The following is a 40,816-nucleotide window of genomic DNA, read 5'->3' as shown; positions in this document are numbered from 1 at the left end:
TGGACGTGGTTGACCCGGCGTTCGCGCCGGGCGTCCAGATTCCCGAGGCGGGCGGACCTTCGGCTCACGACATTCTCACCCTGCTGCGCAAGCTGGCAGGCGTCAACCTGGTGGGCGGCGAAGTGATGGAACTGAATCACCTTTACGACTCCGGCGAGATCACCGCATTGCTGGCCGCGACTTTCGGGGCCGAAATCCTGGCGCTGATCGCCGTCCACAAGCAGGGCAACCCCGGATGACACCGGAATCAACCGGTCCCGCGGCGGCCCTCGATCGCTACATGGTCGCCAACATCGCAGCGGAGCCGGTCATTGTCGAAGGAAGCGGGGCCACCGTCACCGACGAAGACGGGAGAACCTACATTGATCTTGAGGCGGGTCCGGGTGTCGTTTCGGTAGGACATTGCCATCCCGGGGTGGTGGCCGCAGTTCGGGAGCAGGTGGGCAGGCTGACTCAAAGCCCGGGGCGTTTCTACAGCCGCCTGTCGTGGGGCCTGGTCAAGCGGCTTTCGGATCTCACCGGCGGACACCTGTCGAAGGCCTTCATCGCCAATAGCGGGGCCGAGGCGAACGACGGCGCAATCAAGGTCGCGATCAAGCACGCGCTCGAAAGCGGCAAGAAAGGCCTCGGAATTCTCGCCTTCGACCACGGGTTTCACGGCAGGCTGTCGCTGGGCCTGTCGCTGTCCGGTTATGCGGCGCGCAAGTCCGGCTTCGGTCCCTACGCCAGCTTTCCCGGCATCGTCCACTTGCCTCCGCCGTATCGCTACCGCCTCGGCGAGCGCGACTGTCTGGCGGAAATCGAATCGGCATTACGCACCCGCGTGGCCGGCGAGGCCGCGATCCTGATCTCCGAGCCGATATGGTGCGTGGGCGGCGTATACGGGCCGCCGGCGGAATTCTGGCCCCGGGTCGCCGAGCTGTGCAGGAAGCACCGGATCACGCTGATCTTCGACGAAGTCTTTGCGGGCTTCGGGCGAACCGGGAAAATGTTCTCTTACCAGCACTTCGACGTTCAGCCCGACATCATGACTTTCGCCAAGGCAGTCGGCGGCGGGCTGCCTCTTGCCGGGTATATCGCGACCGAGGAAGTGGGCTCGGCGCTGGAGGTGGGCGATCATTTCACGACCTTTGGCGCCAACAACCAGGTGGGCGTCGCGGCGGGTCACGCGGTGCTCGATATCCTCGAGGAAGAGCGCCTGGTGGAGCGCTCGGCGGAGGCCGGCCGCCGTTTCCTTGACGGCTTGACGCGGCTCAAGAGCAAGCATGTCTGCATCGGCGATGTGCGCGGTTACGGGCTCATGCTGGGCGTTGAACTGGTCAGGGACCGCGCGAGCAGGGAGCCGGCCGCTCACCTCGCCAGACAGGTGCAGGCCGCCCTGATGGACGCCGGCGTGCTGGTCTCCATTACCGGCACGTACGGCTGCGTTTTGCGAATCACGCCTCCGCTGGTAATCAGCGATGACCAGATCGACGAGTCAATCGCGGCATTCGACGCCGCCTTTTCCCGCTGCAAGGAACAATGATGAATTATTTCAATCCTTTATGGGAGCAGTCAGCGTTCATCAACAACGATTGGGTAAAATCCGGCGGCGCGGCCGAGGTATTGGACAAGTTCGACAATTCCGTGATTGGCGTCGTGGCTCATGCTGATCAGGCCCTGACGAATAAAGCCGTTGCGGCGGCGGAAGCGGCGTTCAAGGCAGGTTCGATCCATCCGTACCGGCGCTACGAGATCCTGAGCAGGGGCGGTGAGCTGATTGCGGAACGTGAAGAACAGATTTTGCACCTGATGGTGGGGGAATCGGGATTCACCCTTGGCGATTGCAGGACCGAGTTCAACCGCTGTTTGCAGACCTTCGCCGCGTCCGCCGAGGAAGCGAAGCGGCTGACCGGCGAAATGGTTCCGATTACTGCGGCGCCCGGGCAGGATGAACGCCGGATAGCATTCACCGTGCGTAAGCCGATCGGCGTGGTTTGCGCGATTACGCCGTTCAATTCCCCTCTCAACACCGTGGCGCACAAGGTGCTGCCGGCCATCGCCGCCGGGAATACGGTCGTTCTCAAGCCAGCCACCTATACGCCGTTGTGCTCCGCGGTTCTGTGCGAGGTACTGGCCGAGGCCGGCCTCCCGCCCGGCTGTCTGAACATGGTGACGGGTGGAGGCGGCACCACCGGACGCACTCTTCTGCACGACCAGCGTATTGCCTACTATGCGTTTACCGGCAGCACCGAAGTGGGACGCGAAATTCAGCAGGCCGCGGGCCTGCGGCGCACGCAACTGGAGCTGGGAAACATTTCCGGCACCATCGTCTGCGCCGACGCCACGCTGGAAGCGGCGGTATCGAAATGCGCGGCGGCCTCGTTCCGCAAGGCCGGACAGGTCTGCACGTCGGTGCAGAGGCTCTTCGTGGAAAGCAGCCTTGCGGGCGAATTCGTGGATGCCCTGTGCCGGGAAACCCAATCGCTTGCGGTCGGCAACCCGAGAAATGAGAGGACTTTCGTGGGGCCGATGATCGACGGCAAGGAAGCGCAACGGATCGAGAACTGGATCATCGAGGCGGACCGGGAAGGTGCGGAAATACTCACGGGAGGGGACCGGGACGGCGCGCTGGTGCAGCCGACGATCATTACCGGCGCTTCTTCCGATGCACGGGTCCTTACCGACGAGGCCTTTGCGCCGGTTGTCACCGTGGTTCCCTTCGATTCGCTGGACGAAGCGCTGGCAGGGGTCAATGCAACGCCGTACGGCCTGTCGGCGGGAATATTCACAAACGACGTCACCCGCGGCCTCGACGCCATCCGCGCACTGGACATGGGGAACATTCATATCAACGACACATCCTCCAGCCGGGTCGATCTCATGCCCTATGGCGGCATCAAGGACAGCGGGCACGGTCGGGAAGGGCCGCGATACGCCGTGCGGGACATGACCGAGGAGCAACTGGTGGTCATCAACCCCGGATGAGCGCCCGCAGGATGCCTGTCGTGGTCCCCGTACTGCTAGTGCTTGCGCTGCTGTGGGTGCTGCTGGTGCTGGTGGCGGTTCAGCCCGACCCTTCCGTCCCCAATTCGCTGCCGCACCCGGACATTGACGGAATGATGGCGGGAAGCGACGGGCTGGCGCGCCTGGCGGACATCGGCTGGCCCGCTTTTTCGCTGCAGGCGGCAACACTGATTCTGGTTCTGCTGATGATCGCCCTTGGCGTCTCCAGGCGCTACCGGACCTTGCCTTTCTGGTTGGGCCTGGCCGCAACGGCCATCCTGTTCCTGTTGGTTTGGGCGCGCATCTTTCTCGGATATCAACACTTTCTGAGCACGGAAGAGGTTGACTACCTGCTCGGGTTCCCGGCTCCGACGGCGTGGGTGGCTTACGGGATCTGGGCTTCCGGCCTGGCCCTCCTGGCGTTTTATGTCGTGGGCTTCAGGAGGTTCATCTACACGCATGAAGACGAGGCCGAGTTTGACCGCCTTGTGGAGGACCTGAAGGGGGAAGGGCGTCCCGCCCTCCCGGATGGCGAGTGATGGAAGCGCTTCGCTCCGAGATCATTATCGGCTTCGTCGCCGTATACATGGCGTTCTGCATCGGCGTCGGGCTATGGTCCATGCGGCGCACGCATTCCGCCAGCGATTTCTTCGTGGCCGGACGCAGCCTGGGGGCCTTCGTGGTCGCAATGGCGATTTTCTCCAGCACCCTGAGCGGCTTCGGATTCGTGGGCGGCCCCGGGCTGGTGTACGCAACCGGCGTCAGTTCGTTCTGGATGGTGGCGGTGTCGGCGATCGGCTATGCGGTCGGATTCTGGCTGGTCGCCAAGCGTATCCGCATGGTTACCGAGGTTCGCCGCTGCCTGTCCCTGCCGGACGTCGTCGCGGCCCGCTACAACAGCGAGGGCGCACGTTTCCTGATCGCGCTGACCATCCTCCTGGGCGTCATGGGTTACCTCGCAACACAGATCCTGGCCCTGGCGCTGGTCATGCAATCCATCCTGCAGGGAATCGAGGCTTTTGCCGATGTCGGCCTGGTCAGTTGCGTCCTGTTCGCCACCGCCATCCTGGTCTTCTACAGCGTCACCGGCGGCATTATTGCCTCGGTGTATACGGACCTCGTGCAGGGCGCGGTCATGATCGTGGCCGGCCTGCTGATCGTGATCGTCGCCGCCAATGTATTTGACGGCGGCATCGGGCAGGCATCTGCGATTGTCCTGGCGGACAATGCCGAAGCGATGATGCCCTTCGGCACCGCCGGAATCATTGCCTGCCTGGGCTGGTTCTTCATTTTCGGGTTCGGGCTGGCGGGCCAGCCGCACCTCATTACCAAGATGATGATGAACAGGCGGATTTCGGACAACCGCACGATCTACCCGATGTCGGTCTTCGGCTACATCATGGCCGCGCTGTTGTGGATCTCGGTGGGCGTGGTCATGCGCGCCGTGGTCCTGGACGGCGGCCACGATCCTCTGTCGGCGCCGGACGCAGCGGCGCCGGCGTTCCTGTCCGCGTTCACGCACCCTCTGCTTGCCGGAGTGGTGTTTGCCGCCTTGCTGGCCGCCATCATGTCCACCTCCGACGCCTTCCTCAACATCGGAACGGCGGCGGTCATTCACGACATTCCGAACGCCATCCGCGGCCGGTCGCTCCACCGGGAGCTCCTCTGGGCGCGCGTATTCACGGTCGTGATAGCAGCCGTAGCGGCCGGCTTCGCGCTGTTTTCCTTCTATGAAAACGAGCGCCTCGTTGCGCTGCTCGGGGCTTTCGGCTGGAGTACCTTCGCCGCCGCCATCGTTCCGGTCGTCGTGATCGGACTGAACTGGAAACGGGGCACGGCAATGGGGGCGGTCGTTGCGGTACTTGCCAGCCTGCTGATCAATTTCTTCATCGAGATATTCTCGATCACCCTGCCGAAGGGGATCAACGGCGGTTATCTCGCCATGCTCACGTCCATCACGCTGTTCATCGTTGTTTCACTTGTCGGCAAACGCCCGAGGCATGCTCCGGATATCGCCCGGATCATGGAGATCTGAGGCTCCGGCAGAGGACGGACACGCCACCGGATCGGTCAGGTCGACAGAAACGCGAATCCCCAACCCGGCAGGCGCAGCCGGCCATTACCCAAGCCGATGCCCGGCGAGGCGAGGGCCGCTTGCGAGGCCCCTGCCTCGGCGGTCGTGTCCCGCGGTGCATCGTCAAGGTTTACGACCAGTTTCATGGATTCACCGTGCGTTCTTCGCTCGATGATCAGCAGTCGATTGGCAACGACGCTTACGTGCATGTCTCCGTGACGCAGGGCGGCTGACCCCTGCCGCAACGCCATGAGCCTGCGGAAAACCTGCAGCGTGGAACCCGCGTCGGCCTCCTGCAGGTCACGTGCGAGCGCCCCGTGGGCGGGCGATGCGTTCAGCCAGGGCTGCGTACCGGCGTTGAATCCCAGGTTGGGGACTGCCGACTTCCACGGAAAGGGCGTGCGCGCTCCATCCCGCTGGACCCCTTGCGGGAAATAGCGGATGCTCAGGGGATCCCGGACTTCATCCTTGGGAAGCTCCGCGTGCGGCAGGCCCAATTCGTCGCCCTGGTAGACATGCAGGTTGCCCCGGGCTGCGATGAGGACCGCAAGCGCCGCTTGCCACTTTGCCGCCTCGGCCTTCTTTCCGAAGATATTCGTGGGGCCACGCACGTAGTCATGGTTGCTCAGGAAGTGAGTAAGCCAGGCGTCGGATCCGCCCATTGCCTGCAACTGCCGCATCAGCGTCTTCGCCAGCGGCCGTTCGCCGGAGCCGAGCTGTGTTGCGTACGAACTGTGGAAGCGCCTGTTGCCGGAACAGTAGGCCAATGCGTCGGCCAGGGGCTTGTCGCTTGAGATTTCGGCAACCGAGTAAAGGCCGCCAGCCTCATCGAGCAATTTCCGGATGCGTTCAACGAACTCGAAACTCTCTTCGCGAGACCCGTCGTAGACCATCCGCTGCGCCCAGAGCGGAAATTCGTAATCATCCGCTTCGGAGGGCGGGTTGTCGCGCAGCGCGTCATCCACCATCAGGAAATTGGCCACGTCGAAGCGAAAGCCGTCTACTCCCTTGTCAATCCAGTGTTTGCCCACGTCCAGCAATGCCGACTGCACGTCCGGGTGCTGGGCGCGAAGATGAGGCATTCCGGGAAGGAAATGCGTCATGTAGTACTGTCGGCGGCTGGGACACCACTCCCACGCCGGCCCCCCGAACAGGGAACGCCAGTTGTTCGGTTCCGTCCCGTCGCGCTTCGCATCCGCCCACAGGTACCAGTCCGCTTTCGGATTGTCCCGGGACGACCGGCTCTCGATGAACCACTCGTGCAGGTGCGACGTGTAGGTCCAGACCTGATCCAGGATGATTTTCAGCCCGCGGCCATGGGCCGCCCGAACAAGCTCCTCGAAATCGCTCTGCGTTCCCAGGTGCGGGTTGATCTTTTTCTGGTCGATCGCGTCGTAACCGTGGTCCTCCATCGCCGATAAGTGCACCGGGCACAGCCAGATTCCGTCAACGCCCAGACCCGCAATGTAGTCCAGGCCTTCAATCAAGCCCTGGAGATCTCCCCAGCCGTCGTTGTCGGCATCGCGAAAACTCAGGGGGTATACTTGGTAAAGGGTGGCTCCGCGCCACCACTCGCCAGCGCCGATGTCGTTGCGTGCGGGCACGGCGTCAATCCCAGGCGGATCGGTGTTGCGGGATTCCTTCGAGTTCCCTGCGGCCCGCGTCAAGCAGCGACTGCATACGCTTCAGTACCTCGGGTTCTTTCTCGGCCATGTTGAAGAGTTCGCTGCCATGGGTTTCGATGTCGTAAAGCAGCGGATGCCGGTAACCGGGATTGAGATGATCGATTTCCCATACCTGCATGAACGTCCTGACCAGGTACCTCCACCGCTGCGTGCGAACGGCCGCAATCCGGTCTCCGGTAAAGAAATACAGCGCCTCGTGCGGCGAATCGCCGGATCCAAGGAGAAGGGCGGAAACATCCCGTCCGTCCATCTCCAGGTCGGCTGGCACGCCGACGCCGGCCAGGGCGGCGAGCGTCGGCATCAGGTCGATGTTCATCGACAAGCCTGAGGTTGTCACGCCGGGAGGAATGACGCCGGGCCACCGCGCGACGAGTGGCACCAGGTAACCGCCTTCCCAGGTGCCGGCCTTGCCGCCGCGCGCGGCCCCCGCCGAGCCGTCCCAGGCGCGTCCGTTGTCGCTGGTGAAGATAACCAGCGTTTCCCGCGTCTTGCCGGCGTCTTCGATCGCTTCAAGCACCTGTGCGATTCCCGCGTCCATCTCCTCCACGACATCGCCGTAGGGTCCGGCAGCGGAGCGGTTCCGGAATGCTTCGCCCGGCACGTTCGGATAGTGGGGCGCCACGGTCGGGAAGTACAGGAAGAAGGGACGATCGCCGGAGGTCCCGATCAATCGAGCGGCCTCGTCGGCAAGGCGCGCGTGTATCGTCGATTGACCCAGCGGATCCTCGATCTTTTCCTGATTGCGGAAAAGGGCTACGCCTTTCATGTCGTTTGAATACTGAATTCCGAAAAAGTAGTCGAATCCATGCCGTGTGGGCCAGGCCGAAGGCGTGTGTCCAAGGTGCCACTTGCCCACTGCCCACGTGTCATAGCCGGCAGCCTTCAGAATTTCCGCCAGGGTGACTTCGCCTTCACCCAGTCCGTATTCCGCCTCCGGAAAGATCACGTCGCCCGCGAGGCGCGAACGCACCGGGTAGCGGCCGGTCAGCAGCCCCACCCGCGATGGCGTACATACGTTGGCGCTCGCGAAGAATTGCGTGAAGCGGACGCCCTGTTGCGCCAGCGAGTCGATGGCCGGCGTGCGGACGAAGCGGGCGCCGTACGCGCCGACGTCGCCGTAACCGAGATCGTCGGCAAGGATCAGGACAATGTTGGGACTATTCGGTGGATCGCCGGACGCCGCCGCATTGCCTTGAGCGGCCCCGAGCCAGAGGGCGAGAAGGGCGAGCGGGACTACTGACCGTTTGTGCATTCCATCGCCTGCGGAATTTCAAGCCTGGCCCCGGCGATTCCCTGTTCTCCGGCAATTGCGTAATAGAGGTACAGGCGGCCATCGTCCACGAAGACGTAGGGGTCGCGCAAGGCGTGCTCAGGCGCATAGCTCCCGCCGCTTTGCGAACGCCGGACGGGTTGCCGTACGCCTTCGTATTCCCGCTCCGGCGCAAGGACCGTGGCCGGCGGGCCCGCCAACCAGCCCTCCGGGTCCGTTTTCAGTTCCACCACGGTGGCGAGTATCCGTTCCGGGGCATCGCCGACACGGGTGTAAAAGACGTAGAGTCGATCCTCGCAGCGGTATACGGCCGCGTGCCGCATGTCCCGGATGAACGGACCGACGCTGCTGAACGGGCCCAGGGGGCTGTCGGCCTCGTAAAGCTCTCCCCAGCGCGTGTTGTCGAGTTTGGCTATCGCAAAGAAGCGGCCGCGCCATTCGAACACGCGAAAGTAGTAGCGTCCAAGTACCGCGCTGGCCGGGGTGAATTGAATGCCGTCCTCGGAAAACGCGGCCGCGGTCTTCTGGCTCTCGCTTCCCGCCAGCGGCGCGTGAAAATACATGAGAATGCGTTGTCGCTGCTCGTCGACATGCACGTCGGGGGAAGCGATATGGTCCCAGAACAGGTCGCGGACCTGGTCGAGCCGCAACGTTCCCGGTTCATGCACCGTCCAGGGGCCAAGGGGTGAATCCGCATAGGCTAGCCGGATATAGTCGCCCACGTGGTTGGCGAAGTACATGTAGTACTGCCCGAGGGGATCCTCGATCCATTCCGGCACGCGAATGACCGATGGGCCGTTGATACTGGGGCAATCCGGGTAGTCGCTCCGGTATTTGGGCGCACACTCGTCCAGCCCGGGAGAGCTTGCGAAGGTGATCAGCGGATTGCCGGAAAAACGGGTGACGGATATGCCGTCAGGACCAGCTAGCACGTCGCTGCCCGACGCAGCACGGGCGGCGGCTGCCAGGAAAATCGCGCTGGTCTTCAGGATGTGTCGTGCGGGCACGCAAGCGCTCCGACAGCCCGGTTCGCAGTCTAGCACAGCCCGGTTTTTTGCATACCATTTGCATACAAAGCGATGCCGGGACGCGCTCATATTGTCGCATCAGCACGTTTCGGCACCAGGAGTATCGAATGCCGTCAATTGATTTCGCAGTAATCGGAACCCACCACGCCCATGTTTACGACATCGTCGACGGGTTGATCGGAGCGGGTGCGCGGCTGGCCGGTTTCTGCGGTGACGAAGACGCGGGGCGCGCCGCATTTGCCGAACGGTATGCCGGCGCCCGCCGGGAGAAGGACGCAGCATCCATTCTCGGGCGGAAGGGCGTGCAGGCCGTGGTTTTGTGCGGCCTTCCGTCGGAACGGGCGGGCGTGGCCTGCAGGGCGATGAGGGCGGGCAAGGACGTGATCGTCGACAAGCCGCCTGCGATTACCGCCGGGCAACTCGCCGATGTTCGCAGGGTGCAGGGCGAAACCGGACGGCGGTTCCTTGTCGTATTCGGCGAGTTGCTTTCGGGCGCATTTGACAGGGCCCTCAAGCTCTACCGGGAAGGCCGTATCGGCGAACTCGTCAGCGTCGCCGGCATGGCGCCGCACCGACTGGGAGAGGCGCGGCCTGAATGGTTTTACGATCCCGCCCGCAATGGCGGAATCATGGTTGACATCGGTTGCCACCAGATCGCCCAGTTCCTCACCATCACTGCCGACCCTGCCGCGGAGCTCGTGGACGCCAGCATTGCCTGCTTCGGTGGACGCGACGGGTTCTTCGACAGTGGCGACATCATCCTACGCAGCGGGCGGGTCAGGGGCTACGCCCGCGTGGACTGGATGACCCCGGACGGTCTGGGCGAATGGGGCGACGTGCGCACGATGATTACCGGGACGAAGGGTTACCTCGACGTGCGCAAGACGGTTGATGTCGGAAGGCCTGAATCCTGGGACGTTCTGTACGTCGTAGATTCGCGGGGCATCGAGAGAATGGAATGCGAACACGCGCCGCTGGATTTCTATTCGAAGCTGATCGCCGATATTCGCGACCGCACGGACCGGTCGATTTCACATGAGATTTCGTTTCGGACGATGGAGCTGGCGATCCAGGCCCAGGAACTCGCCGAGTCGCGCTGGCCTTGTGTCCGATGACGGGCTCCTCAACGGTCCGCGTGGCAATCGTCGGCGCCGGCGCGATCGCCGATTTTCACGCGCGGGCCTACAAGGCGCTTGCGCCGCGCTTTCGCCTTGCGGCGGTTTTCGATACGGACCTGCACAAGGCCCGGGCGTTTGCAAAAGCGCACGGAGTGGGTCGCGTATGCGAAACGCTGAAGGAAATCGTGCAGATTGAAGATGTGGAGCTTGTCGACTTGTGCACCCCCCCGTTCCTGCATGTTCGACAGGCGGCCGAGGTCCTTGCGGGCGGACGCCACGTGCTCTGCGAGAAGCCCATTGCAGGGTCGCTGCGTGACATCGACACGCTCGGCGAACTCGAGCGGCGCGCGCAAAGGCGTCTCTTTCCGATATTCCAGTATCGATTCGATCCGCAGGTTCGCAAGACGCTGGCGCTCAGGGATGCGGGATTGCTCGGAAACCATCGGCTTTCCACCGTCGAGAATTTCTGGTTCCGGGACGACAGCTACTTTCGCCCGTCCGGACGCGGCAGTTGGCGGCATGACCTGGGAGGGACGCTGGCCAGCCATGCCATCCATGCGCACGACATCCTCTGCGCGGTCGTCGGAATGCCGAAGCGCGTGTTTGCGCGCGCGGCCAGCATTCGCGAAGGGCACGAAACGGAGGACCTGGCCGCGGCGACTTTCGTTTTCGGTGACGGCAGCCTCGCAACTTCCGCGGCGAACCTGGACAGCAAACTGGAGCAGACTCGTTTCTGCTTCGTATTCGAGCGGGTCTCGATCGAGGGCGTCGTCGACATGACCCGCTGGGAACAGCCGCCCTGGCGATTCGTGGCTGCCGATTCCTCCGACCAGGACGCGATCGCGGAAATCATTGCTGCCGCAAACACGAAACGCGAGCAATTCGAGGCGCAGTTCGATGCGCTGCACGACTGCCTTACGCATGGACACCCGGCGCCGGTGACGCTGGAGGATGCTCGTCGATCAGTGGAACTGCTGACCGCCATGTACTATTCGGCCGACCACGCCACGGAAGTCGAGTTGCCGCTAGGCGCCGATCATGCCTACTACGATGGCTGGCGGGCGGAACCGGAGAATGCCGGGGGAGAAACACGCAATGACTGAGCGCCGGATAGGGATCGTCATGAACGGTGTAACGGGCCGTATGGGCGCGAACCAGCACCTCGAGCGCTCCGTAATCGCGATACGGGACCAGGGCGGCTGTGTCCTGCGGGATGGCGGCAGACTGGTTCCGGAGCCCATCCTTGTCGGCCGCAATGCGCAAAAACTCAGGTCGCTCGCGAAACGTTTCGGCGTCGAACGCTGGACGACCGACCTCGATACGGCGTTGTCGGACCCGGCCGACGAAATATTCTTCGACGCGGGCCCGACGAACATGCGGGCTGCGATTCTCAAACGGGCGATCGCGGCAGGCAAGCATGTCTACTGCGAGAAACCGAGCGCGTCATCGCTCGGTGATGCGATTACGGTCGCGAGGCATGCGCAGGCGGCGGGCATCAAGAACGGTGCCGTGCAGGACAAGTTGTTTCTTCCCGGCCTGCAGAAGCTCGCCCGGCTGCGCGACAGCGGGTTCTTCGGCCGGATCCTTTCGGTGCGCGGCGATTTCGGCTACTGGGTATTCGAGGGACAGGGCAGGGCGGCGCAGCGTCCGAGCTGGAACTACCGGGCGGCGGACGGCGGCGGAATCATCCTGGACATGTTCTGCCACTGGCGTTATGTGCTGGACAACCTGTTCGGCGAAATTCGTGCGGTCTGCTGTCTCGGCGCGAACCATATTCCGGAGAGAGTCGACGAGCAGGGCCGGCAATACGTCGCCGACGCCGACGATGCCGCGTATGCGATGTTCGAGCTCGACGGAGGGATAGTTGCGACGATGAACAGTTCCTGGTGCGTGCGGGTCCGTAGAGACGACCTTGTCGAATTCCAGGTGGACGGAACGAAGGGTTCGGCGGTCGCCGGCCTGACCCGCTGCTTCACTCAGGACCGCGCCGATACGCCACGGCCTGTCTGGAATCCGGTTGAGCCACAAACGGCGGACTTCTTTGCCGATTGGCAGGAGATTACCGGCTCGGAGCGCTACGACAACGGTTTCAAGGTGCAGTGGGAGCTCTTCCTGCGGCATGTGGCGGACGGTGACGCCTGGTCCTGGACGCTTGCGGAAGCTGCCAAGGGCGTGCAGCTCGCCGAACTCGCCATCGAGAGCTGGAAACGGCGCCGGTGGCTGGACGTTCCCGCGTTGCCCGACGGGAGTGGCGGGCCCGGGCCATGAGATTGCCCCAAAGCGACGGGTCGCTGGTCGAATTCAGCCTGCCGCCCCGGAAGGATTGTTCGATTGAACCTGCGCGCTGGAACCGGGTTGCCTACGCGGCCGCGCACGTGGTTGCCGACGCCCGCGCGGGCGTGAACTGGTTCGATTCCGGGGCAATCGACTGGGACGCGACGCTCGCGTTTCGCCGCCACCTTTGGGACCTGGGATTCGCGGTGGCGGAGGCCATGGACACGGCGCAGCGCAGCATGGGTCTGGGATGGCCGCAGGCTCTTGAGCTGATCCGTCGCACGGCGGCGGATTGCCGGACCCGGAAGGGCGCCGCGATGGCGGCGGGAGTGGGCACCGACCATCTCGATCCCGCCCGCGCGGCCGGCCTGGAAGATGTTCGCCAGGCCTATGAGACCCAGATCGAAGCGGCCGAAGCGGTCGGAGCGCCGATCGTCCTACTTCCCAGCCGCGCTCTTGCCCGCGCCGCCCGAGACGAACAGGATTACCTCAGCGTCTATGGGCGCCTGCTCGAACAGGTCCGGGAACCGGTAATCCTGCACTGGCTGGGACCGATGTTCGATTCGGCGCTGGCCGGTTACTGGGGAAGCTCCGACCCGTCACGCGCCATGGATACCTGTCTCGAACTCCTGCGTGCGCATGCCGACCGGATCGACGGAATCAAGTTGTCGCTGCTCGACAAGGACGTGGAGATCGATTTCCGGCGGCGGCTGCCGTCGGGTGTGCGAATGTATACCGGCGATGACTTCAACTTTGCGGAGCTGATCGCCGGCGATGAAATCGGTCATAGCGACGCCTTGCTCGGTATCTTCGATCCCATCGCTCCCCTGGCGGCGCAGGCGCTTAACCATCTTGCCCGGGGCAATGCGGAGGAATTTCATCGGATTCTCAGGCCTGCGATCCCGCTGAGCCGCAAGATCTTCGAGAACCCCACCAGGTTCTACAAGACCGGCGTAGTGTTTCTGGCGTGGCTGAACGGCCACCAGCAGCATTTCTGCATGCTCGGCGGAATGCAGTCGGCGCGATCGATTGTGCACCTTTCGGACGTGTTCCGGCTTGCCGCGGAGGCGGGTCTGTTGCGCGATCCGGAATTCGCCGTTCACCGCATGACCGGGCTGCTGGCGGTGTGGGGGATCGAACAATGAGCGCGGCGCCGCGCTCCATGTCTCTGGAGCGCCTGTCGATGAACCTGGCGACTGTCCGCGAGCAATGGACATTCGAGGAGGCGGTGGTGGGTTGCAGCGAGGCGGGTATCGCCACGATCGCTCCCTGGCGTGATCAACTGGAACACTGCGGGATCGGGCGCGCCAAACGCCTGATCAGCGACTACGGTATGTCGATCAGCGGCCTTTGCCGTGGTGGATCTTTTCCTTACGCAGGCGCGCGCGAGCGCCAGGCGGCCATCGATGACAACCTGCGAGGCATCGAACAGGCCGGTGCGATCGGCGCCGGATGCCTTGTGCTGGTATGCGGGGGGCTGCCCGGGGGATCAAGGGATATAGCCAAGGCAAGGGAGCAGATTGCGGAGCTTATCTCGGAGGTCCTGCCGGAAGCCCGTTCTGCGGGAATTCCGCTCGGTATCGAGCCGCTGCATCCCATGTATGCCTCCGACCGCTCCTGCGTGAACACATTGGCCCAGGCCAACGATCTTTGCGACAGCCTGGGCGAAGGGCTGGGCGTGGTCATCGACCTCTACCACGTGTGGTGGGACCCCAATCTGCGCGCAGAGATCGCGCGGGCCGGCGAAGCAAACCGGATCCTCGGCCTTCATCTGTGCGACTGGTTGGTGCCGACCCGGGACCTTGTCTATGACCGCGGGATGATGGGTGACGGCATCATCGACATCCCGCGGGTGCGCGGCTGGGTCGACCGGGCCGGGTACGGGGGCGTCTGCGAGGTGGAGATTTTTTCTGCGCTTAACTGGTGGAAGCGACCGGCCGCCGAGGTCCTGGAAGTGGCGAAGCAGCGCTTTGTCAGTGTGTGCTGAGCGCCTTAAATGACGGCTATTGCCTCAGGTACAAGTCAAGCCAGTCGATCATGGCCTCAAGCAATTGCATGGCTTCGGGGCCTTCGGCGCGTGGCGGTAACCGATGTCCGCCGCCTGGAACCCGTAGCAGCCGCACGGTGCCCCCTGCATCCTGCATGGCATCTGCAAAAGCCTCGCTTTGCGCGAAGGGCACCACGATGTCCTTGTCACCGTGAACGAGCAAGCACGGGGCGTCGTTTCTGTCCACGTGTGAAATCGGTGAAGCCATTCGATAGTCGCGCTCCAGTTCGGTCTCAAGTCCGCCTTCACCGGTGTCCGAGTAGACCGGAGCGCCCATGTACGACGCAACCAGGTCCACGGCCCCCTCCCAGCTGTTGATCATGAGTGCCAGGTCGGTGGGCGCGGCAAGTGCAACCACAGCCTGCGCCTTGCTGCTGGTCTTGCCGACAGCGCTAGTGTCCGTAGCGGGCGGGAAGTCGTCGATTACGCCGAGCGCAAGCGCGAGGGTGCCGCCCGAAGACGAGCCCACCGCCCCGATCCTGTCCGCAGTGATCCCGAAGTCCTGCGCGTGATGGCGGACGAACCGCATGGCCCGAATGGCGTCCTGGTGGGCGGCGGGATAGCGGAATCGCGGCGCGGCCCGGTGGTTGATGGCGAAGACCGTGTATCCGGCATCGACCAGGCTGGTCATGCGCTCGTCGCGGGCCGCCTTCAGAGGTCGGGCGTCCAGGCCCAGCGGAGCGTGAAAGCCGCTGCCGCGTATGAATAGTACGCCATGCCCGTTGGGCTCCGAGGGATAGTGCACATCCATCAGCAGCGCCAGGCCCGAGTACATGCCGTAAACGACATTCTCCTGGACTCTGGCCTGCGCCGCTCCCGAGTCCGAAGCGAGAATCGCCCAGGCACACAGAAATGCAGCGAATACTCGCGGCGTCGGGAACGCGCTTTTCATGGCCTGAACAAGCGCTGGGAGCCGCCGCGCTCGAAACCGATTCCGTCGTCCGGAATCGCCACCAATTCGACGTAACTCCCCCAGGGTGTGCGCAAGTAATGCCAGCCGAGACCATCGAAGGGTCCACCCAGTACATTGGCGGGGGTCCCGCAGCGACTTGCTCCCGCCTTGAGCAGTTGCCGCGCCGTCTCGTCGATGTCGTCAACCTGAAACGCAAGATGGTGGCCTCCGGCCTGGTCGTTGCGCGGCGGGGTGGGGTCTCCGGTATCTGTCTCGAACTGGATCAACTCAAGGTTGGGGCCATCGGCGATACGAAGCATTGCCAGACTGACGAGCGTGCATCCCGGCTTCACGTCGTAGCGCTCGGCACGTTCGTCGTCGACTTCGATCGGGCCCACGGAGAACAACGGCTCGGCGCCCAGGCCTGAGACGAAAAACTCGGTCGCGGCGCTGACGTCGGGCACCACCAGGCCGACATGTTGAAGACCCCGTATTTTCCCTGTGACCGACAACTACAATAATTCCCGAATTGTTGCGGGGCCTGATTTTAGTGCACAGGATTTCGACATGAAGGGGTGGGACTACAAGTACCCCGAACAGTCGCCCAGGCGGTCGGGGTTGCTGCCCACCGGTGACGGGCACGAGCTCTATTTCGAGGAGTATGGCAGTCCGGGCGCGATCCCCGTAGTCGAAATTCACGGCGGCCCCGGCGTCGGCAGCATTCCCGAATACCACCGTTTCTTCGACCCGGACCGGTACCGCCTGCTCATGTACGACCAGAGGGGCTCCGGCAGGTCGCTGCCGTTGGGCGAATTGCGCAATAACACGACGCAACATCTCATCGCCGACCTGGAACTGCTTCGCGAATTGCTGGATGTGAAGCGTTGGGCAATCACCGGCTGGTCGTGGGGAACCACACTGGCGCTGGCGTACGCGCAGGCCCACCCCGACCGCGTTCTCGCCATCGTGCTCCGCGGCGCATGGACGGCCCGGGAGGAGGAATCGGCGTGGTTCAGTTCCGGGCTGCGGAACTTCTTCCCGGATATATTCGACAAGATCGAGACGGACCTCACGGATGTGCCCGATGAGAAGAAGCTGAAAGAACTGGCCCGGATCGCCAAGGACGAGACGCTCCCTGCTCATGCGCGTGAAACCGCCGCCTGCGATTACAGCCGGTATGAACTTTACGCCTGCTATCTGGAGGCCACCGAAGAACAGGTCCGCCACGACCTGAGCGCTGGGCCGCAATTGCCGATTGCAAGGATCGGCGAACACTTCCGCAAGCATCGCTGGTTTTTGGGCGAGAACCAGTTATGGAAGGAACTGGACCGCATCACGCACATTCCCTGCACCCTGATTCACGGCCGCTACGATATCGTGGCGGTTCCGAAAACCTCTTACGAACTGCACAAGGCCTGGCCGGGCAGCGAACTGATCATCGCACCGGCGTCCGGCCACATGAGCAGCGAACCCGCAATGGCCGAAGCCATGACCGCCACGATGGACAAGCTGGCGAAGGCCCGGGCGTAGGGTTGGCGCTGTCCGGAGCTAGGGAAGCCGCGGCGCGAGGGCGTCAGCAAAAACCGCAAGGTTGTGGCCATTCAGGCCGGCAACGTTGATCCGGCCGTCCCGAACCATGTAAATGTGGTTCTTGTCCCTCAACCGGTCGACAACGCCCGTATCGATTCCCAGCTGGAGGAACAATCCATTTCCGGTGGCGATCCAGGAGCAATCCAGGTCAGGTCGCCGCTCGGCCAGCGCCCGGGCGAGGCCCGTTCGGAGTACGGCAAGCCTTTGCGACATTACGGCAAGTTCCCGGCGCCAAGTATTTCTGAGGCCCGTATCGGCGAGTACGCGATCCACGATCAACGCTCCGTGCGCGGGGGGCATGGAATACATGCCGCGTGCGATTTGCTTGACCCGGGATTCCAGCACCCGCCTCTGACCTGCGTCTGCCGCAACCATCAGCAGGGCGCCTGCGCGCTCGCGGTACAGACCGAAATTCTTGGAGCAGGACACGGCCACCAGGAACTCCCCAAGGCGCTTTGCGGCCATGCGCACCGGCAGGGCATCCTGCTGCAATCCCGCACCCAGCCCCTGGTACGCGAGGTCGAAAAACGGCAGATGTGCGCGCTGTTCGATCCGATCGAGTATGGCTGCCCAGGCCTCGGCGTCCGGATCCGCCCCGGTCGGATTGTGGCAGGAGGCCTGCAAGACAACCAGGCTCTGTTCCGGCGCGCGCTGAAGGCAATCGAGCATCGCATCCATCGTGAGGGTATGCCCGTCAAGATCGAAATAGGGGTAGGTGCTGATCCCGAGCCCCGCACCTGACATCAGGCCGTGGTGATTGCCCCAGGTCGGATCGCTCAGGTAAACCGGTTTGTCCGGCTGAGCTACGGCAAACAACTCGGCACCAATGCGCAGCGCGCCGCAGCCGCCGGTCGTCTGGAGAACACCGGTGCGATCGGCCAGTCCGGCGTCGAGTTCGCCGAGAACCAGCTGGCGAATTCGCGTGCGGTATCCGGGCAGCCCGATCGGCGGCAGATAGGACTTGGTCGTCTGCGCGGCGAGCAGCGCACGCTCCGCCTCGGCCACGGCGTGCATCACGGGCGTTTGCCCATCGTCGTCCCGGTAGATTCCCACGGTCAGGTCGATCTTTTCGGGCGCAGGGTCCCTGCGGAAGGCCTGGGCCAGGCCGAGAATCGAGTCGGATGAAACGGCGGTCAGGTTTTCGAAGGACACCGGATTGTCCGAGGACGGAAATTACGACACGTCGATTTCGTGCTCTTCAACGACCAGGCGCTGAAAGGCGCTGGTGTTAGCGAGCGTGTCGGCGCGGGTGGGCCGATCATCGCGGGAATAGACGGCGTTGTAGTCCTCGATCGAATCGAACCACTGTTCGGCGATGCCGTCCCATGGACATTCATTCTGTGGCTTGCCGGCCAGGGTCGAGTCGTCGTCCACCCGGGCATCCACGATGTAGCGCTTCAAGTGGGGTGTCTGGTCGGCAACGATATCGGGAGCGTGGTCTTCGAGCCACCAGCGCCGGAATTCCGCCAGCGACAGATGCTCCGCCCGCTTGAGGAACCACATGACCTTGACCATTCCTGTTCTCCTTTTTTTCAACTCTCCGCGCGGCCCGCCCCATCCTCTTCCAGGCTTTCGCGGGTCTTGCCGATGTACGCCAGGCCGGTGGCCATGAATCCCCCGTCGAGAAACAGCGTTTGGCCCGTCATCCATGTCGCGTTGGCCAGGAAATGCACGGCGTCCGCCACTTCGGCCGGCGTTCCGCATCGTCCGGCCGGCGTGCGTTCCATTTCGTGCCTGAAAACGTCCGGGTCCGTGCGGGTCTTGGCCATGGAATCGCCTGTGTTTTCGATGATTCCGGGAGCGACCGCGTTGACGAGTATGCCCATGGGGGCGAGTTCGACTGCGGCGCTCTGAACGATTGACTGCTGTGCGCCCTTGGTGACGCAATAGATCGATTCCAGTGCCCAGCCCTGCGCGGCGCACAGCGAAGTGATGACGACGATCTTGCCGGAACGCTTTGCCGCCATCCGGCGTCCCGCCTCCTGGCAGCACAGGAAGGTGCCGCGAACGTTGACCTTCAGCATCAGGTCCAGGTCTTTCAGCGGTGCCTCGAGAAAGCGCGATGCGCGGCTCAGGGCCGCGCAACAGACCAGGAGGTCGGGCGCTTCCCCCTCAAGCAGTCGGTCGGCCTCGCGGAAGCCCTCGGAAACGCTGTTCGCATCGCCCATGTCGGCGATTACGGTATGGAATCGCCCCTTGCATTGTTCGGCCGTGCCGGCGCCGTCCGCAAGATCCAGATTCACGATGATGGTGTCGCCGTCCGACAGCCGCCGGGCGGTAGCCTGGCCGATTCCGCTGGAGGCGCCCGTAATGATGATTCGCCTGGGAGGTGAAGACTGGTCGCCGCTCACGACGGAATATAATGCCATGTATACACATTGTCGACAAGCAGTTTCCGGCTGCGCCAATAAGGCATGAGAATCAGCGCGAACGGCGCGCCCGCAGATACTATCCTGAAGCGCGCCTCAATGACATTCTGGGGTGGACGCTGGCGCGACTCGGGCGGAAGCAGCCGTATTCCGGTCCTGAATCCCGCCACCGGGTCGATTCTTGCCGAATCCGTGGAGTCATCGCCGGAACAGATCCGGGCCGCCGTTCACGCCGCGGCCGCTGCGCGCGGAGTGTGGAACGGCTCGAGCCCCTCCGAACGCGCCGAACTGCTGAACGTCATCGCCGACGCGCTGGAAGAACGCGCAGAGGAACTTGCGCTGCTGGTGACCGATGAAGTCGGGACGCCGATCGCGGAGTCGCGTCGGATGCAGTTGCCTACCGCGGTGCACACCTTTCGCAGCACGGCGGCGGCAATTGAGGACCTCAGCTTCCGGGAAATGCTGGGCACTTCCGTCATCGAACATTGCCCAATCGGCGTGGTGGCGGCGATAACGCCCTGGAACTATCCCCTTTACCTTGCCGCCTGCAAGCTGGCGCCGGCGATTGCGGCCGGCTGTCCCATCGTTATCAAGCCCAGCGAAACCGCCCCGCTCGCCGTGACGGTACTGGCCGATCTTTGCCACGCAGCAGGGGTGCCGGAAGGCTCCCTGGGACTGGTGCAGGGCAGCGGGGAGACCGTCGGCAAGGCGCTGGTCGAGGCCGCCGGCGTCGACATGATCTCCTTTACAGGGTCGACCCGGACAGGCGCGCGCATTGCGGCGCAAGCCGGCCGGCTTGTCAGGCCGGTGGCGCTGGAATTGGGCGGCAAGTCGGCGGCCGTGGTACTGGACGAGGCGCTTCTCGAGAGCGCCGTGCGGCAGACCGTCGCGAAGTGCTTTCAGAACGCCGGTCAGACCTGCGCGGCGCTTTCGCGTTTGCTGGTTCCCGCTCATCTCAAGGCCCGGACAGAAGAACTCGCCGTAGCTTTCGCCGGCGAGTATGCAGCCGGCGATCCCCGCGACCCCCAAACTACGCTGGGACCGCTCGCCAGCAAGGCGCAGCTTCGCAAAGTCAGAAGATTTGTCCGCCGCGCCGATGAGGAAGGCGCGCGCGTGCTGTGTGGCGGTTGGGACCTGCCGGCCGGCGTCGGGAAGGGGTATTTTGCGCGGGCGACCGTGATTTCCGACGTCAGCCCTGACATGGAAGTGGCCCGGGAGGAGATTTTTGGGCCCGTGCTCTCGATACTTGCCTTCGATGACGAGAGCGAGGCCCTGGCGATAGCCAACGGCACGGAGTTCGGACTGTCCGGGGCGGTATGGGCGGCCGATGTCGGTCGCGCGATGCGCTTTGCCCGGTGGATGCGCGTAGGGAGCTTGTCGATCAACGGCGCGCCGACCAACGCGGACGCGCCGTTCGGAGGCTTCGGCGCATCGGGATTCGGCCGGGAGCGTGGCCGCGCAGGGATCGAAGAGTACCTCGCCACACGGGCGATACACAGTGTCGCGAATGGCTGAGGTGATGACAGGCGGCGAGGCCACGGTTGCCGCATTGCTCAGACACGGCCTGGGCACGGTCTACGGCCTGCCCGGCATCCAGAATGATTGGTTGTACAACGCCCTCTACGACGCTCGCGACAAGGTCCGCGTTCTGCATACCCGCCACGAGCAGGGCGCCGCTTTCATGGCGCTCGGGGCGGCCCTTTCGACCGGGAGGCCGTCGGTCTGCGCCGTCGTGCCGGGACCCGGCCTTTTCAACGCGGGGGCCGCGCTTGCCACGGCCTTTGCGCTCAACGCGCCGGTGCTGTTCCTGTGCGGCCAGATACCCCGAAACGCCATCGGCAAGGGGTTGGGCGCATTGCATGAAATACCGGACCAGCTTGCGATTCTGGAGCAGCTAACGAAGTTTGCGAAGCGCGCCACGCGCCCGGCAGATATCCCCATCCTGGTCGCGGAAGCGTTGACGGCCATGTGCAGCGGACGCCCGCGGCCGGCGGCCGTTGAGATACCCATGGATGTCCTGGCGGAACGCGAGCAGGTCGGAGAAATTCCCGGCCTTCCCGAACCGAATCGGCCGCCGCTGGACGCGGAGGCCGTCGAATCGGCCGCCAGGCTCCTGGGGCAAACGCAAAACCCGATGATTTTCGTCGGCAACGGAGCGCAGGGATCCTCGGAGCTGGTGGGTCGGCTGGCGGAAACCCTTGAAGCGCCGGTCGTGGGCTACCGCACCGGCCGCGGCGTGCTGGACAGCCGCCATTACCTGAGCTGCACTCTGCCCGAAGCCAGGCCATTGTGGCAGCGCTGTGACGCCGTACTGGCGCTGGGCACTTCGGTGCGCGGGCCGCTCAAGGGCTGGGGGGAGAGCAAGCAGAGGAAACTGGTCCGCATCGACGTCGATCCGGATGTGCATTGGCGCCACATGACGCCTGACGTATCTATTGTCGCGACGCTGGAGCATGCCCTGCCGGCGCTGCTGGAGCGCCTTGCCGCGCACAATCGGGACCGCAGCTCCCGCGAGGAAGAGATGGAGCGTATCCATGCGGATTGGCGCGAGCGCAGCAAGACGCTGGCTCCGCAGATCGCCTGGCTTGAGGCGATCCGCCATGCGCTGGGAGAGGACGGCATATTCGTCGATGAGTTGACCCAGGTGGGATTTGCGAGCCGCATCGTCATGCCGGTCTACAAGCCGCGCACGTTCATTTCAACGGGCTACATGGGCACCCTGGGGTACGGTTTTCCCACGGCCCTGGGGGTCAAGTCCGCCCGGCCCGAGGCGCTCGTCGTGTCAGTCACGGGCGACGGCGGCTTCATGTTCGCCGTTGCCGAACTCGCCACGGCGGTGCAACATGAAATCGGACTGGTCACCGTGCTGTTCAACAACAACCAGTACGGCAACGTGCAGCAGATGCAGCGCAGCCTCTATGGCGGCCGCGTCATCGCTTCGGACCTGGTCAACCCGGACTTTGAACAGCTCGTGACGTCCTTCGGGGCAAACTACTCGCGCGCGGAGTCGCCCGATGAACTCGTCAAGAGCCTCGAATCCGGTTTCGGCAGTTCCCTGCCGACGGTAATCGAGGTTCCCGTGGGCGACATGCCCAGCGTCGACGCGTTCCGGTAGCGGCAGTGGCCGGCATCATCATTCCCTTCGGTTCGGCGCTGCGCGACACGATCGAGCAGCACGCCGCAAGCGACCGCATGATCTTCTTCGCCGGACTACCCGGCGTGGGCAAAAGCCTGATGCTGCAGCAGACCGTCCTGATCGCGGCGACGCTGGGCAGGAAGGTATCGCTGTTGCAGTGGGACGTCGCCCGCATCGCGTTCGAGCGACCGGATCTGCTTGAGCGCTACCCCGAGGTGGCTGGAGTAACGCATGCCGGTATCCGGCTGGCCGCCGGCAACTGGGTACGCGGCGCGATACGGCAGTGGGCCGAGAAGCGAAGCAACGGGAAGAACCTGCTGGTGGGAGAGATCCCGCTCGTCGGCAACCGATTCATGGAAGTGGCCCGGCCGGAATCCGACCCGGCGGAGGCGCTGTTGGCCGCGTCCTCCGCGACCTTCTTTGTTCCCGCGCCGACGCTCGAGTTGCGGCGTGAATTGGAGGCGGCGCGGCGGCGGGAAATGTCCAATCCCATGCATTCACGCGAAGCGGCCAACGCTTCGCCCAGCGTGCTGGAAGCGCTGATGCTGGAGATTCGGCAACTGGCCCCGAAGCTGAATATTCCGCCCGGTAAAGGCGAAGGCTACGATCCGGAACTGTACCTGGCGGTGTACGGCTGGCTGCTTCGGCACAGGCACTTCGTTCCGCTTTGGATCAGGGACTTCCTGGCGGTCGAGGATTCACCGCACAAGTTGCCGGATGGCATCGAGGACATCGTCCCTTCTTCGGTAGCCGTCCGCAGGCATGGCAATGCCCTGTCAGCGGTTAGCGACGACGAACTCAAGGCCCGGGCGGAGTCCTGGTGGCATATGCCGGATGCAGGCCCGTCCGGGGAGACAAGCGATGTTGCCCGATGAGATCGACGTGCTCGTGCTCGGGTCCGGCGCCGCGGGACTGTCCGCCGCATTGTCCGCCCGCGATCGGGGTCTTTCTGTAGCCGTGGTGGAGAGGTCCGTGGTTTACGGCGGTGCGACCGCCTATTCGGAGGGCATGGTATGGGCCCCGCTCAGCCGTCAGGCGCTGGATGCGGGCGTGCCGGACACGACCGAATCCGCATTGGCGTACCTGAAGGCGGCTGCGTCGTCGTATTTCGATCCAACGCGGGCTCGCGCATTCGTGGAAAACGCCCCGCGTGCGCTTGCGTTCCTCGAAGAGCAGTCGGGGATTTCGTACGAGCTCACGACAACTTCCATGGATTACCACCAGCATCTGCCGGGCGCTTCCCGGGGGGCGCGCGCCCTGAGTCCGCGGCCCATCAACGGCCGCATTCTTGGAGCGAGGCTTGCCGACTTGCGCTGCCCGTTGCCGACAACGATGTTGTTCGGCGGCATGTCGGTTGCGGGCAACGATCTCGCCAGCTACTTCGCGCTACGGCGCTCCCCTGCCGCATGGCTCAGGGTCGGCGGCCTGATCTTGCGTTACCTGCTGGATCGACTGCTGGGCCATCCAAGGGGGCTGCGGCTGACCGGCGGCAACGCCCTGGTCGCAGCGCTGCTGGCCGCGGCGGACCAGCGCGGCATAGTCCTGCGCAAGGGCAGGGAAGTAGTGAGACTCATCCGGACGAACGGTCGGGTCAGCGGCGCACTTGTCGCCGGCAAGGCCGGTAAGCAGCATCGGATTCGCGTGCGTTGCGGCATCGTTCTGGCCTGCGGCGGATACACGGCAAACGTTTCACTCAGAGAACAGCGCTATGCACACGTGCAACGGGGGGTTCGTCACGTTTCACTGGTGCCGTCCGGGAACGGCAGCGGTCATGTCCTGGCGCGCGACGTGGGCGCGAAGATTTCGGAAAAGTGCTCCCAGCCTGCCGCCTGGACGCCGGTTTCGCTTGTGCCCCAGCCTGACGGATCCAGGGTAGGCTTTCCGCATTTCCTGGAGCGCGGCAAGCCCGGAGTCATCGTGGTCGGTCGTGACGGACGGCGTTTCTGCAACGAAGCCCATTGCTATCACCGCTTCGTAATCGAACTGGTCGGAGAGGGCGGTCCACCGGAAGGCAAGGCATGGGTCGTCGCGGATCACCGGGCCTTGCGCCGCTACGGCCTCGGCGTAGCGCCGCCGTTCCCGGGGCGGCTGGCGCCTCATCTGCATTCCGGGTACCTGGTGCGCGCGAATTCGCTTTCCGGGCTGGCCGAAAAACTGGGCATGGACGCGGGGAGCCTGGAATCCACGGTAGAGCGATTTAACGGTTTCGCGGAGAACGGCCGGGACCTGGACTTCGGGCGCGGAGACGATCCGTACTCGCGCGCAGCCGGCGACACGGCCCAATCGCCGAATCCATCGCTCGGACCCTTGGAAAAGGCACCGTATTATGCAGTTCGGCTGTACCCGGGCGACCTGGGCGCGTTTGCCGGCCTGGCTACCGATGCGTCCGCTAGAGTGCTGGATGATGAGGGCAGGCCCATACCGGGTCTGTACGCCGCCGGCAGCGAGACACTGACGGTTACCGGAGGCGATTACGGGGCCGCCGGCCTCGGCATCGGGCCCGCGATCACGACGGGCTTTATTGCGGGCCGGACGATAAAGGCCCAGAATCGGGAAACAAGGCAGGTTGCTGACCATGGCTGAAACAAAAGCTGGACCCCGGCGCGCGAGGCGCCCAAGAGGCACGGGCGCGAGTCACGTGTACGAGAAATTGCGCGAATCCATCCTCAGTCTCAAGCTGGCGCCGGGGACCTTGCTCGACGAAAGCGAGCTTGCCGTGCGCTTCAAGCTTTCCCGGTCGCCGGTCCGCGAGGCGCTGATTCGCCTGTCCGCCGAAGGCCTGGTCAAGACGCTGCCGAATCACAGTTCGATCGTGGCCCCCTTCGATGTCGGTTCGGCCCCGTCTTTTCTGGACGCGCTCGAGCTGATCTATCGCGTTACCTGCCGGCTGGCGGCAATCCACATCCTGGACGAGGAACTGGAGAAGATCGAGGTTATCGAAGAGAGACTCGACAAGGCGCGCAAGGCGCGCCAGTTCAGCAGGCAGATTGCATTGAATCGCAAGTTTCATGTCGCCATTGCCGAGGCCGCCGGCAACGAGTACCTCACTCGCTGGCTGAAGCAGATGCTCGACGAAGGGCAGCGTCTGATGCGCTTGAGCGTTTATTTCGAAGGAGAGAGGACGCCCCGTTCGGCCCTGTTGCCGCACATTGAAATCATTGAAGCCCTGCGGGCGCGGGACCCCGATCGGGCCGAGGCCGCCGGAATGCGCGATGCGGCGTATCTCCGGGACGAACTGCTCAAGGAATTCACCAGCAGGTTCCTGTCAAAGGTCGATCTGAGGGCCGATTGATTCTCGCCGAGCGCTCAGTGCGCTTGCCGCGGCGACTCCACTCCCTGCGCCGTGCCTGTTCGTATGAACCTCACTGCAACGTATATCAGCATGGCCGAAAGCGTCATCAAGACAGTCCCCAGCAAAGCCGGGCCGGCCGGACCGATAGCGCTCAGCGATGCCGCGAAGACAAATGTCGTGAGGATCCTGCCTCCCTCGAAAGCCAGACCGTTCAGAAAGACAAACCGGCCATCCGGGTCCGCCCGGCCGACGGTTGAAACAAGATACGGCTGAGCGAAGTTCCAGATGAAACTCATGACGGAAATCGCAACCCAGAAACCCACCACGTCCGTCGAGAAATGGAAGTACATGTATCCGATCCCCGCCAGCACCGCACTGGCGGCAATCGGCCGCACCGCGCCGAACCGGTTGCCGAGCGTCGTGGCCAGCAGCGAGCCGACGACGCCGATCGGCGTCGTCGCGGACAGGACGAACCCGATGTATACCGGCGCCAGTCCGATGGCCGTGCCGATACGATCGGAAAAGTTGTACATCGGGTAGATGTATGCCGCGTAGGCCAGGATGGCCAGCAACCCGATAATGGCGGCCGGATTCCGCCAGCCGGCCGACGCGGCCAGTGAAGAATCGCCCTTGAGCGCTTCGCTGGCCGGCTTTGGGTGCGCAGGCAGCACGAACGCCGCCCAGAAAGTGGCCGGAGCGAGCAATACCAGCGTGACGTAGAAGCCGGGCAGTCCGAACTGACGCTCGATGATCGGCATGCCGGCCAGGCCCGCCATCGTCAGAAGCGTGGTCAGCGTCATCTGCACGCCGAACCATCGCACCGGGATGGCCGTGGCGGCGACGTAAACCATCCCCGCGCTGGATATGACGGTCGCCGAGGCGCCGACCAGTGCGCGAAGGATCAGCAGCACCGCGGGGTCCGTGGTGAGCGCGCAGGCCAGCGTGGCCGCCGTCAGCATGCCGGCGGCAACCAGGCATAACTTGCGCATGTCCAGGCGGCCGATGAACAGGGCAATCGCGATGACCACGAAGATGGAGGCGGCTGCCTCCGTGGTGCCGATCGCCGCGAGCTGCTGGTTTGAGTAACCCAGTTGCCGCGCGAGGGCGCCGAAGTAGATGGGCGTTACGTATTGACCCAGCGACGATTGGAAGATCAGCAGCTGCGCGGCAACCAGGTAGGTGACGCTGCGCGTTTCCTTCTGACCTGTGGTGAGCCGCATCGCCCCCACCTGAAAAAAAGAGGAGCGAAAAGGCGTGAACTAATTCACGCCTTTTCGCTGGCCGTGAGAGTCAGAATCGTATTCCGACGCCGACCTCGTATGTCCTCGGGGCACCCGGCGACGCGTTCTGGAGTGCGGCTCCGCCTCCGGCGTCGACTCGCGCCTCGTTGTCCAGCAGGTATTCCTCATCCGACAGGTTCCTGCCGTTCAGGAAGGCGTACCAGCTGCCGCCGGAATCGTAACGAAGGATGACGTTGAACAGTCCCACGGCGTCTTGAGGACGCCGCTCGCTGAGATCCATGAAAACGTCATCCTTGTAATTGTATTCACCGCGAACCGTCAGTTCGCCCGAATTACCCACGGGAGCCGTGTACTGGACGCTCGCTGCGTAGCTGAGCTCGGGCGCCCGGGGCAGGGCAATGCCTTCTTCCGTGCCGCCGCTGACGTCGAAATTGCCCAGGTCCACGATTTCGGTGTCCAGCACCTGACCGCCCAGGGAGACCAGCAGCGCTTCGGAAACGGCCCAGTTCACCTGGAAATCGACGCCTGTGGCTTCCGACTCGCCGATATTGCCCTCGATCAACCGGAATTGCTGGTCCGGATCGACCTGGAACACCAGTTGATCCTCGAACCGGGCGAAGAACCAGGAGGCGTTGATCTGCAGGCGGCCATCCATCAGGGTGGACTTCACGCCGATATCGATATTGTCCACGGTTTCCGGCTCGAACGGCTGCAAGCCCAGCGTGCCGTTGGGCCCGCGGTAGACGCCGGAGCCGTTGTAGTTCCAGCCGCCGTCCACCGCGAAATTGTCGAATCCGATCACGCCGCCGATGGCGCCGCTGCGGAATCCGGTGGAGTAACTCGCGTAGGCGAGCAGATCGTCCGAAGGCGTCCATTGAACCGAGATCCGCCCGGACGTGTCGCTCCAGCTTCGGCTGGCGGTGGCGGTGTAAAGCCGTGCCTCGCCGCACCAGGCAAACCCGATCGGGGTTCCGCCGCAAGCAGTCGGTATATCGCCCCCGGCCGTTTCCGTCTGGGTCTGCGTCTTGTCCTCGTCGGTATAGCGCAGCCCGAAGGTCACGCCCAGGTCGTCACTGAGCGCGAACGACAGTTCGCCGAACGCGCTATAGGCCGAGCCTTCCTGGTCCAGCAGGAAATCGTCGTAATAGGCGCTGAACGGCAGCACGGTATCGGGCACGTAGAACAGGCCGCCGCTGCTGACGAAGCGCGTCTCCTCGGCTTCCGTATCGATCCAATAGAGGCCCAAGCGCCAATCCATACGGCCCGGGTCCAGAGCAAATACCTGCAATTCCTGCGACATGCTGGTGCCCTCGTTGGAGTTGGGGCTTTGCCCGTCCGTCGAAGCGTCGCCGCTGGTGGCCGGTTCCAGCGTGAAATCCAGCGTGACCTCATTGTCGAAGGACGTGTAGCCGGTGATGGAGCGGACTCCGAAGCCGCCCATGTCCCAGTCGATCTGCAGCGAAAAATTGTCATCGGTCCTGTCGCTGTCGATCGGAACGTTGATGATCGTGTCGTGGAAGTCGGAAACTCCGGCCCGGGCCAGCGCATTCAGTCCATTCTGGGTGGCGTTTCCGTTTGGAGGCACCCGCGGAATCTTCACCTGGGGGCGTTCATTCCGGGAGTGCTGATATTTGAACAGCAAGCGGGTGGATTCGCTCGTTTCGAACTGATACGAAATGCGGCCGGCCGAATAGTCCTCGCCGCCCACGTCGCTGCCGTCGATCACGTTGCGAATGTAGCCGTCGCTTTCGGCCACGGACACGGCAATCCGCAAGGCGCTGCGTTCCCCGGTAACGATGTTCGCCATGCCGTTCATCCGCACCGCGCCGTGACTGCCGAACGACGCGTTGACGTCCCCGGAGCTGGCCTCGGTGTCCGGGTTGGCCGTCACCACGTTGATCACGCCGGCGGTGGCATTGCGGCCGTACTCGGTTCCCTGCGGACCCTTGAGCACTTCGATGCGTTCAATATCGAACAGGTTGCCGAAAGCCTGCGGCGACTGGGGCAGAAAAACGCCGTCCAGGTGCACGGCCACGGCGGCCTCGTCGCCCACGAAGGAGCGGATGCTTGAAATGCCCCGCAAACCGAGATAGGCGCCGTTGAATCCCCGATTGCCCACGGCCAGGCCCGGAACGGCGTATTCGATATCGTCGATGGTTTCGATACCCCCGGACCGCATGAGATCGCCGGAGATTACGTCGATCGTCAAGGGAACATCCTGAAGGTTCTCCTCCCGCTTTCGGGCCGTTACGACAATCTCTTCGAGTGCGCCTGCGGCGCCGCTAGCCTGGGCATCTTCCTGGGCCGTCGCGGCCGGAACGGCGGCGAGCGCCCATAGGCCTGCGAGCGATGTTAGCGCCAGCGTCCCTGCGTGCTTGCGGAACCGGGCGTGGTCGAAACTTTGTGCCTGACGAATCATGGACTGTCCCCTTTTGCCAATAAAGCAATGCCGCTGCTGCAAGTCGCTTTCGGCCGGGCGTTTTTCGCTTCAATTCGAAGCGTTTGCAGCTACTCAACGGCGATGAAGTATACAATGTTGTATACAACGTGTCTACAAAATCCTGATGGAGTCCCTGGCCCGAGAAACCCATGCGGCGCGGTGCGCCTGGCAGGCTGACCGCCGCCATGTCCTGCATCCCTGGCAGCACTTTGAGTCGTTCCGGGAAGAGGGCGCGCTCGTGCTGGAAAAGGGTGACGGCGCGTACGTCTGGGACGTGGACGGGCAGCGGTACCTGGACGCCGTGGGCGGACTCTGGTGCACCAACATCGGCCTGGGAAGGACAGAAATCGCCGATGCAATTGCCGGGCAGGTGGCACGGCTCGCGTTCGCGAATTCGTTTGTTGACATGGGCAGCGTTCCCGCTGCGGAACTGGCGGAAACTGTCGCCGCCCTGGCTCCTGGCGACATCAACCGGACGATATTCTCGACAGGAGGATCGACTGCGGTGGATACGGCGGTCCGGCTCGCGCATTTCTACCAGTTTTGCAGGGGCAAGCCGGAAAAACGGCATCTGATTTCGCGGCAACAGGCTTACCACGGCAGTACTTTTATGGCGGCATCGCTGACCGGGAGGGACCGGATCCCCGAATTCGAGTACGCGACCGGCGCGATTCACTTCGTTTCCTGCCCCAATTACTACCGTGCGCCGGACAATATGACGGAGGCGCAGTTTTGCGATTTCCTCGTGGAAGAACTGGAGCGGAAAATCGTTGAGCTCAAGCCGGAAAACGTATCGGCTTTCTTCGCGGAGCCCGTGATGGGCGCGGGCGGCGTCATCGTGCCGCCGCCGGGCTACAACAAGCGGACCTGGCAACTCTGCCGCGATTACGATGTGCTTTACGTCGCCGACGAGGTGGTGACCGGCTTCGGCCGCCTGGGGCACTGGTTCGCAAGCAAGGGCGAGTTCGATATCGAACCGGACATCATTACCTGCGCCAAGGGCATTACCGGCGGCTACCTTCCCCTGGGTGCAACGCTGTACTCGGACCGCATTCACGAGGTCATCAGCAGCGGCGATCCGGCGCGATTCTTCGGCCACGGATTTACGTATGGAGGCCATCCGGTGAGCTGTGCCGCCGCACTGAAGGTGATCGAGATCATGCAGCGGGAAAACGTGCTTGCCGCCGCCCGGAAAGTGGGCGGCTACTTCGAATCGAGACTGCGCGAACTTGAGGACCTGGCAATCGTCGGAGACGTTCGCGGGCGCGGTTTCATGATGTGCGTGGAGTTCGTCGCTGACAAGGCTACAAAGGGCCTGTTCCCCGCAGAGCTGAATATAGGCAAGCTCGTATCCGACCAGTGCGAGAAACTCGGCCTGCTCGTGCGGTCGATCGGCAACCTGAACATCATGTCGCCGACGTTGACTCTCACTCGCGAGCAGGTTGATTTCATCGTCGATACGCTGCGCCGGGGTATCGAGAACACCGCCAGGGAACTGGCCTGACCATGAGCTTGACGCGGCGCTAGTTCCTTGAGCCTCCCGCGCCAGACGGATGTCCTCGTGATCGGAGGAGGTAACGCGGGCCTGTGCGCTGCCATCGAAGCGCGCGAACGGGGCGCCGCTGTTGTGATACTGGAGCACGCGGACCGTTCGATGCGCGGAGGAAACACCCGGCACACGCGCAATCTTCGTGCGATGCACGCAGGCCCCGCACATACGCTTGAAAGAAGCTATACCGGGGAGGAGTACTGGCAGGACCTTCTGAGCGTTACCGAAGGACATACGGACGAAGCGCTGGCCAGGCTGATGATCCGCCACAGCGGGGAACTGCTCGGATGGTTGCACGAGAAAGGCGTGCGTTTTCAGCCGGCGCTAACCGGCACCCTGAATCTGGCGCGCACCAATGCCTTCTTCCTCGGCGGCGGCAAGGCGCTGCTGAACGCGCAGTACAGGACCGCGGAAGCCTTGGGCGTTCGCGTTTGCTACGACAGCGAAGTCAAACGACTGAACATATCCCGGGGGCACTTCGGTAACGCGGTTTTCCTGTATCAGGGCGAAGAACACGAGATTGCGGCCAGGTCCGTGGTTGTGGCCTGCGGGGGTTTTCAGGCGAACGAGAACTGGATGCGGGAAGCCTGGGGCGAGGCTGCCGACAACTTTATCGTGCGCGGCACTTCCTACAATCGAGGCACCGTGCTGAAGGACCTGATCGGCAAAGGGGCGGAAACGACAGGCGATCCCACCCAGTGTCACGCCATTGCCGTCGACGCGCGTGCGCCGAAATATGACGGCGGGATCGTGACGCGTCTGGATTGCGTGGTCTTCGGAATCGTCGTGAACAGGTTCGGGCAGCGCTTCTATGACGAGGGGGAGGACTCCTGGCCCAAGCGCTACGCGATCTGGGGGCGACTCATTGCCCGGCAACCGGACCAGATTGCCTATGCGATCATGGATTCAAAGGTGCTGGACCGTTTCATGCCATCCCTGTTCCCGCCCATGACCGCGGACACGATCGAGCAGTTGGCTTCCGACTTGGGAATTGAATCGGGAGCGCTGACAAGGACTGTTGATCAATTCAATGCGAGTGTGTCCTCCGGAAGCTATAACCCGGAAATACTCGACGATTGTTCCACGCACGATCTTCAGCCTCCGAAGTCGCACTGGGCCTTGCCTCTGGATACGCCGCCGTTTTACGCCTACCCGCTCAGGCCCGGCATCACCTTTACCTATCTCGGCGTAAAGGTCGACGAACAGGCGCGCGTGCTGTTCCAGGGTGGGAAATCTTCGCCGAACGTCTTTGCCGCGGGCGAAATCATGGCGGGCAATATCATCGGCAAGGGCTATTGCGCCGGCACGGGGATGACCATCGGCGCGGTTTTCGGGCGCCTGGCAGGCCAACATGCGGCCTCGGCGGTGTAACGGTGTTGGAGAGCTTGCGGCAGGAAAGCGCGGTCGGAGAGGCGCAGCGGGTGATGAACATCTGCAATGCCTGCCGGTATTGCGAAGGTGTGTGCGCGGTGTTTCCGGCCATGTCCCTGGTTCGGGCGTTCTCCGATCGTCAATTGCACTACCTGGCAAACCTTTGCCACAACTGCACGGCCTGTTATCACAACTGCCAGTACGCTCCGCCGCACCCCTTTGCCGTCAATGTGCCGGCGGCTTTGACGGAACTGAGGACCGAAACCTACGAAGCGTATGCGTGGCCCGGCATCCTTGGCCGCCTGTTTCGCCGAAACGGTCTGTTCGTTACGCTTGCGACTGCGCTTGCGCTGTCGATGGTCCTGGCGCTTGCATCCGTCCTTGTCGATCCGGGCGTAATGTTTGCCGAGCACTCGGGGCCCGGTTCCTTCTACGCGGTGATCAGCCACGGCGTCATGGTGGCCGTTGCGGGCAGCACATTCGGTTTCAGTCTGCTTGCACTCTCGATGGGTGTGCGCAGATTCTGGCGCGAGACCGGCGCCTTCGCGCGGGCCAGACCCATGTTCAGCGCCTTCCGCGGCGCGCTCAAGGACATGGCCACGCTGCAGTACCTCGGCGGGGGGCACAAAGAGGGCTGCAGTCCGCGCGACGAAGGCCGCTCGAACCAGCGCCGCTATTTTCACCAGGCCGCCATGTGGGGCTTCTTGCTTTGTTTTGCGTCCACCTGCGTAGCGGCCTTTTACGACTACGCCCTGGGACAGGTCGCGCCCTATCCATTCTTCAGCCTGCCGGTATTGCTGGGGTCCATTGGAGGCATCGGCCTCCTGGCGGGGCCGGCCGGACTGTTCTGGCTGAAATTGCGAAGCGACAAGATTGCAATGCCGCTTCGCCACTACGGCATGGACTACGCGTTCCTGGCCTTGCTTTTTGTCATCAGCCTGACCGGATTCCTGCTGCTAATGCTGCGCGAGACCGCTGCCATGGGACTGACGCTGGCCGTGCACCTGGGGTTCGTCCTGGCGCTGTTCCTGACGCTTCCGTACAGCAAATTCGTGCATGCGGTTTATCGGTTCGCGGCACTGCTGCGTTTCAATGCCGAGCAGCCGGAGCAATCACGGCCTGCCACCGTCGCCTGATGCGGATATAATCGCGCCCCGGCCAGTAAGGTTCCCGGAGAGTCCAGATGTTTGCGGTGATCAGCACCGGCGGCAAGCAGTATTGCGTTTCCGAAGGTCAGCGTGTGCGCGTCGAGCGCCTCAGCGCCGAGGTCGGCGATGAATTGAGTTTCGACGCCATGCTGATTGGTGGGCAGGAAAGTTCGGAGACGCGCATCGGGACTTCGGGCAAGCCGGTAGGCCAGGTTCGGGCCACCGTGTGCGAACACGGCCGGGCGAAAAAGATCGAAGTGATCAAGTTCAAGCGGCGCAAGGACTATCGCCGCACGCTGGGGCATCGCCAGCAATTCACGACCGTGGAGATTGCCGGCATCGATCTGCCGAAGGCGCCCGCGAAGAAGGCCCCGGCAAAGAAAACAGCCGCTAAGAAGGCCCCGCCAAAGAAAGCCGCGGCGGACAAGTCGGGCGAGGAGAGTTGATCTATGGCGCATAAGAAAGCTGCGGGCAGTTCCCGCAACGGCCGCGATTCCGAATCCAAACGGCTCGGAATCAAGAAGTTCGGCGGCGAGCAGGTGCTGGCCGGCAATATCCTCGTGCGCCAGCGCGGGACCGCCTTTCATGCCGGCGCCAACGTGGGCCTGGGACGCGATCACACCCTGTTCGCCACCAGCGACGGCGTCGTCCGCTACGAGCGCAAGGGCCCGGCAAACCGCCGCTTCGTCTCCGTAATCCCTTCCTGACCCAGGGCGCGACGGCGTCGCGCCCTTTGCGGCAATCACCCCGTTTCGGACGGGGATCGTGGTAGTTTCACGACTCGCCAGCCGCCACCACCTGCCATGAAATTCTCCGACGAAGCCCGGATCCGCGTTCGCGCCGGCGACGGCGGCGACGGCTGCGTGAGTTTCCGCCGCGAGAAGTACATTCCCCGCGGCGGCCCTGACGGCGGCGATGGCGGCGACGGCGGCGACGTGACGCTGGTGCTTGCGCCGGACATCAACACCCTGGCCGACTTTCGCGCCCGCAAGGTGTTCCGGGCCGGCAACGGCAGCGCCGGGGCGGGCCGCGACCGCAGCGGCGCGGCCGGCGCCGACCTGCGAATCCCGGTGCCGGCCGGCACCCGGGTGACCGAGGCCGACACGCAGGAAGTGCTGGGCGAACTCAACGCCGACAATACCGAACTGCTGGTGGCCCGCGGCGGGCGCGGAGGGCGGGGCAACACCCGCTTCAAGTCCAGCGTCAACCGGGCGCCCCGCCAGCACACGCCGGGCACGCGCGGCGAAGCCCGCCGACTTGAGCTGGATTTGACGCTGCTGGCGGACGTGGGGCTGCTGGGCCTCCCGAACGCCGGCAAGTCCACCCTGCTGCGGGCCGTGTCCGAAGCCCGTCCCAAGGTGGCGGACTACCCGTTCACGACCCTGCATCCGCAGTTGGGCGTGGTGGCCGTGGGCCCGATGCAGAGCTTCGTGATGGCCGACATCCCGGGGCTGCTGCCGGGCGCCGCGAGCGGCGTCGGACTGGGCTCCCGGTTCCTGCGCCACTTGAGGCGCACGCGGCTGTTGCTGCACCTGGTGGACATGACCTCCGCGGAAGGCGCAGCGGCGCCGGTCGGAAACCTGGCGGAGGACGTCACTACGATTGCCGGGGAGCTGAAGAAATTCGATGAGAAACTGGCCGGACTGGAACGCTGGCTGGTATTGAACAAGGCCGACCTGCTGCCCGAAGAAGAGGCCGCGCGGATCAGAACGGGTCTCACCGGGGAACTGGCCTGGTCCGCGCCCGTGTTCACGATTTCGGCATTGACCGGCGCGGGCACGCGGGAACTTGCAGCCGCATCCGTACAGAGACTGGAAAAACTGGAGAAAGAGCATGATTCTGACGACGACGCCAACCGTTGAAGGCAAGTCAATCCGCGAATACCGCGGAATCGTGACCGGCGAGGCCATCGTCGGCGCCAACATCCTCAAGGACATATTCGCCGGCATTCGCGACATCGTGGGCGGCCGCTCGACCGCCTACGAGAAAGAGCTGAGACGGTCCCGCGAGACGGCGCTCGCCGAATTGTCCGAAGAAGCCCGCATGAAGGGCGCCGACGCCGTTGTCGGCATCGATCTGGACTACGAAGTCGTGGGCACCGGCGGCAGCATGCTCATGGTCGCCGCCAGCGGCACCGCGGTAAGGCTTCGGTGAGAGGTTGTGCTAGCTTGCAATCGCCGAGTCTATACTCCCGCGACGAACAACTTCTTCGGCGATTTCGTCGGCAACGGCGTTAGTGGAGAGTCCTGTTTCGTCTGAGCGTTCGTATACGCGGCGCAGGATGTCACCAAGTCCATGCAAGTGGGCTTGGAGGTTCTCTCTTGGCGCCCTGTTCAGCTGGTAGTGCAGATCGATAATGCCACCGGCGTTTGCCAGGTAATCCGGCGCGTACAAGACGCCACGGACCTTCAGTTTTTTTCCGACGCTTGGGGACGCCAACTGATTGTTGGCCCCTCCGGCAATGATTGGCGCGCGAATCCGGGTTATGGACGTTTCATCCAGGATTCCGCCCAGCGCGCAGGGAGAGAAAACGTCCACGTCCGCCGCCAGGATCTCCTCGCTGCCCGCAAGCTCGGCGCCCAACTCCTCGGCCATGCGGCCTGCGAGTTGCCTATCGACATCCGCGAGAACAAGCCTGGCGCCCTGAGCCGCAAGCAGCCGGGCCAGACGGCCGCCAACGTTCCCCACGCCCTGAATGGCGACCCGAGTGCCGTGCAGGGATTTCCCGGCGCCCTGCAGGTAACGGATACTGGCCTTGATGCATGCCAGCAGGCCTTGAGCGGTCGACGCGGACGCATTACCGCTGGCTGCGTCGATTCCGCCGACATGCGCAGTGACCTCGCCGATCGTGCGAACATCATCCATCGTCGTTCCCATGTCGAACGAGGTGATGTATCGGCCATTGAGCGATTCGACGGCATCGCCGAAAGCGTGCAGCAATTCGGTGGTCTTGTCCCTTGCGGGATCTGCAACCACGATGGCCTTCCCGCCGCCGAAAGGGATACCTCCTACGGCGCACTTGTATGTCATGCTTTGCGACAGGCGTAATACATCGCTGAGTGCTGCCGACGTAGTTTTGTAGGGCCGCATTCGGCAGCCTCCGATTGCGGGGCCGAGGCGTGTGTTGTGGATGGCGATTATCGCTTTGAGCCCGCTTGGGCGATCACGAAAGAAATGCACGGATTCGTGTCGAAAATCCGCATGATTAAAGAGATCGTCCATGCGCACGGCTCTCGTGGCGCGCTCGGAGAAAGGGCTTATCCTTCCTTGAGGGCTCGCAGGCGTTTGTTGAGGCGGCTCTTGTGGCGGGCGGCCTTGTTGGCGTGGATGATGCCCTTGCCGACCATCGAATCGATGACAGGTCTGGCTTGCTCGTAGGCGGCCGCGGCCTTTTCGGCGTCGCCGGAGTCGAGGGCGCGCACGGTCCTGGAGATGGCGGTGCGCAGCTTGGAGCGCGCCGACATGTTGCGCGCGCGGCGGCCGACGGCCTGGCGGGCGCGCTTTGCGGCTTGTGCTGAATTCGCCATGGGCGCGCATTGTAGCCGAAGCGCCCCCGCCTGTGCGTCTGTTGGTTTGTGATTGCGCGTGGGATTGGCGGGCTGCTATTGTGCGGCCTTAGCAATCGCCGGGGCCGGCCATTCTTTCCGACCTGCTAAGCCGCAACATTCTGATCCTGCTCGTGGCGCAGGCCGCGTCCGTTACCGGCACGGTCGCGATCGTCACGGTAGGCGGGATACTGGGCCGCGGGCTGGCGGGGAACCCGGCGCTGGCCACGCTGCCGCTGTCGATGCTGATCGTCGCCACGGCGCTTTCGACCATTGTCGCCGCTTCGATCATGTCGCGTATCGGGCGGCCCCGGGGCTTTGCCCTGGGCGCGTCCCTCGGCGCCGCGGGAGCGGGGTGCGCCTGGGCCGCCACCGCGGTGGGCAGCTTCGCCCTGTTCTGCCTGGGCTCGATGCTCATAGGCTGCGCCACGGCCTTCTCGCAGCAGTACCGGTTCGCCGCCACCGAAAGCGTCAGGGCTGCTGCGGCGCCCACGGCGGTCGCGGTGGTGTTGACTGGCTCCATGGCCGGCGCGATCCTGGGTCCCAGCCTGGTGGCGCGGGGCGAGTACTGGATTGCCGGCGCGCAATTCGGCGGCAGTTTCGCTGCGATGGCGGCTTGCTACGCGCTGGCCGGCGCCGTCCTCCTGGCGCTGCGCCCGGCGTCAACGAAAGAGCGGGAGGAATCCGGCGGCGATGTCCGTCCGCTAAGGACCATTACCCGGAGCCGGCTGTTCATTGTGGCCGTGGTAGGCGCGGCGATGGGGCAGGGCGTCATGGCTTTCATGATGACGGCGGCCCCGCTGGCCATGCACGTCGTTGACGGGCACTCCCTGGCCACGACTGCGGCGGTCATCCAGGCGCACGTGCTCGCGATGTACGCGCCGTCCCTCGTTGCCGGCGGCCTGATCACGCGGTTCGGGGCCGGGCGCATCATGATGGCCGGCGCGGTTCTTCTGGGCGCGACGCTGGCCGCGGGGCTGGCGGGCCGGGAGGTAATGCACTACGGCATTTCCATGGTGGCGCTGGGTTTCGGCTGGAACTTCCTGTATGTGGGCGGAACGGCGCTGCTGGCGCGCTCCTATCGGCCGGCGGAACGTTTTCGCGTCCAGGGCCTCAATGACTTCATCGTGTTGGGATGCGCGGCGGTGGGATCCCTGAGCGCCGGGGCGGTGATGCAGCTACTGGGTTGGGACGCGGTGCTGTACGCTTCCATGCCTGCGATCATGCTCGCGATGGCTGCGATCATCTGGGCCCGGCCGGACCGCGAAAGCGTGGTGGCAGGCTGACATGCTCATCAGGAATTCCGTATTTGCGAAGATTCCGGGCGCGGTCGTCTGGGCCGCGCTGTCCTGCGGTTGCGCCGCAATTCCTTCGCCCGACAGCGCAAGCGATTCGGAAGCGTCGCGGCAGACGGCCGCCATGCCGCCCGAGGGCCTTGTGCGTTATACGGAAGAGCGCGAAGCCTGCGCGAATCGAAACCCCTATCGCAACGCCTATTTCGGCGACCTGCACGTGCACACTTCCTATTCCTACGACGCCCGGCCGCTGGGCGTGACCACGGTACCGTCCGACGCCTACCGCTACGCGCGCGGCGAGGAAATTTTGCTGCCTCCCTATCAGGAGGGCGGGGAACCGGTGGCGGTCCGCAAGATCGGTCCCGCACTGGACTTTGCCGCCGTCACCGACCACGCGGAGTTTTTCGGCGAACTGGCGCTGTGCGCGGACCCCAACAGCGAGGCCTACGGCAGTCGAAGCTGCCGGGCCTTCCGCAACGGCGGTCCCACCGCGATCCTGATTCTGGTGCGGGGTCTGTCGAGAGACGTTCCGGCTCGCAGCGCGGACATCTGCGGCGAAGACGGCGCCCGATGCGCGGAAGCCGCTCGGACCTACTGGGAGCGCACCCGCGAGATGGCGGAAGCGGCCTACGACCGCTCCTCGAGCTGCGGCTTCACGACCTTCGTGGCCTACGAGCACAGCGCCACTCGCAAAAACAACTCCTACCACCGCAATGTGATCTTCCGCAACGACCGGGTGCCGGAGTTGCCGATAACCACGTTCGAGGCGCCGTCCGACAGCGAACTGTTCGATCTGCTGTCCGCGGAGTGCCTCGAGGGAGCAACGGGATGCGATGTGCTGTCCATACCGCACAGCTCCAATCTGAGTTCCGGCACCCTGTTCACTTCCGCCGTCGATGAACCGGAGCCCGGCCAGGGCGCAACCGTTGCGGCACGGCAGCGCAACGTGCTGGAGCCGATCGTGGAGATCTTTCAGCACAAGGGCAGCGCCGAGTGCTTCAACGGCCTTCCCGGCATCCTGGGCGGGCCGGACGAGCTGTGCGACATGGAGGAACTGCGCCGGTACTACCGCGGCTTGCCGGCGGAGGGCAACCCTCCGCCGTTCTGCGGGGAAGGCGAGACGGGGGTGGGCGCCAGCCTGAACGCCGGATGCGTATCCAGGAACGACTATTACCGCGGCATTCTCCTGACCGGCCTGCAAACCGGTCGCCGGCTAGGCGCCAATCCCTACAAGTTCGGCGTGATCGGCTCGACGGACACGCATCTTTCCACGCCCGGCGCCGTTCAAGAAAGCGGCTGGCGTGGCCATAACGTGTCCGAAACCGACCTCGCCGAGCGCCTCACGCCCAGCCCGGTGCATCCCATCGGGCTCTACACCAACCCGGGCGGCCTGGCGGGGGTGTGGGCGGTGGAGAACTCTCGCGACGCGCTGTTCGAGGCGCTCCAGCGGCGCGAGGTATTCGGAACGACCGGCCCCCGCATCCGGCCGCGTTTCTTCGGCGGCTGGGAGTATTCCGAAGACGCCTGCAAGTCCGTGGCGAAAACCGGGTATGCGCAAGGCGTGCCCATGGGAGAGGATCTGCCGGCCGGCGCAACGGGCGCTTCGCCTCGGTTCATCGTGGCGGCGGGGCGCGATCCCAAAAGTGCGCCGCTGCTGCGCCTTCAGGTGATCAAGGGCTGGGTGGACGACAAGGACCAGGCGCACTACAAGGTGTTTGAAGTAGCGGGGGATTCCGAGTCCTCGGGTTCGATGAATCCGGACACGGGAGTCTGGAGCGGCCCCGGACACGATGCGCTGTGCGGTGTGTTCGAGGATACGGAATTCGATCCGGATGAGCCGAGCTACTACTACATGCGCGCGGTGGAAACGCCGTCGTTGCGATGGAGCTCGCGCCAGTGCCTGGAACTGCCGTCCGAAGCGCGTCCGGCGGAGTGCGAAAACACGGCGCCCGGTGTCATCCGGGAGCTCGCCTGGAGTTCGCCCATCTGGTACACGCCTGAAGAAAGCTAGCCCGGATAAAATTTCCGGATGAGCCATGCAATTCAGGTAGACCGGGCGGGCGGCCCGGAAGTGATGGAGTGGCGCGCCGTCAATGTGGGCGCTCCCGGCCCCGGCGAACTGCTTATCGGTAACCGGGCCATCGGTTTCAACTTCATTGACACCTACTTCCGCACAGGCGTCTATCCGCTGGAATATCCGAGCGGACTCGGCTCCGAAGGCGCGGGCGAGGTGCTGGCGGTAGGCGAAGGTGTCGAAGGGTTCGCGCCGGGAGACCGGGTGGCTTATTGCACGCCGCCGATAGGGTCCTATTCGGAGGAAAGAATCTATCCCGCGGACCGTACCGTGCCTCTTCCGGACTCCGTCAGCTACGAGCAGGCCGCCGCCATGATGCTGAAAGGGCTGACGAGCTGGTACCTGCTGCACCACAGCTATCCGGTACGGCAAGGCGACGACGTGCTGCTGTAC

At 63.9% G+C, this 40,816-nt stretch carries 38 protein-coding genes (1 of these 38 running past the window's edge); 26 read left to right on the top strand and 12 right to left on the bottom strand.

What is annotated here, in order from left to right; translation table 11 throughout:
- From F4Y72_03970 to F4Y72_03950, 5 genes are all read left to right on the top strand, one after another.
- A partial coding sequence (locus F4Y72_03970; protein ID MXZ27446.1) for an agmatinase occupies positions 1–239 on the top strand: 239 nt, incomplete at its 5' end.
- Complete coding sequence (locus tag F4Y72_03965; protein ID MXZ27445.1) at positions 236–1,525, top strand: aspartate aminotransferase family protein; 1,290 nt, start codon at positions 236–238, stop codon at positions 1,523–1,525. The genes F4Y72_03970 and F4Y72_03965, both read left to right, overlap by 4 nt.
- Positions 1,526–1,563: 38 nt before the next feature.
- Positions 1,564–2,967, top strand: a complete 1,404-nt coding sequence (locus F4Y72_03960; protein ID MXZ27444.1) for an aldehyde dehydrogenase family protein — start codon at positions 1,564–1,566, stop codon at positions 2,965–2,967.
- A complete protein-coding gene (locus F4Y72_03955; GenBank protein ID MXZ27443.1) occupies positions 2,964–3,524 on the top strand; it encodes a DUF4175 domain-containing protein in 561 nt (186 codons plus the stop codon). The genes F4Y72_03960 and F4Y72_03955 overlap by 4 nt, the downstream gene beginning before the upstream one ends.
- A complete protein-coding gene (locus F4Y72_03950; GenBank protein ID MXZ27442.1) occupies positions 3,521–5,020 on the top strand; it encodes a hypothetical protein in 1,500 nt (499 codons plus the stop codon). The genes F4Y72_03955 and F4Y72_03950 overlap by 4 nt, the downstream gene beginning before the upstream one ends.
- Positions 5,021–5,055: 35 nt before the next feature.
- On the opposite strand, the gene F4Y72_03945 is transcribed toward F4Y72_03950, so the two are convergent.
- From F4Y72_03945 to F4Y72_03935, 3 genes are read right to left on the bottom strand one after another with little or no spacing between them, the layout of a single operon-like run.
- A complete protein-coding gene (locus F4Y72_03945) occupies positions 5,056–6,726 on the bottom strand; it encodes a DUF3459 domain-containing protein (protein ID MXZ27441.1) in 1,671 nt (556 codons plus the stop codon).
- Entirely contained in the window at positions 6,668–7,996 is a 1,329-nt protein-coding gene (locus F4Y72_03940) for a sulfatase-like hydrolase/transferase (protein MXZ27440.1), read from the bottom strand. The genes F4Y72_03945 and F4Y72_03940 overlap by 59 nt, the downstream gene beginning before the upstream one ends.
- Positions 7,978–9,021, bottom strand: coding sequence for a hypothetical protein (locus F4Y72_03935; GenBank protein ID MXZ27439.1), 1,044 nt, complete (start codon positions 9,019–9,021; stop codon positions 7,978–7,980). Before F4Y72_03935 ends, F4Y72_03940 begins: the two co-directional genes overlap by 19 nt.
- 128 nt (positions 9,022–9,149) lie before the next feature.
- Here F4Y72_03935 and F4Y72_03930 point away from each other — a divergent pair, with 128 nt between their 5' ends.
- Genes F4Y72_03930 through F4Y72_03910 form a run of 5 tightly spaced genes read left to right on the top strand, consistent with a single transcriptional unit; the run spans position 9,150 to position 14,421 of the window.
- Positions 9,150–10,157, top strand: coding sequence for a Gfo/Idh/MocA family oxidoreductase (locus tag F4Y72_03930; GenBank protein MXZ27438.1), 1,008 nt, complete (start codon positions 9,150–9,152; stop codon positions 10,155–10,157).
- Complete coding sequence (locus F4Y72_03925) at positions 10,154–11,263, top strand: Gfo/Idh/MocA family oxidoreductase (GenBank protein ID MXZ27437.1); 1,110 nt, start codon at positions 10,154–10,156, stop codon at positions 11,261–11,263. Before F4Y72_03930 ends, F4Y72_03925 begins: the two co-directional genes overlap by 4 nt.
- 19 nt (positions 11,264–11,282) lie before the next feature.
- Positions 11,283–12,428, top strand: a complete 1,146-nt coding sequence (locus tag F4Y72_03920) for a Gfo/Idh/MocA family oxidoreductase (protein ID MXZ27436.1) — start codon at positions 11,283–11,285, stop codon at positions 12,426–12,428.
- Positions 12,425–13,579, top strand: a complete 1,155-nt coding sequence (locus F4Y72_03915; protein ID MXZ27435.1) for a dihydrodipicolinate synthase family protein — start codon at positions 12,425–12,427, stop codon at positions 13,577–13,579. Before F4Y72_03920 ends, F4Y72_03915 begins: the two co-directional genes overlap by 4 nt.
- 17 nt (positions 13,580–13,596) lie before the next feature.
- On the top strand, positions 13,597–14,421 hold the full coding sequence (locus tag F4Y72_03910) for a sugar phosphate isomerase/epimerase (protein MXZ27434.1): 825 nt from the start codon (positions 13,597–13,599) through the stop codon (positions 14,419–14,421).
- 16 nt (positions 14,422–14,437) lie between these two features.
- Here F4Y72_03910 and F4Y72_03905 read toward each other — a convergent pair whose 3' ends face one another.
- Together F4Y72_03905 and F4Y72_03900 are read right to left on the bottom strand one after the other, a co-directional pair.
- Complete coding sequence (locus F4Y72_03905) at positions 14,438–15,373, bottom strand: prolyl oligopeptidase family serine peptidase (protein ID MXZ27433.1); 936 nt, start codon at positions 15,371–15,373, stop codon at positions 14,438–14,440.
- Positions 15,370–15,885 (bottom strand): hypothetical protein, encoded by a 516-nt coding sequence (locus tag F4Y72_03900; GenBank protein ID MXZ27432.1) that lies wholly within the window; start codon positions 15,883–15,885, stop codon positions 15,370–15,372. The genes F4Y72_03905 and F4Y72_03900 overlap by 4 nt, the downstream gene beginning before the upstream one ends.
- A gap of 55 nt (positions 15,886–15,940) precedes the next feature.
- Here F4Y72_03900 and F4Y72_03895 point away from each other — a divergent pair, with 55 nt between their 5' ends.
- Positions 15,941–16,903 (top strand): alpha/beta fold hydrolase, encoded by a 963-nt coding sequence (locus tag F4Y72_03895; GenBank protein ID MXZ27431.1) that lies wholly within the window; start codon positions 15,941–15,943, stop codon positions 16,901–16,903.
- 18 nt (positions 16,904–16,921) lie between these two features.
- On the opposite strand, the gene F4Y72_03890 is transcribed toward F4Y72_03895, so the two are convergent.
- Genes F4Y72_03890 through F4Y72_03880 form a run of 3 tightly spaced genes read right to left on the bottom strand, consistent with a single transcriptional unit; the run spans position 16,922 to position 19,332 of the window.
- Positions 16,922–18,115, bottom strand: a complete 1,194-nt coding sequence (locus tag F4Y72_03890) for an aspartate/tyrosine/aromatic aminotransferase (protein MXZ27430.1) — start codon at positions 18,113–18,115, stop codon at positions 16,922–16,924.
- 21 nt (positions 18,116–18,136) lie between these two features.
- Positions 18,137–18,667 carry a hypothetical protein gene (locus F4Y72_03885; protein MXZ27429.1) on the bottom strand — a complete coding sequence of 177 codons (531 nt, stop codon included), beginning with the start codon at positions 18,665–18,667 and terminating at the stop codon, positions 18,137–18,139.
- Entirely contained in the window at positions 18,496–19,332 is an 837-nt protein-coding gene (locus F4Y72_03880; protein ID MXZ27428.1) for an SDR family oxidoreductase, read from the bottom strand. The genes F4Y72_03885 and F4Y72_03880 overlap by 172 nt, the downstream gene beginning before the upstream one ends.
- A gap of 45 nt (positions 19,333–19,377) precedes the next feature.
- On the opposite strand from F4Y72_03880, the gene F4Y72_03875 reads away from it, so the two are divergent.
- Genes F4Y72_03875 through F4Y72_03855 form a run of 5 tightly spaced genes read left to right on the top strand, consistent with a single transcriptional unit; the run spans position 19,378 to position 25,760 of the window.
- The gene (locus F4Y72_03875; GenBank protein MXZ27427.1) at positions 19,378–20,847 is read left to right on the top strand and encodes an aldehyde dehydrogenase family protein; all 1,470 of its coding nucleotides are present in this window, start codon (positions 19,378–19,380) and stop codon (positions 20,845–20,847) included.
- A 4-nt stretch (positions 20,848–20,851) separates the two neighbouring features.
- The gene (locus F4Y72_03870; GenBank protein MXZ27426.1) at positions 20,852–22,447 is read left to right on the top strand and encodes an acetolactate synthase; all 1,596 of its coding nucleotides are present in this window, start codon (positions 20,852–20,854) and stop codon (positions 22,445–22,447) included.
- Between the two features lie 5 nt (positions 22,448–22,452).
- Positions 22,453–23,343, top strand: coding sequence for a hypothetical protein (locus F4Y72_03865; protein ID MXZ27425.1), 891 nt, complete (start codon positions 22,453–22,455; stop codon positions 23,341–23,343).
- Entirely contained in the window at positions 23,231–25,051 is a 1,821-nt protein-coding gene (locus F4Y72_03860; GenBank protein ID MXZ27424.1) for an FAD-dependent oxidoreductase, read from the top strand. Before F4Y72_03865 ends, F4Y72_03860 begins: the two co-directional genes overlap by 113 nt.
- Positions 25,044–25,760, top strand: coding sequence for a GntR family transcriptional regulator (locus tag F4Y72_03855; GenBank protein MXZ27423.1), 717 nt, complete (start codon positions 25,044–25,046; stop codon positions 25,758–25,760). The genes F4Y72_03860 and F4Y72_03855 overlap by 8 nt, the downstream gene beginning before the upstream one ends.
- Positions 25,761–25,774: 14 nt before the next feature.
- Here the strand turns inward: F4Y72_03855 and F4Y72_03850 are convergent, their stop codons facing one another.
- Entirely contained in the window at positions 25,775–26,980 is a 1,206-nt protein-coding gene (locus F4Y72_03850) for an MFS transporter (GenBank protein ID MXZ27422.1), read from the bottom strand.
- A gap of 70 nt (positions 26,981–27,050) precedes the next feature.
- Positions 27,051–29,420, bottom strand: coding sequence for a TonB-dependent receptor (locus F4Y72_03845; GenBank protein MXZ27421.1), 2,370 nt, complete (start codon positions 29,418–29,420; stop codon positions 27,051–27,053).
- 145 nt (positions 29,421–29,565) lie between these two features.
- Here F4Y72_03845 and F4Y72_03840 point away from each other — a divergent pair, with 145 nt between their 5' ends.
- The 7 genes from F4Y72_03840 to F4Y72_03810 all read left to right on the top strand — a co-directional run bounded on the left by F4Y72_03840 (position 29,566) and on the right by F4Y72_03810 (position 35,663).
- Positions 29,566–30,945 (top strand): aminotransferase, encoded by a 1,380-nt coding sequence (locus F4Y72_03840; protein ID MXZ27420.1) that lies wholly within the window; start codon positions 29,566–29,568, stop codon positions 30,943–30,945.
- 27 nt (positions 30,946–30,972) lie between these two features.
- Positions 30,973–32,361 carry an FAD-dependent tricarballylate dehydrogenase TcuA gene (gene tcuA / locus F4Y72_03835; GenBank protein ID MXZ27419.1) on the top strand — a complete coding sequence of 463 codons (1,389 nt, stop codon included), beginning with the start codon at positions 30,973–30,975 and terminating at the stop codon, positions 32,359–32,361.
- Between the two features lie 53 nt (positions 32,362–32,414).
- A complete protein-coding gene (gene tcuB / locus F4Y72_03830) occupies positions 32,415–33,497 on the top strand; it encodes a tricarballylate utilization 4Fe-4S protein TcuB (protein ID MXZ27418.1) in 1,083 nt (360 codons plus the stop codon).
- Between the two features lie 47 nt (positions 33,498–33,544).
- A complete protein-coding gene (gene rplU / locus F4Y72_03825; GenBank protein ID MXZ27417.1) occupies positions 33,545–33,955 on the top strand; it encodes a 50S ribosomal protein L21 in 411 nt (136 codons plus the stop codon).
- 3 nt (positions 33,956–33,958) lie between these two features.
- A complete protein-coding gene (locus tag F4Y72_03820; protein ID MXZ27416.1) occupies positions 33,959–34,216 on the top strand; it encodes a 50S ribosomal protein L27 in 258 nt (85 codons plus the stop codon).
- Between the two features lie 96 nt (positions 34,217–34,312).
- Positions 34,313–35,371: a GTPase ObgE gene (obgE, locus tag F4Y72_03815; GenBank protein MXZ27415.1), complete on the top strand. Its 1,059-nt coding sequence runs from the start codon at positions 34,313–34,315 to the stop codon at positions 35,369–35,371.
- Entirely contained in the window at positions 35,343–35,663 is a 321-nt protein-coding gene (locus F4Y72_03810; protein ID MXZ27414.1) for a heavy metal-binding domain-containing protein, read from the top strand. The genes obgE and F4Y72_03810 overlap by 29 nt, the downstream gene beginning before the upstream one ends.
- A gap of 9 nt (positions 35,664–35,672) precedes the next feature.
- On the opposite strand, the gene F4Y72_03805 is transcribed toward F4Y72_03810, so the two are convergent.
- Entirely contained in the window at positions 35,673–36,731 is a 1,059-nt protein-coding gene (locus F4Y72_03805; GenBank protein MXZ27413.1) for a Glu/Leu/Phe/Val dehydrogenase, read from the bottom strand.
- A 35-nt stretch (positions 36,732–36,766) separates the two neighbouring features.
- Positions 36,767–37,036, bottom strand: coding sequence for a 30S ribosomal protein S20 (gene rpsT, locus F4Y72_03800; GenBank protein ID MXZ27412.1), 270 nt, complete (start codon positions 37,034–37,036; stop codon positions 36,767–36,769).
- A 110-nt stretch (positions 37,037–37,146) separates the two neighbouring features.
- On the opposite strand from rpsT, the gene F4Y72_03795 reads away from it, so the two are divergent.
- The 3 genes in view from F4Y72_03795 to F4Y72_03785 are tightly spaced (at most 18 nt apart) and all read left to right on the top strand, a layout consistent with a single transcriptional unit that may run on beyond the window.
- Positions 37,147–38,340: an MFS transporter gene (locus F4Y72_03795; protein ID MXZ27411.1), complete on the top strand. Its 1,194-nt coding sequence runs from the start codon at positions 37,147–37,149 to the stop codon at positions 38,338–38,340.
- 1 nt (position 38,341) lies between these two features.
- Complete coding sequence (locus F4Y72_03790; protein ID MXZ27410.1) at positions 38,342–40,360, top strand: DUF3604 domain-containing protein; 2,019 nt, start codon at positions 38,342–38,344, stop codon at positions 40,358–40,360.
- 18 nt (positions 40,361–40,378) lie between these two features.
- A protein-coding gene (locus tag F4Y72_03785; GenBank protein MXZ27409.1) for a quinone oxidoreductase crosses the window boundary here: on the top strand, positions 40,379–40,816 show its beginning. Its footprint extends 534 nt past the window's final position; the window shows 438 of its 972 coding nt (coding positions 1–438); it begins with the start codon at positions 40,379–40,381; its stop codon lies off the right edge, out of view.

It is taken from the genome of Gammaproteobacteria bacterium (assembly GCA_009838035.1).
Taxonomy (GTDB): Bacteria; Pseudomonadota; Gammaproteobacteria; order Steroidobacterales; family Foliamicaceae; genus Foliamicus.
Note: the sequence above shows the minus strand (reverse complement) of the source record. Positions and strands in the feature narration are given on the sequence as shown.

What these genes read in the sequence shown, in the direction of transcription:
- F4Y72_03820 (MXZ27416.1), top strand. Translation starts at nt 33,959, where the DNA reads ATGGCGCATAAGAAAGCTGCGGGCAGTTCCCGCAACGGCCGCGATTCC.
- F4Y72_03840 (MXZ27420.1), top strand. Translation starts at nt 29,566, where the DNA reads ATGGAGTCCCTGGCCCGAGAAACCCATGCGGCGCGGTGCGCCTGGCAG.
- F4Y72_03910 (MXZ27434.1), top strand. Translation starts at nt 13,597, where the DNA reads ATGTCTCTGGAGCGCCTGTCGATGAACCTGGCGACTGTCCGCGAGCAA.
- F4Y72_03870 (MXZ27426.1), top strand. Translation starts at nt 20,852, where the DNA reads ATGACAGGCGGCGAGGCCACGGTTGCCGCATTGCTCAGACACGGCCTG.
- F4Y72_03790 (MXZ27410.1), top strand. Translation starts at nt 38,342, where the DNA reads ATGCTCATCAGGAATTCCGTATTTGCGAAGATTCCGGGCGCGGTCGTC.
- F4Y72_03920 (MXZ27436.1), top strand. Translation starts at nt 11,283, where the DNA reads ATGAACGGTGTAACGGGCCGTATGGGCGCGAACCAGCACCTCGAGCGC.
- F4Y72_03810 (MXZ27414.1), top strand. Translation starts at nt 35,343, where the DNA reads ATGATTCTGACGACGACGCCAACCGTTGAAGGCAAGTCAATCCGCGAA.
- F4Y72_03965 (MXZ27445.1), top strand. Translation starts at nt 236, where the DNA reads ATGACACCGGAATCAACCGGTCCCGCGGCGGCCCTCGATCGCTACATG.
- F4Y72_03905 (MXZ27433.1), bottom strand. Translation starts at nt 15,373, where the DNA reads ATGAAAAGCGCGTTCCCGACGCCGCGAGTATTCGCTGCATTTCTGTGT.
- F4Y72_03875 (MXZ27427.1), top strand. Translation starts at nt 19,378, where the DNA reads ATGAGAATCAGCGCGAACGGCGCGCCCGCAGATACTATCCTGAAGCGC.
- rpsT (MXZ27412.1), bottom strand. Translation starts at nt 37,036, where the DNA reads ATGGCGAATTCAGCACAAGCCGCAAAGCGCGCCCGCCAGGCCGTCGGC.
- F4Y72_03805 (MXZ27413.1), bottom strand. Translation starts at nt 36,731, where the DNA reads ATGGACGATCTCTTTAATCATGCGGATTTTCGACACGAATCCGTGCAT.
- obgE (MXZ27415.1), top strand. Translation starts at nt 34,313, where the DNA reads ATGAAATTCTCCGACGAAGCCCGGATCCGCGTTCGCGCCGGCGACGGC.
- F4Y72_03955 (MXZ27443.1), top strand. Translation starts at nt 2,964, where the DNA reads ATGAGCGCCCGCAGGATGCCTGTCGTGGTCCCCGTACTGCTAGTGCTT.
- F4Y72_03850 (MXZ27422.1), bottom strand. Translation starts at nt 26,980, where the DNA reads ATGCGGCTCACCACAGGTCAGAAGGAAACGCGCAGCGTCACCTACCTG.
- F4Y72_03940 (MXZ27440.1), bottom strand. Translation starts at nt 7,996, where the DNA reads ATGCACAAACGGTCAGTAGTCCCGCTCGCCCTTCTCGCCCTCTGGCTC.
- F4Y72_03855 (MXZ27423.1), top strand. Translation starts at nt 25,044, where the DNA reads ATGGCTGAAACAAAAGCTGGACCCCGGCGCGCGAGGCGCCCAAGAGGC.
- F4Y72_03885 (MXZ27429.1), bottom strand. Translation starts at nt 18,667, where the DNA reads ATGCGGAACGCCGGCCGAAGTGGCGGACGCCGTGCATTTCCTGGCCAA.
- F4Y72_03925 (MXZ27437.1), top strand. Translation starts at nt 10,154, where the DNA reads ATGACGGGCTCCTCAACGGTCCGCGTGGCAATCGTCGGCGCCGGCGCG.
- F4Y72_03930 (MXZ27438.1), top strand. Translation starts at nt 9,150, where the DNA reads ATGCCGTCAATTGATTTCGCAGTAATCGGAACCCACCACGCCCATGTT.
- F4Y72_03860 (MXZ27424.1), top strand. Translation starts at nt 23,231, where the DNA reads ATGGCAATGCCCTGTCAGCGGTTAGCGACGACGAACTCAAGGCCCGGG.
- F4Y72_03915 (MXZ27435.1), top strand. Translation starts at nt 12,425, where the DNA reads ATGAGATTGCCCCAAAGCGACGGGTCGCTGGTCGAATTCAGCCTGCCG.
- F4Y72_03895 (MXZ27431.1), top strand. Translation starts at nt 15,941, where the DNA reads ATGAAGGGGTGGGACTACAAGTACCCCGAACAGTCGCCCAGGCGGTCG.
- F4Y72_03845 (MXZ27421.1), bottom strand. Translation starts at nt 29,420, where the DNA reads ATGATTCGTCAGGCACAAAGTTTCGACCACGCCCGGTTCCGCAAGCAC.
- tcuB (MXZ27418.1), top strand. Translation starts at nt 32,415, where the DNA reads ATGAACATCTGCAATGCCTGCCGGTATTGCGAAGGTGTGTGCGCGGTG.
- F4Y72_03880 (MXZ27428.1), bottom strand. Translation starts at nt 19,332, where the DNA reads ATGGCATTATATTCCGTCGTGAGCGGCGACCAGTCTTCACCTCCCAGG.
- rplU (MXZ27417.1), top strand. Translation starts at nt 33,545, where the DNA reads ATGTTTGCGGTGATCAGCACCGGCGGCAAGCAGTATTGCGTTTCCGAA.